54 protein-coding genes and 2 pseudogenes (2 of these 56 only partly in view) are annotated in these 57671 nt (G+C 73.9%); 18 read left to right on the top strand and 38 right to left on the bottom strand.

Translation table 11 applies throughout. From position 1 onward, the window contains the following. Window positions 1-766: the beginning of an L-glutamate gamma-semialdehyde dehydrogenase gene (pruA, locus tag CO540_RS14460; RefSeq protein ID WP_099162453.1), read on the bottom strand. It extends 863 nt beyond the left edge of the window; only the first 766 of its 1629 coding nucleotides appear in the window; the start codon lies at window positions 764-766; the stop codon falls past the left edge of the window. Window positions 767-1200: 434 nt separating this feature from the next. Here pruA and CO540_RS14465 point away from each other — a divergent pair, with 434 nt between their 5' ends. Then, a complete protein-coding gene (locus tag CO540_RS14465; protein ID WP_099162454.1) occupies window positions 1201-2178 on the top strand; it encodes a hypothetical protein in 978 nt (325 codons plus the stop codon). Between the two features lie 11 nt (window positions 2179-2189). Here the strand turns inward: CO540_RS14465 and CO540_RS14470 are convergent, their stop codons facing one another. After that, window positions 2190-2699 (bottom strand): hypothetical protein, encoded by a 510-nt coding sequence (locus CO540_RS14470; protein WP_099164767.1) that lies wholly within the window; start codon window positions 2697-2699, stop codon window positions 2190-2192. A gap of 197 nt (window positions 2700-2896) precedes the next feature. Between CO540_RS14470 and CO540_RS14475 the strand changes: the two genes are divergently transcribed. Together CO540_RS14475 and CO540_RS14480 are read left to right on the top strand one after the other, a co-directional pair. Continuing rightward, complete coding sequence (locus CO540_RS14475) at window positions 2897-3124, top strand: helix-turn-helix domain-containing protein (RefSeq protein ID WP_099162455.1); 228 nt, start codon at window positions 2897-2899, stop codon at window positions 3122-3124. 102 nt (window positions 3125-3226) lie between these two features. Then, entirely contained in the window at window positions 3227-3925 is a 699-nt protein-coding gene (locus CO540_RS14480; RefSeq protein ID WP_099162456.1) for an Rv3235 family protein, read from the top strand. An 81-nt stretch (window positions 3926-4006) separates the two neighbouring features. On the opposite strand, the gene secA is transcribed toward CO540_RS14480, so the two are convergent. Beyond that, window positions 4007-6916, bottom strand: coding sequence for a preprotein translocase subunit SecA (gene secA, locus CO540_RS14485; RefSeq protein WP_099162457.1), 2910 nt, complete (start codon window positions 6914-6916; stop codon window positions 4007-4009). 169 nt (window positions 6917-7085) lie between these two features. Here secA and CO540_RS14490 point away from each other — a divergent pair, with 169 nt between their 5' ends. Next, window positions 7086-8243: a GNAT family N-acetyltransferase gene (locus CO540_RS14490; RefSeq protein ID WP_099162458.1), complete on the top strand. Its 1158-nt coding sequence runs from the start codon at window positions 7086-7088 to the stop codon at window positions 8241-8243. After that, a complete protein-coding gene (locus tag CO540_RS14495; protein WP_099162459.1) occupies window positions 8240-9346 on the top strand; it encodes a GNAT family N-acetyltransferase in 1107 nt (368 codons plus the stop codon). Before CO540_RS14490 ends, CO540_RS14495 begins: the two co-directional genes overlap by 4 nt. Before the next feature lie 45 nt (window positions 9347-9391). Here CO540_RS14495 and hpf read toward each other — a convergent pair whose 3' ends face one another. From hpf to mtrA, 5 genes are all read right to left on the bottom strand, one after another. Beyond that, window positions 9392-10036: a ribosome hibernation-promoting factor, HPF/YfiA family gene (hpf, locus tag CO540_RS14500; RefSeq protein WP_091581574.1), complete on the bottom strand. Its 645-nt coding sequence runs from the start codon at window positions 10034-10036 to the stop codon at window positions 9392-9394. A 251-nt stretch (window positions 10037-10287) separates the two neighbouring features. Continuing rightward, window positions 10288-10983, bottom strand: coding sequence for a ComF family protein (locus tag CO540_RS14505; RefSeq protein WP_099162460.1), 696 nt, complete (start codon window positions 10981-10983; stop codon window positions 10288-10290). 9 nt (window positions 10984-10992) lie between these two features. Further along, complete coding sequence (locus tag CO540_RS14510; RefSeq protein ID WP_099162461.1) at window positions 10993-12807, bottom strand: LpqB family beta-propeller domain-containing protein; 1815 nt, start codon at window positions 12805-12807, stop codon at window positions 10993-10995. After that, a complete protein-coding gene (gene mtrB / locus CO540_RS14515; protein WP_099162462.1) occupies window positions 12804-14552 on the bottom strand; it encodes an MtrAB system histidine kinase MtrB in 1749 nt (582 codons plus the stop codon). The genes CO540_RS14510 and mtrB overlap by 4 nt, the downstream gene beginning before the upstream one ends. A gap of 13 nt (window positions 14553-14565) precedes the next feature. Then, complete coding sequence (gene mtrA, locus CO540_RS14520; protein ID WP_091581585.1) at window positions 14566-15255, bottom strand: MtrAB system response regulator MtrA; 690 nt, start codon at window positions 15253-15255, stop codon at window positions 14566-14568. 215 nt (window positions 15256-15470) lie between these two features. Here mtrA and CO540_RS14525 point away from each other — a divergent pair, with 215 nt between their 5' ends. The 5 genes from CO540_RS14525 to CO540_RS14545 are packed head-to-tail and all read left to right on the top strand — an operon-like array spanning window position 15471 to window position 20497. Further along, window positions 15471-16313, top strand: coding sequence for a hypothetical protein (locus CO540_RS14525; protein ID WP_099162463.1), 843 nt, complete (start codon window positions 15471-15473; stop codon window positions 16311-16313). Further along, window positions 16310-16924: a DUF4129 domain-containing protein gene (locus tag CO540_RS14530; protein WP_099162464.1), complete on the top strand. Its 615-nt coding sequence runs from the start codon at window positions 16310-16312 to the stop codon at window positions 16922-16924. The genes CO540_RS14525 and CO540_RS14530 overlap by 4 nt, the downstream gene beginning before the upstream one ends. After that, a complete protein-coding gene (locus tag CO540_RS14535) occupies window positions 16921-18204 on the top strand; it encodes a DUF4350 domain-containing protein (RefSeq protein WP_099162465.1) in 1284 nt (427 codons plus the stop codon). Before CO540_RS14530 ends, CO540_RS14535 begins: the two co-directional genes overlap by 4 nt. Beyond that, window positions 18201-19190, top strand: a complete 990-nt coding sequence (locus CO540_RS14540) for a MoxR family ATPase (RefSeq protein WP_091581603.1) — start codon at window positions 18201-18203, stop codon at window positions 19188-19190. The genes CO540_RS14535 and CO540_RS14540 overlap by 4 nt, the downstream gene beginning before the upstream one ends. After that, window positions 19187-20497 (top strand): DUF58 domain-containing protein, encoded by a 1311-nt coding sequence (locus tag CO540_RS14545; RefSeq protein WP_099162466.1) that lies wholly within the window; start codon window positions 19187-19189, stop codon window positions 20495-20497. Before CO540_RS14540 ends, CO540_RS14545 begins: the two co-directional genes overlap by 4 nt. On the opposite strand, the gene CO540_RS14550 is transcribed toward CO540_RS14545, so the two are convergent. Continuing rightward, window positions 20475-21428, bottom strand: a complete 954-nt coding sequence (locus CO540_RS14550) for a stage II sporulation protein M (RefSeq protein WP_099162467.1) — start codon at window positions 21426-21428, stop codon at window positions 20475-20477. The two genes, CO540_RS14545 and CO540_RS14550, sit on opposite strands and share 23 nt — an antisense overlap. Before the next feature lie 23 nt (window positions 21429-21451). Here CO540_RS14550 and CO540_RS14555 point away from each other — a divergent pair, with 23 nt between their 5' ends. Beyond that, entirely contained in the window at window positions 21452-22399 is a 948-nt protein-coding gene (locus CO540_RS14555; RefSeq protein ID WP_099162468.1) for an RDD family protein, read from the top strand. 6 nt (window positions 22400-22405) lie between these two features. Here CO540_RS14555 and efeB read toward each other — a convergent pair whose 3' ends face one another. From efeB to CO540_RS14630, 17 genes and pseudogenes are all read right to left on the bottom strand, one after another. Next, complete coding sequence (efeB, locus tag CO540_RS14560; protein ID WP_099162469.1) at window positions 22406-23728, bottom strand: iron uptake transporter deferrochelatase/peroxidase subunit; 1323 nt, start codon at window positions 23726-23728, stop codon at window positions 22406-22408. Beyond that, window positions 23725-24855, bottom strand: a complete 1131-nt coding sequence (efeO, locus tag CO540_RS14565; protein ID WP_099162470.1) for an iron uptake system protein EfeO — start codon at window positions 24853-24855, stop codon at window positions 23725-23727. Before efeO ends, efeB begins: the two co-directional genes overlap by 4 nt. Window positions 24856-24885: 30 nt before the next feature. Next, the gene (gene efeU / locus CO540_RS14570) at window positions 24886-25824 is read right to left on the bottom strand and encodes an iron uptake transporter permease EfeU (RefSeq protein WP_099162471.1); all 939 of its coding nucleotides are present in this window, start codon (window positions 25822-25824) and stop codon (window positions 24886-24888) included. A gap of 203 nt (window positions 25825-26027) precedes the next feature. After that, window positions 26028-27527 carry an adenosylhomocysteinase gene (gene ahcY, locus CO540_RS14575; protein WP_099162472.1) on the bottom strand — a complete coding sequence of 500 codons (1500 nt, stop codon included), beginning with the start codon at window positions 27525-27527 and terminating at the stop codon, window positions 26028-26030. A gap of 285 nt (window positions 27528-27812) precedes the next feature. Next, window positions 27813-28970, bottom strand: coding sequence for a mannose-6-phosphate isomerase, class I (gene manA, locus CO540_RS14580; RefSeq protein WP_099162473.1), 1158 nt, complete (start codon window positions 28968-28970; stop codon window positions 27813-27815). Between the two features lie 3 nt (window positions 28971-28973). Beyond that, on the bottom strand, window positions 28974-29993 hold the full coding sequence (locus CO540_RS14585) for a cation diffusion facilitator family transporter (protein WP_099162474.1): 1020 nt from the start codon (window positions 29991-29993) through the stop codon (window positions 28974-28976). A 28-nt stretch (window positions 29994-30021) separates the two neighbouring features. Further along, a complete protein-coding gene (locus CO540_RS14590; RefSeq protein WP_091581640.1) occupies window positions 30022-31218 on the bottom strand; it encodes an SIS domain-containing protein in 1197 nt (398 codons plus the stop codon). Continuing rightward, window positions 31215-31421, bottom strand: coding sequence for a Trm112 family protein (locus CO540_RS14595; RefSeq protein WP_099162475.1), 207 nt, complete (start codon window positions 31419-31421; stop codon window positions 31215-31217). Before CO540_RS14595 ends, CO540_RS14590 begins: the two co-directional genes overlap by 4 nt. A gap of 182 nt (window positions 31422-31603) precedes the next feature. Next, window positions 31604-32596: a hypothetical protein gene (locus CO540_RS14600; protein ID WP_099164768.1), complete on the bottom strand. Its 993-nt coding sequence runs from the start codon at window positions 32594-32596 to the stop codon at window positions 31604-31606. 113 nt (window positions 32597-32709) lie between these two features. Continuing rightward, window positions 32710-33332 (bottom strand): annotated as a pseudogene (gene nfi, locus CO540_RS14605) (deoxyribonuclease V). A 56-nt stretch (window positions 33333-33388) separates the two neighbouring features. Beyond that, a complete protein-coding gene (locus CO540_RS30575) occupies window positions 33389-33535 on the bottom strand; it encodes a DUF664 domain-containing protein (RefSeq protein ID WP_371682300.1) in 147 nt (48 codons plus the stop codon). 73 nt (window positions 33536-33608) lie between these two features. Next, window positions 33609-33938, bottom strand: a pseudogene (locus tag CO540_RS14610) (DinB family protein); the annotation flags it as partial. After that, window positions 33935-34384, bottom strand: a complete 450-nt coding sequence (locus tag CO540_RS14615) for a hypothetical protein (RefSeq protein ID WP_099162476.1) — start codon at window positions 34382-34384, stop codon at window positions 33935-33937. The gene CO540_RS14615 and the pseudogene CO540_RS14610, both read right to left, overlap by 4 nt. Continuing rightward, window positions 34381-36762, bottom strand: a complete 2382-nt coding sequence (locus tag CO540_RS30930; RefSeq protein WP_253866678.1) for a toxin glutamine deamidase domain-containing protein — start codon at window positions 36760-36762, stop codon at window positions 34381-34383. The genes CO540_RS14615 and CO540_RS30930 overlap by 4 nt, the downstream gene beginning before the upstream one ends. After that, window positions 36750-38678, bottom strand: a complete 1929-nt coding sequence (locus CO540_RS30935) for a hypothetical protein (RefSeq protein WP_253865948.1) — start codon at window positions 38676-38678, stop codon at window positions 36750-36752. Before CO540_RS30935 ends, CO540_RS30930 begins: the two co-directional genes overlap by 13 nt. An 18-nt stretch (window positions 38679-38696) precedes the next feature. Beyond that, entirely contained in the window at window positions 38697-39053 is a 357-nt protein-coding gene (locus CO540_RS14625; protein WP_099162477.1) for a hypothetical protein, read from the bottom strand. Window positions 39054-39056: 3 nt separating this feature from the next. After that, window positions 39057-39470 (bottom strand): YbaB/EbfC family nucleoid-associated protein, encoded by a 414-nt coding sequence (locus CO540_RS14630; RefSeq protein WP_099162478.1) that lies wholly within the window; start codon window positions 39468-39470, stop codon window positions 39057-39059. 78 nt (window positions 39471-39548) lie between these two features. Here CO540_RS14630 and CO540_RS14635 point away from each other — a divergent pair, with 78 nt between their 5' ends. Then, complete coding sequence (locus CO540_RS14635) at window positions 39549-40784, top strand: SUKH-3 domain-containing protein (protein ID WP_099162479.1); 1236 nt, start codon at window positions 39549-39551, stop codon at window positions 40782-40784. A gap of 6 nt (window positions 40785-40790) precedes the next feature. On the opposite strand, the gene CO540_RS14640 is transcribed toward CO540_RS14635, so the two are convergent. Then, window positions 40791-42230: an aldehyde dehydrogenase family protein gene (locus CO540_RS14640; RefSeq protein ID WP_099162480.1), complete on the bottom strand. Its 1440-nt coding sequence runs from the start codon at window positions 42228-42230 to the stop codon at window positions 40791-40793. A 143-nt stretch (window positions 42231-42373) separates the two neighbouring features. Here CO540_RS14640 and CO540_RS14645 point away from each other — a divergent pair, with 143 nt between their 5' ends. Continuing rightward, complete coding sequence (locus CO540_RS14645) at window positions 42374-43810, top strand: gamma-aminobutyraldehyde dehydrogenase (protein WP_099162481.1); 1437 nt, start codon at window positions 42374-42376, stop codon at window positions 43808-43810. Between the two features lie 5 nt (window positions 43811-43815). After that, complete coding sequence (gene gabT, locus CO540_RS14650; RefSeq protein WP_099162482.1) at window positions 43816-45087, top strand: 4-aminobutyrate--2-oxoglutarate transaminase; 1272 nt, start codon at window positions 43816-43818, stop codon at window positions 45085-45087. Window positions 45088-45153: 66 nt separating this feature from the next. Here the strand turns inward: gabT and CO540_RS31325 are convergent, their stop codons facing one another. From CO540_RS31325 to CO540_RS14680, 7 genes are all read right to left on the bottom strand, one after another. After that, window positions 45154-45303 carry a hypothetical protein gene (locus CO540_RS31325; protein WP_371682217.1) on the bottom strand — a complete coding sequence of 50 codons (150 nt, stop codon included), beginning with the start codon at window positions 45301-45303 and terminating at the stop codon, window positions 45154-45156. Further along, window positions 45300-45818, bottom strand: coding sequence for a hypothetical protein (locus tag CO540_RS14655; RefSeq protein ID WP_371682218.1), 519 nt, complete (start codon window positions 45816-45818; stop codon window positions 45300-45302). Before CO540_RS14655 ends, CO540_RS31325 begins: the two co-directional genes overlap by 4 nt. 75 nt (window positions 45819-45893) lie before the next feature. Next, a complete protein-coding gene (locus CO540_RS14660) occupies window positions 45894-46529 on the bottom strand; it encodes a M15 family metallopeptidase (protein ID WP_099162483.1) in 636 nt (211 codons plus the stop codon). After that, entirely contained in the window at window positions 46526-47659 is a 1134-nt protein-coding gene (locus tag CO540_RS14665; protein WP_099162484.1) for a D-alanine--D-alanine ligase family protein, read from the bottom strand. Before CO540_RS14665 ends, CO540_RS14660 begins: the two co-directional genes overlap by 4 nt. Continuing rightward, on the bottom strand, window positions 47656-49809 hold the full coding sequence (locus CO540_RS14670) for a pyridoxal-phosphate dependent enzyme (RefSeq protein WP_099162485.1): 2154 nt from the start codon (window positions 49807-49809) through the stop codon (window positions 47656-47658). Before CO540_RS14670 ends, CO540_RS14665 begins: the two co-directional genes overlap by 4 nt. Window positions 49810-49923: 114 nt before the next feature. Beyond that, window positions 49924-50976, bottom strand: a complete 1053-nt coding sequence (locus CO540_RS14675; protein WP_099162486.1) for a HAMP domain-containing sensor histidine kinase — start codon at window positions 50974-50976, stop codon at window positions 49924-49926. Next, on the bottom strand, window positions 50973-51638 hold the full coding sequence (locus tag CO540_RS14680) for a response regulator transcription factor (protein ID WP_098743626.1): 666 nt from the start codon (window positions 51636-51638) through the stop codon (window positions 50973-50975). The genes CO540_RS14675 and CO540_RS14680 overlap by 4 nt, the downstream gene beginning before the upstream one ends. Window positions 51639-51910: 272 nt before the next feature. On the opposite strand from CO540_RS14680, the gene CO540_RS14690 reads away from it, so the two are divergent. The 4 genes from CO540_RS14690 to CO540_RS14705 all read left to right on the top strand — a co-directional run bounded on the left by CO540_RS14690 (window position 51911) and on the right by CO540_RS14705 (window position 55636). After that, window positions 51911-53194, top strand: coding sequence for a helix-turn-helix domain-containing protein (locus CO540_RS14690; protein ID WP_099162487.1), 1284 nt, complete (start codon window positions 51911-51913; stop codon window positions 53192-53194). 39 nt (window positions 53195-53233) lie between these two features. After that, window positions 53234-54739, top strand: coding sequence for an aldehyde dehydrogenase (gene adh / locus CO540_RS14695; protein ID WP_099162488.1), 1506 nt, complete (start codon window positions 53234-53236; stop codon window positions 54737-54739). Beyond that, window positions 54739-55086 carry a DUF779 domain-containing protein gene (locus CO540_RS14700; RefSeq protein ID WP_099162489.1) on the top strand — a complete coding sequence of 116 codons (348 nt, stop codon included), beginning with the start codon at window positions 54739-54741 and terminating at the stop codon, window positions 55084-55086. Before adh ends, CO540_RS14700 begins: the two co-directional genes overlap by 1 nt. A 100-nt stretch (window positions 55087-55186) precedes the next feature. Next, window positions 55187-55636, top strand: a complete 450-nt coding sequence (locus tag CO540_RS14705; protein WP_099162490.1) for a hypothetical protein — start codon at window positions 55187-55189, stop codon at window positions 55634-55636. Between the two features lie 18 nt (window positions 55637-55654). Here CO540_RS14705 and CO540_RS14710 read toward each other — a convergent pair whose 3' ends face one another. The 4 genes in view from CO540_RS14710 to CO540_RS14725 are tightly spaced (at most 40 nt apart) and all read right to left on the bottom strand, a layout consistent with a single transcriptional unit that may run on beyond the window. Beyond that, window positions 55655-55966 carry a transcriptional regulator gene (locus CO540_RS14710; protein WP_099162491.1) on the bottom strand — a complete coding sequence of 104 codons (312 nt, stop codon included), beginning with the start codon at window positions 55964-55966 and terminating at the stop codon, window positions 55655-55657. Beyond that, window positions 55963-56355, bottom strand: coding sequence for a type II toxin-antitoxin system RelE/ParE family toxin (locus tag CO540_RS14715; RefSeq protein WP_216642277.1), 393 nt, complete (start codon window positions 56353-56355; stop codon window positions 55963-55965). Before CO540_RS14715 ends, CO540_RS14710 begins: the two co-directional genes overlap by 4 nt. A gap of 40 nt (window positions 56356-56395) precedes the next feature. Further along, the gene (speB, locus tag CO540_RS14720) at window positions 56396-57409 is read right to left on the bottom strand and encodes an agmatinase (protein WP_099162493.1); all 1014 of its coding nucleotides are present in this window, start codon (window positions 57407-57409) and stop codon (window positions 56396-56398) included. Beyond that, on the bottom strand, window positions 57406-57671 hold the end of the coding sequence (locus CO540_RS14725; RefSeq protein WP_099162494.1) for a saccharopine dehydrogenase family protein. Its footprint extends 937 nt past the window's final position; the window shows 266 of its 1203 coding nt (coding positions 938-1203); its start codon lies beyond the right edge, outside the window; it ends in the stop codon at window positions 57406-57408. Before CO540_RS14725 ends, speB begins: the two co-directional genes overlap by 4 nt.

The raw sequence follows: 57671 nt of genomic DNA on the forward strand, positions 1-57671 counted from the left end.
GGTCGGCGAGCACCACGTCGGAGACCTCCTCGCCCCGGCCGGTGACCATGTTGATCACACCGGGCGGCAGGCCGGCGGCCTCGAACAGGCGCATCGTGAAGTGCGCGGCGAACTGCTGGGTCGGGCCCGGCTTCCAGACCACCGTGTTGCCGAGCATGGCCGGGGCGGACGGCAGGTTGCCGGCGATCGCGGTGAAGTTGAACGGGGTGACCGCGTAGACGAAGCCCTCCAGGGGCCGGTGGTCGAAGCGGTTCCACACGCCGGACGAGGACATCGGCTGCTCGGCCAGGAGCCGGCGGGCGAAGTGGACGTTGAACCGGAGGAAGTCGATCAGCTCGCAGGCGGCGTCGATCTCGGCCTGGACCGCGGTCTTGGACTGGCCGAGCATGGTGGCCGCGTTGAGCGTGTCCCGCCAGGGGCCGGCGAGCAGGTCGGCGGCGCGCAGGAAGATCGCGGCCCGCTCCTCGAACGGCAGCGCCCGCCACATCGGCGCGGCGTCCTTGGCGGCCCGGACCGCGGCCCGCGCGTCGTCGTGGGTGGCGTGCCCGGTGATGCCGAGCACGTGCGCGTGCTTGTGCGGCTGCACCACGTCGATCGACGCGCCGCCGGCCATCCGCTGCTCACCGGCGATGGTCATCGGCAGCTCGATCCGGTCGGCGGCCAGCTCGGCCAGCCGCCGCTGGAGCCGCTCCCGGTCGGCGCTGCCGGGCTCGTAGGTGTGGACCGGCTCGTTGCGCGGCTCGGGTACGGAGAACACGGCGTCCATCACAGGCTCCTGTGCGATCTCGACGGCGGTGGCGAAACCGGCCCCGCGAGCGCGGCCGGGCGGCCGGCGCCGGACACCGCGTGGTGGACCGGTCGCGGCGGCGGGACCTGGGCCGATTGTTTCATGCGACGCCGTCGCCGACCCGGGCTCCCCGGGTGCGGCACCGAACACCGGACGGACTCCCCCTCTTCGGACCGTCGGTCCATTCCCGCCCGGAACCGACGAAACGTCGGCACAGATCGCGCGCGGTCGACGATTCATCGGCAGTCTCGGCCCACCCCCGCGCCCCGTCGGCACCCGCCAGTCGGCCGGGTGACATGCGCCGGGGCGCGCGGCCCGCCCGTCCGGGAGGGCGCGCCGCGCCGCGTACGCTGGATGACCGGTGACCCGCCCGGCCCGGCGCGGCCGATCCGGCGTCCGTCGAAAGGGAGACGATGAGCAACCAGCCCGGCAGCTCCACGGCCGCGGAGCCGGACCAGCCCGAGGTCGTCGACGTGGCCCCCGCGGTCGGGCGACCCGAGTACGCGTCGGGCGCGCTGCCGCTGGCCCTGCTCTCGATCGCCTGGCTGGCGGCCATGCTCTGGTCCACCCGGGAGGCGATCACCTCGACCGCCGCCGGGGTCACCGCGATCAGCCTCTCCGCGTACGCGCTCCCGGGCGTGATCACCGCGGCGCTGGTCACCGGCGCCACGGTCGCGCTGGCCGCCACCAACCGGCTGGGCCGCGCCACCCTGCGCTTCCTGGCCACCGTCGGCGCCGGCCTGCTGGTCGGGCTCGTCGCCGCGGTGGCGATCAACCTCACGTACGCGGACAACGCCACCACCAACACGATCGCCGGCACCACGGCCGCCGCCGCGATCATCGGCGGCGCGGCGGCCGGGGCGCGGCAGGCCCGGGTGGTGGCCGCGATCGCCGCCGCCACGCTCGCCGCGCAGGTCTTCGTGGTGCTGTTCAGCCGGGCCCGGGATCCGCTCTCCGACCTGTTCGGCGCCGGCGAGACCCAGCAGTCGGTGCTGGACGCCGCCAAGTGGGTGTCCCGCACCGAGTCGCTGCTCGCCGGGCTGGTCGCCGGGCTGGTGGCCTACCTCTACCTGGCCTGGTCCCGCCGCCGCGCGGAGCGTCGGCACGGCGCGGCCGCGCCGCTGCGCTGGCCGGCGTACCTGGTGGCCGGCGCCGGCGCCGGGCTGCTCCTGCTGCTCACCGAGGTGATCATCCGGATCGGGGGGCGGGGCCTGCTCGACCTGGCCGCCGCGCTCAGCGAGGCCGACCAGGTGGCGCAGACGGCGCTCGGCACGTCGCGGGTGGACAACGGCATCTGGGTGCTCTTCGTGGGCGCGCTGACCACGCTCATCGTCTTCGGACGCACGCTCGGCCCGCGCCCGGTCGAGGAGGAGGACGAGCCGGCCTCCTGAGCCGGCCGGCCTCAGCCGACCTCGCGCAGCAGCAGGTCCAGCTCGGTCACGTCGTACCACTCCAGCTCGTGGTCCTCGACGCCGTCGACGGTGAACTGGGCGTCGGGGTCGCCGGCCTGCGCCTCGGCCACCACCGCCACGGCCGCGGTCACGTCCTCGACCGCCTCCGCGCCGTCCACGTGGATCGCGGCCACCGACCTGACCGGCACCGGGCCGGCCAGCCCCACCACGCTGGAGCCCAGCTCGCCGCCGGCCCGACCGACCGCCCGGGCGGGCAGGTCCACCGAGACCACCACGCGCCGACGGGGTGCGCCGGCGTCGGCACGCAGCAGGAGCAGCGCGTCCTGGGCGGCCCGGGTGAAGGCGACGTACTCCAGCTCCTCCTCGTCGCCCTCGGCGTACCACTCGCGCAGCTCGGGGGTGACCGCGTGCGCCGCCTCGGCGGACAGACCCTCGTCCCGCAGCCGGCCGAGCATCGGCACGGTCGCCGGCAGGTACACCCGGACAAGCTCGTCGGTCACCGGTCTCTCCCCCGCACTCAGGCCGCCGGCCGGCACACGCCGGCTCCGGGCGCCGATCATGCCGTACGCCGTGACCGTCATACACCCGGCACCCGCCCGGGCGAAGCCTTCCGCCGGTGTGTCCGCCGAAGCGGGACTCGGGAACGTCCGCCGGTGATGGCAAACTGACGCAAACGAAAACAACCCCGGGAGTCACCGTGGAGTCGAGGTTCCTGCTGCTGTCCGACGTCGCCGCCGAGCTGAACGTCTCGGACTCGCAGGTCTACCACATGGTCCGCAGCGGAGAGCTGCCCGCCATCAAGATCGGCGGACGGGGTCAGTGGCGGGTGGAGCGGGCGCGGTTGGAGGAGTACATCGAGCGCAAGTACGCCGAGACCGCCGAGTGGGTGCGCGGGAACCCGCTGGGTGAGCGCGACGCGGAGTGATCCCACGCTGACCGTAGGCCATTGACGCGCCCGACTCCGGTGCCGGAAGATGAGGTTCTATCGCAGGCAAACGAAGGCAAACGCAAGGATTCGAGGGCTGACATGGTCGACACCCGCCGTCCCCGGTCACCACGTCCACCGGTTCGCCTCCGACCCGCCCCGCCACTCGACCCGCCCTGCACGGACGAGGATCCGGCCTGGGGCCACACCGGTCAGCTCGCCCTCGACCTGATCGACCGACGCCCCGGCGACCTCGGGCGACCCGCCGGGCGCGCCCCCGACCACGCTCCCGGCTGGCCCCGCTGGCTGACCTCCGGCGCGCTCCGCACCACCCCGGGCGAGGGCGGCACGCACCATTCCCCGACCTCCGGAGAGGGCGCCCCGCACCGCGACACCACCGCGAGCGGGGACGGCGTCGGACGCCCGCCCGTCGGGCCACCGCCCGCTCCCGCCACCGCCACGCCCGAGGCCGCCCGAGCGGCCCACCGGTTCGTCCGCACGTTCCTGGAGATCGTCAACGGCTTCCGGCCCCCCGGGCAACTCCGGCCACTCTGCCTGCCCGAGGCCGCCGCCCAGGTCTCCGCGGAGCTGACCCGGGCGGCCCGCCGGGTGACCCCGGTCCGCCGCCGCAGCGCCCGGCCCGCCCTGCACCTGCGCCGCCTGCGGATCTGTGAGCCACGGGCCGGCGCGGTGGAGGCCACCGCCGTGTTCACCGGCGCCGGCGGCACCAGCTGGGCGGTCGCCGTGCGCCTGGAACACCGGCGCGGCAACTGGCTCTGCATCGTGCTGGACGTCCTCTGACTCTCACCACGTCGTCGATCCGGACGGGGTGAGACGCCGACGGGCCCCGGCCGGTGGCCGGGGCCCGTCGGGCTATCTGGGTCAGTTGCCGCCGTTGGGCGAACCGTGGCAGCGCTTGTACTTACGGCCGGAACCGCACGGGCAGGGCGCGTTACGGGACGGGCCCTCACCACCGTCCACCTGGCCCGGGGTCGCCCGCCGGGCGGTGCTGGAGGCCATCGCCTGACCGCTCGCCCCGCCGGCCGCGGCCGGGGTCCGGCGCGGCGCCGAGGCGGCCGGGCGCTCGGACGTCCGCTCGCCGATGCCCAGCGCCGGGGCCTGCTGCTCGGCGCGCTCGATCACCGGCGCACCTCGACCGGCCTCGCCGTCCACGGCGGGCGCCGAGTATTGCAGGCCCTGCTGCTGCGGCGCGCGGTTGAGGCCCTTGGCCCGGATCTCCACCGGCTTCTCCAGCAGCTGGACCTCCTCGGCCTCCGGCTCCGCCTCCTCGACCTGCACGTCCAGGTTGTAGAGGAAGCCGACCGTCTCCTCCTTGATGCCGTCCATCATGGTGGCGAACATGTCGAAGCCCTCGCGCTGGTACTCGATGACCGGGTCGCGCTGGGCGTACGCCCGCAGGCTGATGCCCTCCTGGAGGTAGTCCATCTCGTAGAGGTGCTCGCGCCACTTGCGGTCGATCACCTGGAGCAGGACCATCCGCTCGAGCTGGCGCACCGCCTCCTCGCCGAGGCTCTCCTCCCGCCGGTCGTACGCGGAGTGCGCGTCCTCCTTGAGGCGGGCGAGCAGGAAGTCCTGGTCGAGACCGGCCCGGGAGCCGACCTCCTCCTCCAGCTCCTCGACCGTGACGCCCACCGGGTAGAGCTGCTTCAGGCTGGACCAGAGCTGGTCGAGGTCCCAGTCCTCGGCGTAGCCGTCGCTGGTCGCGCCGACCACGTACGCGCCGATCACGTCGTCGATCATGTTGCGGACCTGGTCGGACAGGTCCTCGCCGTTGAGCACCCGCAGGCGCTCGGCGTAGATCACCTGGCGCTGCTTGTTGAGCACCTCGTCGTACTTGAGGACGTTCTTCCGGATCTCGGCGTTCTGGCCCTCGATCTGGGCCTGCGCGCTCTTGATCTGGCGGGTGACCATCTTCGACTCGATGGGCACGTCCTCCGGGATGTTGAAGCGGTCCATGACCGCCTCGACGGCGCCGGCCCGGAACCGCTTCATCAGCTCGTCCTGGAGGGACAGGTAGAACCGGGACTCGCCCGGGTCGCCCTGCCGGCCGGCACGCCCCCGCAGCTGGTTGTCGATCCGGCGGGACTCGTGCCGCTCGGTGCCGAGCACGTAGAGCCCGCCGGCGGCGGCCACCTCCTCCGCCTCGACGTCGCAGGCCTGCTTCCAGGTCGGGAGGATCTCCTCCATCGCCTTGGCGTACTCCTCCGGCTGCTCGACCGGGTCGAGACCGCGCTGGCGGAGTTCGTTGGCGGCGAGGAACTCGGCGTTGCCGCCGAGCAGGATGTCGGTGCCCCGGCCGGCCATGTTGGTGGCGACCGTGACCGCGCCCTTGCGCCCGGCCTGGGCGACGATCTCCGCCTCCTTGGCGTGGAACTTCGCGTTCAACACCGAGTGCGGGATGCCGCGGCGGCGCAGCATGTGCGACAGGATCTCGGAGTTCTCCACCGAGACGGTGCCGACCAGCACCGGCTGGCCCTGCTCGTGCCGCTCCGCGATGTCCTCGACGACGGCGTTGAACTTGGCCTTCTCGGTCTTGTAGATGACGTCGGGCCGGTCGAGCCGGACCATCGGCCGGTGCGTCGGGATGGTCACGACGCCGACCTTGTAGACCTTGTTGAACTCGCCCGCCTCGGTCTGGGCGGTGCCGGTCATGCCGGAGAGCTTCTCGTAGAGGCGGAAGTAGTTCTGGAGGGTGATCGTGGCCAGGGTCTGGTTCTCCTGCTTGATCTCCACCCCCTCCTTGGCCTCGATCGCCTGGTGCATGCCCTCGTTGTAGCGCCGGCCGTGCAGGATCCGGCCGGTGAACTCGTCGACGATCAGGACCTCGCCGTCGCTGACGATGTAGTCCTTGTCGCGCTTGTAGAGCTCCTTGGCCTTGATCGCGTTGTTCAGGTAGCCGACCAGCGGCGTGTTGACCGACTCGTAGAGGTTGTCGATGCCGAGCCGGTCCTCGACCCTGGCCACGCCGCGCTCGGTGATCGCGATGGTGCGCTTGGCGTAGTCGACCTCGTAGTCGCCCTCGCCGTCGGTGCCGGGCTGGAGGCGGGCCACCACGGACGCGAACTCCTGGTACCACCGAGCGGAGTGCTCGGCCGGGCCGGAGATGATCAGCGGGGTGCGGGCCTCGTCGATGAGGATCGAGTCGACCTCGTCCACCACGGCGAAGAAGTGGCCGCGCTGGACCAGCTCCTCCTTCGACCAGGCCATGTTGTCGCGCAGGTAGTCGAAGCCGAACTCGTTGTTGGTGCCGTAGGTGATGTCGCACTCGTAGGCCGCGCGGTGCTCGGTGGCGGGCCGGTTCGGCAGCACCACGCCGACGGTGAGCCCGAGGAACTCGTGCACCCGGCCCATCCAGGCGGCGTCGCGCTCGGCGAGGTAGTCGTTCACCGTGATCACGTGCACGCCCTTGCCGGCGAGCGCGTTCAGGTAGACCGGCATGACCGAGGTGAGCGTCTTGCCCTCACCGGTCTTCATCTCGGCGATGTTGCCGAAGTGCAGGGCCGCGCCGCCCATCACCTGGACGTCGTAGGGCCGCTGGCCGAGCACCCGCGAGGCGGCCTCCCGGCACACCGCGAACGCCTCCGGCAGGAGGTCGTCGAGGGTCTCGCCATCCTCAAGCCGCTCCTTGAACTGGTCGGTCATGCCGCGCAGCTCGTCGTCGCTGAGGTTGACGTAGTCGTCCTCGATCGAGTTGACGGCAGCCGCGATGGCCTTCAGCCGACGCACCATGCGGCCCTCGCCGGCGCGAAGGACCTTTTCCAGAATCGACACGGATCAACGCTCCCCTAGACGGTCTCGAACCATCGTAGGCGCTCCGGCGCGGCGATGGTCACTGGTGGCGGCGGTCCGGGTCAGCGAACCCGACATAACGCCGCGACCGCACGCCGGGGGCCGCTAATCGGGTTACGCCGTCGGCGAACGATCCGGCACGATGGCTCGGATGGAGCCGGTGGAGATCATCGAGGACGGGCTGTTGCTACGCCCCTGGCGGGCCGGGGACGCCGACGCGGTGCACCGCGCCTGCCAGGATCCGGACATTCAGCGCTGGACCACCGTACCTCGCCCGTACCTGCCCGAACACGCCGTCGCGTTCGTGACCACGATCAGCGCCACCGCCTGGGCGGACGGCACCGGGGCGCCGTTCGCGGTCTGCGACGCCGCCACCGGCGAGCTGCTCGCCTCGTGCGGCCTGGTCTCCGTCGACCAGGCGCTCGACTCGGGTGAGGTGGGCTACTGGACCGCGCCGTGGGCCCGCGGGCGGGGCGTCGCGGTCCGCGCCGTCCGGGCGGTGGCCCGGTGGGCCTTCGACGCGCTCAAGCTGCGCCGGATCACCTGGCAGGCCGAGCTCGGCAACCACGCGTCCCGGCTGGTCGCGCTGCGCGCCGGCTTCCGGATCGAGGGCGAGCTGCGGCTGGCCCACCCGGCCCGGGGCGGCCGGCCGGAGGGGTGGATCGGCTCCCTGCTCCCGGCCGAGCTGGCCGCGCCCGGTGACCCCGTCCCGTACGGCCCGGACACGCTCCAGGCCCGCAGGGCGGCGGTCTTCGGCCGCCCACAGCCCGTCCTGTTCGCCACCGCCGGCGACACCGAGCTGCGGCTGCGCGCGCTGGAGGAGCGGGACCTGGCCGAGGTCACCCGCACCTGCCAGGACGAGCAGACCGTGCGCTGGACCACGGTGCCGCACCCCTACCGGCCCGAACACGCCGAAAGCTTCCTGCGCGACCTGGTGCGCCCGGCGTGGGCGCGCGGCACCGCCGCGACGTTCGCGGTGGCCGACCCGGAGGACCGCTACGTCGCCTCGCTCGACCTGCGGATCCTCCCTGGCGACCCGCTGGTGGCCGACGTCGGCTTCATGACCGCCCCACACGCGCGGGGTCGGGGCTACCTGCCGGCCGCGCTCACCGCGGTCTGCGCCTGGGGTTTCACCACGCTCGGCCTGGCCCGGGTCGAGTGGCGGGCCAACGTGGGCAACACCGCGTCCCGCCGGGCGGCCGAGAAGGCCGGCTTCACCGTCGAGGGCACGCTGCGCGGCGGCGTCCAGCACCGCGGCGAGCGGCACGACGTGTGGGTCGGCGGGCTGCTGGCGGGAGACCTGGCATGACCCCGGAGACGATCGAGGGGTACGGGGTACGGCTGCGGCCGTGCGCTCCGGCCGACGTACCCGGCACGGTGGCCGGCCTGACCGACCCGGAGTCCCGCCGGTTCATGCCCTTCCTGCCCGACCCGTACGACGCCGACGCCGCCCGGTGGTGGATCACCGAGGGCGCACCGGCGGCCCGGGCGGCCGGCGGAGCCGCCTACACGATCGCCGACCCGGCCACCGACCGGCTGCTCGGCAGCATCGGCCTGACCCGGCTCAGCGCGGAGCGGGCGACGTACGAGATCGGTTACTGGGTGGGCCCGTCGGCACGCGGCCGGGGCGTGGCGACCGCCGCCACCCGGCTGCTGAGTGAGCAGGCGTTCGCGGCCGGGGCGGGCCGGCTGGAGCTGCTCACCCGCGCGGAGAACGTGCCGAGCCAGCGCATCGCGCTGGCCTGCGGCTACCGGCACGAGGGGGTGCGCCGGGCGGCGGGCGCGGGCGTCGACGGCGTCCGTCAGGATCTGGTCGCCTGGGTGCGGCTGGCCGACGACCCGCCCGGGCCGACCGCCCGCCTGCTGCCGGACCTGCCCGACGGCCGGCTCACCGACGGCGTGGTGACGGTGCGCCGCGTGGAACCGGCGGACACGGACGCGCTGCACCGCCTGCACACGCTGCCGGAGGTGGTGGCCAACCGGGTGCCGCCGGAGCCGCCGGAGCGGGAGGTGATCGCCCGTCGCTGCCGGCTGGCGGCCAGCCACTGGCTGGCCGGCGCCTCCGCCGACCTGGCGATCCTCGACGCGGTGACCGGCGCGTTCGTCGGCGGCTGCGCCCTCGTCCACGACGAGCCGGCGACCGGTCAGGCCATGCTGGGCTACAGCCTGCTGCCCGAGGCGCGGGGGCGCGGGCTGGCCGCCCGGACGGTGCGGCTGGTCTCCGGATGGGCGTTCGACGTCGGCGTGGCCCGGCTCTGGGCCGGCACCCGGCCGGAGAACGTCGCCTCCCAGCGGGTGCTGGAACGCGCCGGCTTCCGGCGGGAGGGGCTGTTGCGCGGGCGACTGCCCGGCGCGGGCGGTACCCGTACCGATTCGGTGATCTTCGGTCGGCTGGCTACGGACGGAGAGTGAGTGGGGCCCCACGAGCGCGGAGCCCCACTCGTCCGGGTCAAGGGGTCAGGTGCCGAGCGAGATGATGCCGTAGTCGTACGCGCGCCGGCGGTAGACCACACTCGGGCGGCCGGACTCCTTGTCCTGGAACAGGTAGAAGTCGTGCCCGACGAGTTCCATCTGGAACAGCGCGTCGTCGACGGTCATCGGTTCTGCGGGGTGGACCTTCTCCCGGGCGATGTGCCACGGCTGGTCGTCGGGTTCCTCGAAGTCGCTCTCGTCCGGACGGTCGGCGACGGCGGTGGCCGCACCGTGGCCGTTCAGCACCGCCAGGCCGGGCCCGTCCAGGTCGGCCACCGGAAGACCGGCGGTCGCGGCGGCCACGGAGAGCGGCGCGTGCCGCCCGCGGTGCACCCGGCGGCGGTCGGCCGCCCGGCGGAACCGGGTGTCCAGCTTGGCGATGGCGGCGTCGAGCGCGCTGTAGAAGTCGTTCGTGCAGGCCTCGGCCCGGATCACCGGACCCCGCGTGACGCAGGTGATCTCCACCCGCTGGCAGTGGTCGGCCTGGCGCGGATTGCGCTCGTGGAACAACTCGACGTCCACGCGAATGAGTTTGTGGTCGTAGCGTTCGATCTTCGCGAGCTTCTCGGCTACGTGCACCCGGTAATGGTCCGGCACTTCGACGTTACGGCCCTTGACCACGATGTCCACGTGACCTCCCTTGTTCGGACGGTCGTTCGGTCCGGATCTTCCGGTCGACGCACCCGGGGAGGGCCCCGCTCGGCGTCCACCGGTGGTGTACGGCTACGCCTCCTTCCAGTGCCGGGGGAAGGTTGGCATCCTCACTACCCCCGACACCGAAACGCTAACTCCTGTTCGGCCACCCGTCACCCCCGGTTGCCGAAGGCGGTCGCAAAATTTAACAGCTCATACACCATGGGGTGAAACGGATACACGAAGCGTCACCGAAGCCGCCGCTTTTGCGTTGCGGCGAGCACCGCCGCGGCCTTTGGCGTCATTCCCGCGCGGTGCAATATCCGGCTCACCGCCGCGAGCGTTGCCCCGGTGGTGACGATGTCGTCGAGCAGCACCACGGCGCCGACCGCGGGGACCGTACGCCGCAGCCGGAACGCGGCGTCCGCCGCGGCCGCCCGACCGGCGCTGTCCAGCGCCACCGAGTCCGGGCGCGGCAGCGCCCGCAACGGCCGCAGCACGCGGACCGGCCAGCCGGCCGCGCGCAGTCGGGCGGCCGCCGGGCGGGCCAGCCGCTCCAGGTGGTCGCCGTAGCGGGCCCGGGCCGCGCGGGCGGTGTCCGGCACCGCCACCAGCGTCACCGGGCCGGGCGGCCCCACGGCCTCGGCGACCACCTCGGCAAGCAACGCCCCCAGCGGCCGGGCCAGCCCGTGCCGACCCCGTTCCTTGTACGCCAGCAGCCCCTCGCGCAACGCGCCGCCGTACGGCCCGAGGGCGACACAGGGCGGCAGGTCCGGTGGGGCCGGATCGGGGCGGGTCGGCGCGGGACGCAACGACTCCAACTCGTCCACACAGCGCGGGCAGAAGCCCTGTCGCAGCCCCGGGGAGCGCGCCGCGCAGCCGGCGCACCCGGCGGGCAGCACCAGGTCGGTCAGGTCCGCCCAGAGCCCGCCCACGTCCGGCACCGGTAGCCCTCAGTAGAGGAAGAAGGGCGCCGTGGGGTTGGTCGCCCGGCTGCCCGCCGGCACGTCCAGCACCTGTTCCGGCTTGATGATGTCGAACGGGTTGTTCCGGAAGGCCGCCCGGTTCGCCTCGTACATGTACGACTGCGACGGTGGTCCGCCCGTTGACGCGCCCGGGTACGCGGCCAACTGGGACACCTCGGCGCCGATGTCCCGCTTGAGTGCGATCTCCCGGCCGCCGTCGACACTGAGCTGGTGGATCGCCGGCCGGAGGTCCGGCTCGTTACCGGCCAGGACCAGGTCGTTCTCCAGCAGCCAGTCCACCGCCGTGACGCCGGTGAGCTCGGTCGCCAACGGACGCGGCTGGCCCACCACCACGCCGCCGTCGACGCTCACCGCGGCCACGTAGAGGGCGCCCCCGCTGACGAGGGCGATCCGGTGGCCGTCGAGGGACCCGGCGACCGCCACCACCGGACCGGGGACGGCCAGGGGGACCTCGCTCATCGCGGCCGCACCGTCGAAGCGGTAGAGCTTGCCGTCCGCGGCCACCAGGCCGGACGGGCGGTTCTGATCCGACGAGCGGAGCCAGGTGGGCCGGCTGATGGCACGGTAGGACCGGGCGCTGGTGGCCAGCCCGGTGACCGGGGCCGCGCCGAAGCCGACCCGCAGCCGCTGCCGCCGGTCCGCACCGGTGACCACCAGCGCGGCCCGCGTCCCGTCGCCGGCGTACGCGAGCGCCGCGGAGGCCACGTTCCGGTTGTCCGCGGGTGCCAGCGGGACGGCGGCCCGCGGCTCGTTGCCGATGGCCAGCGGGCGGATCGCGCCGTCGTACACACTGAAGCGCGCCGGGACGCCGCCGGCCGGGTACGCGGCGTGCGCCGTCCGCTCCTGCTGGAGGTCGACGGTGCGCCGCTTCTGGTTCTGGATCTTCAAGTCGAGCTGCCCACTCAGATCGGGCAGCGACCAGGCGAGCTGGGTGGCGAGCAGGCCGAGTTTCTTGTCGTCGGCCCCCGGCATCGTGAGGTTGACCTCCCAGCGCCCGTCGGCGCCGGTGGCGTTGTTGATCGGACGGGTGCCGTCGGGCAACCCGGTCACGCCGGTCTCCAGCCAGTCGGACGGGTCGCCGGTCAGCCATCTCACCACCTCGGTGACCAACCGCTCGGTCGGCACCGACGAGGGCAGGTAACGCAGATCGGGCACCAGCCGGGACTGGTCCGCGTTCCAGAAGTAGATGGTGTGCGGCAGGTAGTACTTCCCCAGCGCACTGTCGCTGACCAGCAGCACGTTCGGTACGGCGGTGAGCAGCAGCCCGGACCCGGTCGGATCGGCCCGGCGAAGCTGGAACACGTACTCGGTCTCGCTGGCCTCCGGCGGCGCCAGGACGCCGTTGGCCCGCAGCACGCCGACCTGCTGCACCTTGACGGTCACCACGCTGGTGCCCTGGTTGTTCGGCGGGGTGACCTCGAGCTTCTCGCGGAGCCGCACCACGGTCAGGCCGATCTCGCTGCTCTTCTGCTTCTCCGGGAGCAGGCTCTTCGCCTCCTGGGCGATGAACTCCTTGGCCCGGGCGTACGCCTGCTCACGCTCGCCGGCGGCGGCCGCTCGCAGGTAGTTCTCGATGAACGGACCGGGCTCGTCGCTGTCTTCGGGGCTGGGCGGCCGCGCAGGGCTGCCGTTGGAGGCGCCCGCCTCGGCGGCCGGACCCGAGCCGTCGACCTGGACCTCGGTCTCGTTCGGGATCCCGCAGCCGGTCAGCCCGGCCGGCAGCAGCACGCCACCCAGCAGCAGAGCCAGCACCCGCCGTCTGAGGGAAAACTTGCTTCTCACGGGGTCACCTCTGCTCGGTCGGCGTCGGCAGGGCCGATGGCCAACGCCCCGGCGCCACTGCCCGGGCCGATGGCGAGCAGGCCACCGTCGCGCGGGCCGCCGAACGGCAGGGTGACGTCGGCCGGCACCAGCCGCAGCGGTGAGGTGGTGAGCCGGTCCCCGGCCCGGGCCGGCAGGGTGAGGCGGAACTGCGCGCCCTGCCCCGGCGCGCCCCACGCCTCCAGCCAGCCGCCGTGCAGCCGGGCGTCCTCCAGGCTGATCGACAGGCCCAGGCCGGTGCCCCCGGTCTGCCGGGCCCGGGACGGGTCGGCGCGCCAGAACCGGTTGAAGACCAGCTTCTCCTCGCCCGGCTTGAGGCCGACACCGTGGTCCCGGACCGTGATCGCCACCGCGCTCTGGTCCATGCCCAGGGTGATCCGCACCGGCTTGGCCTCGCCGTGCTCGACCGCGTTGCCGACCAGGTTGCGCAGCACCCGCTCGACCCGGCGCGGGTCGACCTCGGCGATCACCGGCGTGTCCGGCAGCTCCAGCTCGATGGTCACCCCCACCCGCTCGGCCAGTCCGGCCAGCCGCTCGGTCACCCGGTGCACCACCGGCACCAGGTCGGTCGGCTCGCTGTCCAGCACCGCGAAGCCGGCGTCGAACCGGCTGATCTCCAGCAGGTCGGTGAGCAGCTCCTCGAACCGGTCCAGCTCGGCCTGGAGCAGCTCGGCGCTGCGCGCCACCGCCGGGTCGAACTCGTCCCGCTCCGCGAAGATCAAATCGGCCGCCATCCGGACCGTGGTCAACGGGGTGCGCAGCTCGTGCGAGACGTCCGAGGTGAACCGGCGTTGCAGCCGCGACATCTCCTCCAGCCGGAGGATCTGCCGTTGCAGGTTGGTCGCCATCTGGTTGAACGAGGCGGCGAGCAGGGCCAGGTCGTCCTCGCCGGAGACCACCATGCGCTGGTCGAGCAGGCCGGCGGAGAGGCGCTGGGCGGTGCGCGCGGCCACCCGGACCGGGGTCACCACCAGCCGGGTGACCAGGGCCGCCAGCAGGCCGAGCAGGAGCACCAGCGCGACCCCGGTGGCGACCACCGTGGCCCGGGCGTCGGCCGCCGTGCTGTCCTGCCGGGCCAGCGGTACGAGGTAGTAGAGCTCGACCTGCCCGAACCGGGTCGGCACCGGGGAGCCGTAGACCAGGTATTTCGTCCGCTCGCCGCCGAGCGTGCCGGTGCGGATCTGGTGGGCGACCTTGCCCGACGAGACGGCGGCCCGCAGCTCGTCGCCGATCACCGGGCGCACCGGCATGTCCGGTGAGGTGCGCGGCTCGATGAACTCGGCGAAGTTGTCGGCGGTGATCGCCACCACCACCCCGCTGGTCTGCGCCGGGTCACCGCCGGCCAGGTAGTTGACCGTGCCGTCGATGGTGTCCTGGAGCTGCGCCTCCTGCGGCTGGCTGTAGAGGTTGAACTGCTTCGCCGCGTATTCACTGCCGTTGCTCAGCCGGGCCCGCACGTCGGTCTCGGCGTTCTCCAGCAGGATGTTGGTGATCTTGTCGGCGATCAGGTAGGCGAAACCGCCCACCAGCAGACTCGACGCCACGAGTGTGATGGTGACCACGCGGACCTGGAGCGACCGCCGCCAGGCCTGGTGCACACCGGCGGCGAACCGCGTCGACCGGCCGGCCACGACGCGCCACAGCGCCCACGCGGCGGATGGCCGGCGGGGCGCGGTCGGCGGGTCGGGCAGCGGGGTGGTCACCACAGTGCTGACCAGGCTATCCGGTGCCCGCCTTGTAGCCCACGCCCCGGACGGTCAGGATGATTTCGGGTCGCTCCGGATCCGGCTCGATCTTGGCCCGGAGCCGCTGCACGTGCACGTTGACCAGGCGGGTGTCGGCCGCGTGCCGGTAGCCCCACACCTGCTCCAGCAGCACCTCGCGGGTGAAGACCTGGCGCGGCTTGCGGGCGAGCGCGACCAGCAGGTCGAACTCCAGCGGCGTCAGCTTCACCTCCTCGCCGTCCCGGCTGACCGTGTGCGCCGGCACGTCGATGGTGATCTGGTTGCCCGGCGGCCCGATGGTCAGCAGCTCCGGCGCGACGTCCTCGCCGCGGCGCAGCCGGGCCCGCATCCGGGCCACCAGCTCCTTGGGCTTGAACGGCTTGACCACGTAGTCGTCGGCGCCGGACTCCAGCCCCAGCACCACGTCGACGGTGTCGCTCTTGGCGGTCAGCATCACGATGGGCACGCCGGACTCGGACCGGATCGCGCGGGCCACGTCGATGCCGCTCATGCCGGGCAGCATCAGGTCGAGCAGGACGATGTCGGGCCGGCTGTCGCGGAACGCGGCCAGTGCCCGTTCTCCGTCCGCGACGAAGGACGGCACGAAGCCCTCGCTGCGCAGCACGATGCCGAGCATCTCGGCGAGGGCGGGGTCGTCGTCGACCACGAGTACCCGGGCTCTCATGGGGTTTATCGTTCCATCCCCGTTCGTTCGGAGGGTTCGGCGTCTTCACCGGCACGGTAGCGCCGAGCGGGCCCGCGCACCACAGCCGACGGCGTGGCCGCCCCGCGTGGCGTGCCGCGGCGGACGGGTCAACCGGATGCCGACCCGTCGTGCAACCATGATCCCCCGGGCGCCGCGTCGCCCGCCACCTCTACCCTGCCCGCCCAGGAGTACGCGTGCCCGACGCCGGCCCGATCGCGGTGCTCCCGCGCCGCCCGCTGACCGTCGGCGAGCTGCTCGACGCCGCCGTGCTGCTGCTGCGCGACCAGGCCCGGGTGCTGCTCCCGCTCGCCGTGGCGCTGGCCCTGGCCGAGCAGGCCCTGCTGTACCCGCTGCGGACGCTGGCCGACGTCCACCCGCCCGGCTGGTGGCCCACCGACCAGCAACGCCTCGGCTGGTACTGGCTGCTGCTCGCGGTCGGCGCCGGCACCGAGGCGGCGATCGTCGCGCTGCTGGGCAACCCGGCCGCGCGCGGCGGGGCGGCCGCGCTGCTGGGCCGTCGCCCCGGCCCGGCCGAGGTGCTCCGCGCGGCCCGTCCGGGCGCGACCCTGCTGGCGGCGGCCGCGGTCGGGCTCGCCGTCGGCGCCGCCGGGCTGGCCGGACCGGCCTGGTTCGTGGCCTACGGGCTGCTCGGTCTGGTGGTGCCGGCGCTGGTGCTGGACGGGGTGCCGGCGCACCGGGCGGCGGGGCGGGCGGTCCGGCTGGCCGGGCGGCTCGGCGGGCGCGCCGCCGGCATCCGGTTGCTCGGCTACCTCGGCTGGTGGCTGGTCCGCGTCGGCATCGGGCTGGGCGTCCCGTACGGGCTCGGTCTGCTGGGCCTGTTCGACGTGTCGGCGTGGGCGCTGCCACTGGCCGTGGCCGCCCAGGTCGCGGTGAACGCGCTCGCTTACCCGGCGCTGGCCTGCCTGGACGCGGTGCTGCACCTGGAGACCCGGATGCGCACCGAGGGGCTGGACATCCGGCTCTCCCGGGCGCCGGCCGGCGTACCCGAGCCCGTGCTGCTGGCGGCCCCGCGGTGAGCCGGTGGTGGACCGAGGCGGTCGCCGCGCTCGGTGACGTCGTCGCCCTGCCGCTGGTCGTGCTGATCCTGCTGGCCGCCGCGCTGGTGGCGGCGCTGGCCTGGTACTACTTCCCGACCTGGGTGCCCCGCCGGCTGCCCCGGCCGACAGTGCCCCGGTTCCGGCTGCCCCGGCTGCGGTGGCGGCTCCGGCTGCCCCGACTCCGCCGGGTCCGCCCGCGCCGCCGCGCCCGCCGCCGGCCGGACCTGCCGGCGGCGCGCGTGCCCACCCCCCGGGCCGCGCCACCCGCGCCGGCCGCCGACGCCGGGCTGGCCGACCGGCTGGCCGCCGAGGGCCGGTACGCCGAGGCGGTCCGGGAACGGCTGCGGGAGATGGTCCGGCTCCTGGTCACCCGACGGCTGGTGGAGCCACGGGCCGGGCTGACCGTCACCGAGCTGACCGAGGCCGCGGCCCGGGTCCGGCCGACGGTCCGGCCCACCCTGCACGCCGCCGGCACGATCTTCTCCGACCTCTGGTACGCCCAGCGCCCGGCCACCGCCAGCCACGACCACCGGATGCGCGACCTCGCCGCGGACCTGCGCCGCGAGCTGGCCGGCGAGGAGGAGCGGTGACCGACACCCGGGCCCCGGAACGCCCCACCGCCCCGCCACGCCGGCGGCACCGCCTCCTCGTCCCGCTCGGGCTGGCCGTCCTGCTGATCGTCGCCACCCTGGTGCTGCACGCGGTGGACCAACCCGACCCGGACGAGCGCGGCTTCCTCTCCCCCGTCGCCACCGGCGACGACGGCGGCAGCCGGCTCGCCGAGGCGCTGCGCGCGCAGGGGGTGCCGGTGCGCCGGGAGACCGACGTCGAGGCCGCGCTGCGCACCGCCCGCGCGGCGCCCGGCACGCTGTTCGTGCCCGCCCCGGACCTGGTCCACCCGGACACGCTCGCCGGCCTGACCGCGCTGCCCCCCGGCAGTCGGCTGGTGCTGGTCGATCCGTCCCGCCGGGTCCTGGTCGAGCTGCACGCCCCGGCCGAGCCGACCACCCGCCGCTGGGCCACCCGTGCGGTGCCGCCGGACGGCGACGACGAGACCTGCCGGCTGCCCGAGGCGCTCCGCGCCGGCACCGCCGCCGTCGACCATCAGCGGTACGCCGGGCCGGAGAGCGCCGACCGCTGCTACGGCGGCGCGCTCCTCCGGATCCCCAGCGGCACCGAGGTGGTGCTGGTGGGGGCCAGCGACCCGTTCCGCAACGACCGGATCGCCGAGTGGGGCAACGAGGACCTCGCCACCGGCCTGCTCGGCGGCGGTCGCCCGCTGGTCTGGCTGGACCTGCCCGGCCCGGCGCCGGCGCCGGCGCGGTCGCGCGTGCCCGGGGAGCGTGAGACCGGCGCGCCGCCGACCGGTGGCGGCCCCGAGCGGACCCAGCGTCCCGACCGGGCCGACCCGCCGCATCGCGACAACCCGCTCTGGGGCGCCTTCCCGCAGTGGTTCTGGGCGATCCTGGTGCAGCTCGCGGTGGCCGGACTGCTGGTGGTTCTCTGGCGGGCCCGCCGGCTCGGGCCGCCGGTGGCCGAGCCGCTGCCGGTGACCGTCCGGTCCGCCGAGACCGTGCGCGGCCGGGCCCGGCTCTACCGCCGGGCGGGCGCCCGGGACACCGTCGCCGCAACGCTGCGCCGGGCCGCCCTGGACCGCCTCATGCCCCGGCTCAACCTGCCGCCCGACACGCCGGACGACGAGGTGGCGACCCGGATCGCCACCGCCGTCGGCGGCGACCCGGAGAACGTGACCGACCTGCTGTACGGCCCCGAGCCGGGCGACGACCGGGAGCTGCTGGCGCTGAGCCGCGACCTGGACACGCTCACCCGTACCCTGGCCCCGCATCCGAGCGAAGGAGAACCCCGGTGACCGGACCCGTCATCGCCGCCGCGTCGCCCACCGCCCCGTCCGAGGCGCGGGCCGCCCTGCACCGGCTGCGCGCCGAGGTGGCCAAGGCCGTCGTCGGCCAGGACGCCGTGGTGACCGGCCTGGTGATCGCGCTGCTGTGCCGGGGGCACGTGCTGCTGGAGGGCGTGCCGGGCGTGGCCAAGACGCTGCTGGTGCGCACCCTGGCCACCGCGCTCGACCTGGACTCCAAGCGGGTGCAGTTCACCCCCGACCTGATGCCCGGCGACGTCACCGGCTCGCTGATCTTCGACCCGCGTACCGCCGCGTTCACGTTCCGGGAGGGGCCGGTCTTCACCAACCTGCTCCTCGCCGACGAGATCAACCGCACCCCGCCCAAGACGCAGTCGGCGCTGCTGGAGGTGATGGAGGAGCGGCAGGTCTCGGTCGAGGGCGGGCGCCGCCCGCTGCCCGAGCCGTTCATCGTGGCGGCGACCCAGAACCCGGTCGAGTACGAGGGCACCTACCCGCTGCCCGAGGCGCAACTCGACCGCTTCCTGCTCAAGCTGACCGTGCCGCTGCCGGAACGGGACGAGGAACTGGGCGTGCTGCGCGCGCACCACGCCGGCTTCGACCCGCGCGACCTGCGTGCGGCCGGCGTACGCCCGGTTGCCGGCGCGGCCGACCTGGCCGCCGCCCGGGCGGAGGCGCACGCCGTGCACGTGGCCGAGCCGGTCCTCGGCTACATCGTGGACCTCTGCCGCGCCACCCGGGTCGCCCCGGCCCTGGAGCTGGGCGCCTCGCCCCGGGGCGCCACCGCGCTGCTCGCCACCGCGAAGGCGTGGTCCTGGCTGGCCGGACGGGACCACGTCACGCCGGACGACGTGAAGGCGGTGGCCCGGCCCACGCTGCGGCACCGGCTGCGCCCGCGCCCGGAGGTGGAGCTGGAGGGCGTCACCGTGGATGCCGTGCTGGACTCGGTGCTGGCCACCGTGCCGACCCCGCGATGACCTGGCGGGCGGGTCTGCTGCTCGCCGCGGGCGCGGCGACGCTGCCGGTCTGGCCGGCCCCGTTCCTCGGCGTCGCCGTGCTGACCGCGGCGGTGCTGCTGCTGGTCGCCGTCGACCGGCTCCTCGCGGCCCCGCCGCACGCCCTCACCGTGACCCGCACCGGCGACCGGACCGTCCGGCTCGGCGGCACCGCCACGGTCACCCTGCACCTGACCAACCCCACCGACGCGGCGGTGCACGCCCAGGTACGCGACGCGTGGGTGCCCTCCGCCGGGGCGCGGCCCGAGCTGTCCCCGGGCCGGGTCCTCACCGTCGCGCCGGGCGCCACGGCCACGTTGCCGGTCCGCCTCACCCCGACCCGGCGCGGCGACCGGCCGGCGGTGGCGCTGACCGTACGCTCACTCGGGCCGATGCGCCTGGGCTTCCGGCAGCGCGCCGAACGTCCCGCCACGCCACCGTGGACGCTGCGGGTGCTGCCCCGGTTCGACTCCCGCAAGCACCTGCCGGAGAAGCTGGCCCGGCTCCGGATCATCGACGGCGTCCAGGTGACCCGGGGGCGCGGGCACGGCACCGAGTTCGACACCCTGCGCGAGTACGCCGTCGGCGACGACGTGCGGTCGATCGACTGGCGGGCCAGCGCCCGCCGCGCCGACGTGCTCGTCCGCACCTGGCGACCGGAGCGCGACCGGCGGCTGGTCTGCGTGCTGGACACCGGCCGCACCTCGGCGGTCCGGCTCGGCGACGAGCCCCGGCTGGACACCGCGATCGACGCGGCGCTGCTGCTGACCGCGCTGGCCGCCCGGGCCGGCGACCGGGTGGACCTGCTCGCCGTGGACACCGCGGTGCGCGCCCGGGTGACCGGCAGCGGCCGACCGGCGCTGCTCCCCCGGCTGGTCGAGGCGATGGCGCCGCTCCAGCCGGCGCTGGTCGAGACCGACTTCGAGCTGATCGCCGCGGAGGTGCTGCGCCGGGAACGGCAGCGCAGCCTGGTGGTGCTCTTCACCGCGCTGGACGCGGGGGCGCTGCGGGAGGGACTGCTCCCGGTGCTGCCCCGGCTGGCCGCCCGGCACCGGGTGGTGCTGGCGGCCACCCACGACCCGGTGCTGACCGGGCTCACCACGGCCACCCCGACCGGCCCGGACGACCCGTACACGGCCGCTGCGGCCTGGCGCGCGCTCGCCGAACGGGACCGGGTGCGCGCCGCCCTGTCCCGGCACGGGGTGACCGTTGTGGACGTGGCCGCCGACCGGCTCGCCCCCACCGTCGCCGACACCTACCTGCGGCTCAAGTCCCTCGGCCAGCTCTGACCGCCCGCCGCCCCAGCACCAGCGCGTACGCCAGGAACGCCGCCCACACCGCGGCGCCGACCGCCACCCGGACCGGCATCGGCAGCGGCGCCGGGGTGACGAACGCCTCCAGCAGCGCGGAGACGGCGAAGAGCCCGACCAGCCCGGCGGCGACCACGATGGCGGCCCGGCCCGCCTCGGCGACCGCCCGGCCGCGCCCGAGGTGCGCGGGCGGGGCGATCCAGGCCCAGGCGGTCCGCAGCCCGACCCCGGCGGCGACGTAGATGCCGGTCAGCTCCACCAACCCGTGCGGTGTGATCATCCCGAAGAAGACGTCCGCCCGGCCGTAGGCGACCATCACACCGCCCACCACGCCGATGTTCAGCGCGTTCTGCCACAGCAGCCAGAACACCGGCACCACCAGCACGCCGGCGGCCAGGCACTGGGCGGCCAGCCAGGCGTTGTGCGTCCACAGGTGGAACGCGAACGTCGGCGCGGCGAACTCGGTGTAGTAGCCGGCGAAGCCGGAGTCGACGAGCTGCCGGGCCGACTCGGCGCCGACGAACGCGGCGGCGGTGTCCGGGTGGCCGGCGACGAACCAGATGAGGAAGACGGTCAGCGCGCTGAACCCGGTGGCGACGCCGCACCACCAGGGCCAGGCCCGGTAGAGCGCGGCCGGCAGGTCGGCCAGCAGGAACCGGCGCAGCGCCGCCCAGGAGGGCCGGGGGCGGCCGGTGATCCGGGCGCGGGCCGCGAGGACCAGGTGGGACAGGCGCCCCACCAGCGCCGGCTCGGGGGCCCGGCTGCGGACCGCGGAGAGGTGGGTGGCGGTGCGCTGGTAGAGCCCGACCAGCTCGTCGACCTCGGCGGCGTCCAGGCGACGCCGGCCGGTCAACTGCTCCAGCCGCCGCCACTCGGCGCCGTGCTCCGCCACGTACGCGTCGAGATCCACTCGTCCTCCCCCGTGAGGCGTCCATGGTGTTCACTGTCGGGGTGCGCGCGCAACCTCCCCCACCGCCCCGGTGGGCCGACGCCGGTCTGGTCAGCGGCGAGGCGGTGGAGCTGGACGTCCGGGTGGCCCGGCTGGGCTCGCGGGTGCTCGCCCTGCTGATCGACCTGGTCGTCCAGGTCGGCCTCGCGCTGGTGCTCGGTGCGGCGCTGTCGCTGCTGGTGCTCACCCTCCCCCGGGACGTGGTGGACGCCGCCCTGGCCGGCGGGCTCCAGGTCGTGCTCGTGGTGCTGGTGCTGGTCGGCTATCCGGTGGTGATGGAGCGGTTCGTCGGCGGCCGGACGGTGGGCAAGCTGGCGGTGGGCCTGCGGGTGGTCCGCGCCGACGGCGGCCCGGTCGGGGTGGGACAGTCGCTGACCCGGGCCCTGGTCGGGGTCGCGGTGGAGTGGCCCGGCCTGGTGCTGCCGTTGCTGAGCTGGGCGGCGAGCGTGACGGTGATGCTCACCGACCCGCGCGGCCGGCGACTGGGTGACCTGGTGGCCGGCACGCTGGTGGTGCACACCCGGGCCACCGGGGTGTGGCGGCCGTTGCCGCCGGCCGCGCCGCCGCTGATCGGCTGGGCGGGCACGCTCGACCTGACCCGGGTGGACGACGCGCTGGCGCTGGCCGTCCGGCAGTACCTGGACCGGCTGCACCAGCTCGCCGCGCCGGACCGGGTCCGGCTGGGCCGGGAGCTGTGGGCGGAGGTCGCCGCGGTGACGTCGCCGCCGCCGCCGTGGGCCGCGCCGGAGTGGGCGTACCTGACCGCCGTGCTGGCCGAGCGGGCGCGCCGGTCGGCGTACCGGCTGGGTCGCGCCCGCGCGGTGACCGCGACGCTCTGGCCGGAGCTGGCCCCGGCACCGGCCACGCCGCCTCCGGCCGCACTGCGGCGCGCCGCCCCGGAACCCGCCGGGCCCTCTCCGGTACGCCGCTGAGCCGGCTCAGGAGAACAGCGCGCGCCCCCACCAGTCGGCCGCGTCGCGCACGCCCGGCGGGCAGGCGAACAGGCCGCTGGAGACGTGCCGCAGGTATTCGTTCATCGCGTCGTTGCGGGCCAGCCGGGTCTGGATCGGCACGAACTGCTTGCGCGGGTCCCGCTGGTAGGCGATGAAGAACAGCCCGGCGTCGAGCCGGCCCAGCCCGTCGGAGCCGTCCACGAAGTTGTAGCCGCGCCGCAGCAGCCGGGCGCCGTCGTTCTGGTCGGGGTGGGCGAGCCGCACGTGGGCGTTCTCCGCGATGACCGGTTGACCGTCGTCGCCCTTCGCGGCGAAGTCCGGCTCGTCGAACTCGTCGCGCTTGCCCAGCGGCGCGCCGCTGCCCTTGGTCCGGCCGGTGATCATCTCCTGCTCGGCCAGCGGGCTGCGGTCCCAGGTCTCGATCAGCATCCGGATCTTGCGGGTGACCAGGTAGGACCCGCCGGCCATCCAGTCCGGGCCGTCGCCGGGCTGCACCCAGAGCTGCTCGCGCAGCAGGCCGGCGTCCTCGGCCTTGAGGTTGGCGGTGCCGTCCTTGAACCCGAACAGGTTGCGCGGCGTCGCCTGGTCCCGTGAGGTCGACGAGGTTCGCCCGAAGCCGAGCTGCGACCAGCGGACGCTGACCACGCCCATGCCGATCCGGGCCAGGTTGCGGATGGCGTGCACCGCCACCTGCGGATCGTTGGCGCAGGCCTGGACGCAGATGTCGCCGCCGGACAGCTCCGGCTTGAGCGCGTCACCGGCGAAGTGCGGCAGCTCGGCCAGCGCGGCGGGCCGCCGGTCGGCGATGCCGAACCGGTCCCGGCCCTGGGCGTCCCGGAACAGTGACGCGCCGAAGCCGACGGTGACGGTCAGCTGGGACGGGGGCAACCCGAGCGCCTCGCCGGTGTCGTCGGGCGGGGCCTCCGGCATGCCACCGACGGCGCCGATCAGCCCGGCGTCCTTGCCGGCGGTCATCCGGGCCGCGGCGGCGGTCCACTCCTGGAGCATCGCGACCAACCGGTCCCGGTCCTTGGTGACCACGTCGAACGCGACGAAGTGCAGCCGGTCCTGCGCCGGGGTGGTGATCCCGGCCTGGTGCTCGCCCTGGAACGGGACCGCCCCGGCCGCCGTCTCGGTGGCCGACGCCCGGTCGCCACCGGCGAGCAGCGCGCCGGCGCCGGCGGCCGCACCGGCGACGCCGGCCACCCCGACACCGGCCAGGGTCATCGCCCGTCGACGGGAGACCCCCCGAGCGGCCTGCTGGCTGTTCGGCTCGCGCGTCGCGTCGCCACCGGTCGGCGTGGTCATCGGGCGACGGCCGCCGCGACCTTGCTGACCGGCTCGGCCAGCGCGTTGATGCTGTCCGACAGCTCCTTCAGCTCCGCCTTGCTGAGCTGGGTGTGCAGCTTCCACCCGTCGCCGGCGCGGTGCTTGCCGAGCGCCGCCTCGACGTTGGCGAACTCGCTGTCGAGCTGCTTGACCAGGTCGGGCGCGCGCTGCTCCAGGGCGGGGCGGAGCGCGGCGACGGCCGCCTTCGAGCCCTCCAGGTTGGCGTTGAAGTCCCACAGGTCGGTGTGCGAGTAGCGCTCCTCCTCGCCGGTGATCTTGCCGCTGGCGACCTCGTCGAGGAGGGCCTTGGCGCCGTTGGCGAGCTGGAGCGGGGTGAGCTTCTCGGCGTTGGCCCTGGCCACGATCGCCTTGACGTCGACCAGGAGCTGGTCGGCGATCGGGCCGTCCTTGCTCACGTCACCGCTGGTCCAGAGGTCCTTCTCGATCCGGTGGAAGCCGGTGAACTCCATACCCTCCTCGACGACCTCCTCGCGGCCGTCGATCTTCGGGTCGAGGTCGCCGAAGCTCTCCGCCACCGGTTCGATCCGCTCCCAGTAGGTGCGGGCCACCGGGTAGAGCGCCTTCGCCTTCGCCACGTCGTTGGCCTTGACCGCGGCCACGAACTCCTCGGTCTTCGTCAGCAGCGCGGCGGTCTGGCTCTGCACGTAGCGCTGGTAGCTGGCGGTGGCCTGGGTCAGCGCGGCGTCGGGGGCGACGCTCGCGGCGGTGCCGCTGACCTTCAGCGCGCCCCGGATGCCCCGGCCGCTCATGCCCGGTTTGCAGGCGGTCTCGTACGTGCCGGCGGGCAGTTCGACCCGCAGCTCGCGGCTGAGCCCCGGCGCGATGTTCTCCACCTCGCCCATGACCCGGTCACCCGCGGCGTAGACGTAGAACTCGTTGACCTTGGAGCCGGTGTTGGTCACCTTGAACGTCACCTGGCCGGCGTCGATCTCCGTGCTGGCGACCTCGCAGGCGGTGTCGGTGGCCTTGACCGCGATCGGCCCACCGGCCGTGGCGTCGGTGTCGTCACCGCCGCCGCAGCCGGCCAGTCCGGCGACGGCGAGCAGCCCGGCGGCGGCGGGCGCGACGAATCGAGTGGTACGCATCGGTGCGGGGTCTCCTCGGAAACGGGCCGGTCAGGCGCGCGGGGACGGAACGGCGGCGTCGGCCGGCGCGGGCTCGGCCGGGGTCGCGGCGGGCTCGGCCGGCTCGACGGGCTGAGCCGGCTGGGTGGGCCGCACGGGCTGGGCGGCCGGCTTCGGCGGCTGGGTGGGCTTGCGCAGGAAGAGCACGAGAACCGGCACGGCGTACGCCACCCAGGCGACCAGTTCCAGCACGGTCGGCGCGGCGGTGATGTTGAACATGCCGGCGAGCAGCGCGCCGTACCAGGCGTTCGGGTCCAGCGTGGCGGAGATGTCGAAGGCCTGGTCGTTCAGGCCGGGCAGCACGCCGGCCTCCTGGAAGTCGTGCACGCCGTACTTGAGGATGCCGGCGGCGACCAGGATCAGCAGCGCGCCGGTCCAGGTGAAGAACCGGCTCAGGTTGATCTTCAGGGCGCTGCGGTAGAGCCCGAAGCCGATCACCACGGCGGTGACGATGCCGCCGATCAGGGCGAGCAGCGAGCCGGCGCCGGTGCCGCCGGCCACGCTCTCGGCGGCGGCGTAGAAGATCAGCGCGGTCTCCAGGCCTTCCCGGACCACCGCGAGGAACGCCATGCCGGCCACCGCCAGCGATCCGACGGCCAGCGCCTCGGTCAGCTTGCCGCGCAGCTCACCGGCGATCGAGCGGGCGGCCTTGCGCATCCAGAAGATCATCCAGGTCACGAAGACCACGGCCGCGACCGAGGTGACCGCCTCGAAGAACTCCCGCGACTCGGAGGTGCGCAGCAGCGAGGTGGAGGTGTACTGGATCAGCGAGCCGAAGACGACGGAGAGCGCCACGGCCGCGCCGACACCGGCCCAGACCTGGGGCAGACGGTCACGCCGCTGCGACTTCACCAGGAAGGCGACCAGGATGCTGACCACCAGGGTCGCTTCCAGGCCCTCCCGCAGGCCGATCAGGTACGTGGCGAACATCGGTTACTCCGTAGTCGGTCAGGCATGCCTCAGTTAACTTAGGGCAGCCATACCTTCCTCCTGATCCAGGGGTGACGTCAAGTTGTTCAGGACAACGTCACCCCGGTCGACCGATGCCCGACACCCGCCGGACCACCTGCGTACGCGAAAGGGACCGGGACGGCCGCGCGACGGCCGACCCCGGTCCCCTCCGGGAGTGGGACTCAGTAGCGGTAGTGGTCCGACTTGAACGGGCCCTCCGGCGAGACGCCCAGGTAGGAGGCCTGCTCCTTGGTGAGCGTGGTCAGCTTGGCGCCGAGCGCGTCCAGGTGCAGCCGGGCGACCTTCTCGTCCAGGTGCTTGGGGAGCACGTAGACACCGATCGGGTATTCGTCGGTCTTGGTGAACAGCTCGATCTGGGCGATCGTCTGGTTGGCGAACGAGTTCGACATCACGAAGCTCGGGTGGCCGGTGGCGTTGCCCAGGTTCAGCAGGCGGCCCTCGGAGAGCACGATGATCGCGTGGCCGTCGTCGAAGCGCCACACGTCGACCTGCGGCTTGATGTTCTCCCGGGTGACGTCGCTGCGCTTCGCCAGGCCGGCCATGTCGATCTCGTTGTCGAAGTGGCCGATGTTGCCGACGATGGCCTGGTGCTTCATCCGGGCCATGTGCTCGTTGGTGATGACGTCGAAGCAACCGGTCGCGGTGATGAAGATGTCCGCCTGCTCGACCACGTCGTCCAGCGTGGCGACCTGGTAGCCGTCCATCGCCGCCTGGAGCGCGCAGATCGGGTCGACCTCGGTCACCACGACGCGGGCGCCCTGGCCACGCAGCGACTCGGCACAGCCCTTGCCCACGTCGCCGTAGCCCATGACCACGGCCATCTTGCCGCCGATCAGCACGTCGGTGGCGCGGTTGATGCCGTCGATGAGCGAGTGGCGGCAGCCGTACTTGTTGTCGAACTTGCTCTTGGTCACCGAGTCGTTGACGTTGATCGCCGGGAAGAGCAGCGTGCCGGCGCGGTGCATCTCGTAGAGCCGGTGCACACCGGTGGTGGTCTCCTCGGTGACGCCCTTGATGCCGGCGGCGATCCGGGTCCAGCGCTGGTTGTCCTCGCCGAGCGAGCGGTGCAGCAGCTCGAGGATGACGGCGTACTCCTCGGAGTCGGCGGACTCGACCGGCGGCACGACACCGGCCTTCTCGAACTCGGCGCCCTTGTGCACGAGCAGGGTGGCGTCGCCACCGTCGTCGAGGATCATGTTCGGGCCCTGCCCGTCCGGCCAGGCGAGCACCTGCTCGGTGCACCACCAGTATTCCGGCAGGGTCTCGCCCTTCCAGGCGTAGACCGGCACGCCGGCCGGCGCCTCGGGGGTGCCCTCGGGGCCGACCACGATCGCCGCGGCGGCGTGGTCCTGGGTGGAGAAGATGTTGCAGGACGCCCACCGGACCTGCGCGCCGAGCGCGACCAGGGTCTCGATCAGGACGGCGGTCTGGACGGTCATGTGCAGCGAGCCGGTGATGCGGGCGCCGGCGAGCGGCTGGGCGTCGGCGAACTCGCGCCGGATCGCCATCAGGCCGGGCATCTCGTGCTCCGCGAGCCGGATCTCCTTACGCCCGAACGCGGCGAGCGACAGATCCGCCACCTTGTAGTCGCCCTCGGCGAGGGTGCTCGGCCGGGCGCCGGACGACGAGCCGCTGGTGGCCGCCGGAAGGGTGCTGGTCATGGAAGCTCCTGTCGAAGGAAGTGCTGCGCAGCCTTCCACCTTACGCGCGTGGGCCCGCTCACCCGGTGCCGGTTGGCGCACGGGGACGGCGGGCGGGCGGCGGACAGCGCACGGGGCGGTCGGTCGTGAGCGGACTTTCCGCCCACGGCCCGGCCGCCCCGTGCATCCCCCCGGTTTGGTTCCCCGCGCGTCCCCGGACCTTCGTCGCGACAACGCTGCGTACCCATAGAGTCACACTGAGCAACAGCCCCGTCAAGCGTTTCGGGAAAGTCGGACTTGCTCCAGTCAGCGCAGGCCGCAGGTGGCCACGAACGCCTCGCCGTCCCCGCCGAGCGCCAACGGGCCGCCCGCGGCCGTACCGACCGCCGCCTGGCCCGCGCCGAGCGTCACCACACCGACCCCGTCATCCACGGTCAGCTTGCCGGACCGGCAGAGCACCACCCGGGGGCCGGGCAGCGTCAGCCGCACCCCCGGCGACCCGGCGGCCACCTCCACCCGGTGCAGGGCGAAATCCTCCACCGGCACCGGCCAGGTCAGCACGCCGGGCGCGACCGGCTCCGGCCGCACCACCGGGTCGGCCAGCACCTCGAACCGCAGCACCCGCACCAGCTCGTCCACGTCGACCCGCTTGGGGGTCAGCCCGCCGCGCAGCACGTTGTCGCTGGCCGCCATGATCTCCACACCGGTGCCGCGCAGGTAGGCGTGCAGGTTGCCGGCCGGCATCCAGATCGCCTGGCCCGGCGCCAGCCGGACGTGGTGCAGCAGCAACGCCACCACCACGCCCGGGTCGGCCGGATAGCCGACGGCCAGCGCCCGCACCAGCGCCGCGTCCGGCGAGGTCGAGCCGGCGGCCGCCGCCGACACGGCCGCCACCAGCCCGGCGCGCTCCGCGTCCGGCCAGCTCAGCAGCGCGCGTACGGCCTCCCGCAGGCCCGCCGGCCCGGTGCGCAGCGCGGCCGCCACCGGCTCCAGCGCGGGTACGCCGAACGCGGCGATCGCCGCCGCCGACTCGGCCGGGTCACGGAAGCCACAGAGCGCCTCGAACTCCGAGAGCGCGACCAGCAGCTCCGGCTTGTGGTAGGGGTCGACGTAGTTGACCCCTACCACGTCGGCCGCGTGCCCGGCCCGCGCCTGCTCGGCATCCGGATGGGCCTGCAGGCTCAGCGGCGCGTCCGCGGCCAGCACCTTCAACAGGAACGGCAGCCGGGTGCCGAACCGGCCGACCAGCCGCTCACCGAGCCAGTGCCCCGGCTCGGCGACCAGTAGCTCGGTCAGGCTGACCGGACGGCCGTCCCGGTCCACCGTGGCCGGGGCGCCCGGGTGGGCGCCCAGCCACAGCTCGGCCTCCGGCCCGTCGCTCGGCACCGGTCGCCCCTGCAACGCGGCGATCGCGGTCCGCGAGCCCCAGGCGTAGTCCCGGATCCGCCCCTGCAACAACTCCATCGGTCAGCCCCCGGAACGCCCGGCCACCTCGTCGGCCGCCGGCGCGTCGGTGGTCGCGGCCTCCGGCACGGCCGTGTCGGCCGCCTGCCCGGTGCCCGCCCGCTCCGCCGCGGCGCTGTAGATGTCGGGCTCCAGGTAGATCACCCGGGCGATCGGCACCTCGCGGCGGATCCGCGCCTCGACCGCGTTGATGCCCCGGGCCAGCTCCTCGGCGCTCTCGCAGGCCGGCACGGCGATCTTCGCGGCCACCATCAGCTCCTCCGGGCCGAGGTAGAGCGTTTTCATGTGGATGATCCGCTCGACCTCCGGGCCACCGGTGACGGCCTGCTCGATCTTGGCCAGCTCGCTGCGCTCGGCACCCTCACCGAGCAACAGGCTCTTGGTCTCGATCGCGAGCGTGATCGCGATGATCACCAGCAGCACGCCGATCATCGCGGTGCCGGCGGCGTCCCACATGCCGTTGCCGGTGATCAACGTCATGCCGACGCCGAACAGCGCGAAGACCAGACCGACCAGGGCGCCGAAGTCCTCCAGGAGGACCACCGGCAGCTCCGGGGCCTTGGCCCGGCGGATGAACCGGACCCAGGTCTGCTTGCCCCGGACCAGGTTGGACTCCTTGATCGCGGTGCGGAAGGAGAAGCCCTCCATGACGATCGCGGCCAGCAGCACCACCACCGGCACCCACTGCCACTCCGTGATCGCGTGCGGGTCGGAGGCCTTGTGGTAGGCCTCGTAGAGCGCGAACAGGCCACCGAGGCTGAACAGCACGATCGCCACGATGAACGCGTAGATGTAGCGCTCCCGGCCGTAACCGAACGGGTGCTGCGGCGTGGCCTCCCGCTTGGCCCGCCGACCGCCGATCAGCAGCAGACCCTGGTTGCCGGAGTCGGCCACCGAGTGGATCGACTCGGCCAGCATCGACGACGAGCCGGTCAGCAGGAACGCGATGAACTTGGTGACGGCGATGCCGAGGTTCGCCGCCAGGGCGGCGACGATCGCCTTCGTGCCCCCGTTTGCGCTCATTCCCCGCCTCGCTCGATGCCGCACGTGCTCACTGGTTTGCCAGCTCCTTCATTTCCGTGACGGCCGGTACGGCCATCGGGTCCAGCCCGTGTGCCAGGGCGAGGTAGATCGAGGCGAAGTCGGGAACCGCGACCAGCGAGGCGAGCCGCTCCAGGGCGGAGCCGCCCTCGGCGGTGACCACGTCGCAGCGCACCCCGCGCCGCTCGGCGAGCGTCTGCACCGCGTCCGCCCGGCGCTCCTCCACCGCCAGCGGCTCGTCGGTGTCGTCGTCGGCGTTGAGCCCGCCGTCGCGCAGCAGCACCAACCGCAGCCGGGTGCCGTCGGGGTCGTCGTCGCCCGGGTCGGCGAAGATGTCCCGCTCGCCCTCGGCCAGCCCACCGAAGACACCGTCGAGCAGGCCCACCCGACCCCGGCCGGCCTCGCCCAGCGCGCCGGTGACCACCGGATAGCGGGCGTTGGCGGACAGCGTGTCACCGAACCGGCGGGCGGCCACGGTGGCCAGCGGGGACGAGCCCCAGACGATCGGGATCGACCCGGACAGGCCCAGCGCCAGCGACTTCGCCGGGTTGACGAAGGACTCGGCGGTCGGCCGGCACCGGTCGGCGTCGGCGTCCAGCCGGGCCGCCGTCTCGGCCAGGTCCGCCTCGTTGACCTTCACGAGCCCGAGCGTACGGGCGGCGAGCAGGACCGGCACGGTGAGCGCCCAGAGGCTGGCCCGGGCCGGGGCGCGCCGGGGCACCGGGATGAACGGCGCCCGGGCCCGCTCGGCCACCGACTGGAGTTGCGAGTCCGGCGCGCCGACGGCGACCAGCCGGGCCCCGCGCCGGTGCGCCGCCTCGGCCGCGCCCAACGCCTCGGGGCTGCGGCCGGACGCGCTCACCGCGATGACCACGTCCGCCGCGCCCACCCAGCCGGGCACGCCGGCACTGCGGTGCGGAATGACCGGCACCGGGCAGCGCGGACCGGCCACGGTCGCCAGCACGTCCCCGGTGCGCCCGGCGGTGCCGATGCCGGCGATGACCACCGCGCGGGGGCGGCCGTCGTCGGCGAGCACGGACAGGTTCGCCTCGGCCGCCAGCGCCGCCGACTCCCGCACCTGGGCGCCCGCCGAGGCGGTGAACCGCAGCATCCCGCCCGGATCGCGCTCGGACAGCAGCGCCGGATCGTCCAGCAGGGCCTCGTCCGCGTGCCGGTGCCCGCTGACCCCGGCCGTACCCTCCATCACCGCGACGACCCGCCACGCGCGTCGTCGGCGGCGGGACCGCCGCGCGCCTCGTCCAGGAGCAGCACCGGGACGTCGTCGCGCACCGCGAAGACGCGGCCGCACTCGGTGCAGGTGAGCGTCTGCGCCTGCGCGTCGTAGTCGAGCGGGGCGTGGTGCGTGTCCGGGCAGGCGAGGATCTCGAGCAACTGCGGGTCCAGGGCCACGGCGCGGCTCCTTCCACGTATGTGGTCTCACCGGTCGGCGGTGCCGTCCGGCGCACGCGATCTTATCGGCGAACCGGCCCCGGCACCGGGCCCCGTTCGGCACCCGACGACCGGCCCCGCGACCGGGTCACGCCACCATCACTCTTCGTCACGGTAACCCCGGGGACCCGTCGGGTTCCGGCTCAGTCCGGCATGCGGGGCAACACGCTGGTGGCGTCCGCGCCCCCGGGGGCCGGCGGGGCGGGAGCGGGGGACACGTCCCCGGCCGCCGGAGAGGTGGGGGCGGCAGCCGTCGGCGCCCCGTACACGTTGCCGGCCGGCCGGGGCGGCGTCGCGCCGCCGTACACCGTCGGGGCGGGCCCCGGCGTCCCGGAGCGGTAGGTGGTGCTGCTGCGCGGCAGTGGAACCGGCGGATGGTCGGCCGCCGGCACGGCGTCCGACCGGTCCGCGCGGCTGCGCCGCACCAGCAGGACGATCAGCGCGGCGCCGACGAGCACCAGCCCGATGCCGAACCACATGATCATGGAACCTCCGAAGGACGAGTCGTCGGCCGCCGCGGCGGGGTCGACGGCGGCGACGACCGGCGACGTGCTCGCCGTCTCGGCCGGCGTGGTCACTGCCGCGCTGGGCTTGGGGGTCGGCGAGGGCTTGCGGGAAGGGCTCGCGCTCGGCGTGGGCTGCGCGCCCACCAGCCGGGCCGACCGGCCGGCCCGGCCGAGCACCTGGCCGTTCGCCGCGCTCGCCTCGCCGGCCAGCTCCAGCCGCCCACCGACGGCGCCGTCCGCGAAGGCCACCCGGTAACGCACCGTGGCGCCCTTGCCCTTGCACAGCGGCCGGTCGACCGCCGCCACCTGGGCGGTGGCCACCGCGCCCCCGCCGCCGGAGACCGGCACCGGCGTCCACCGGCGACCGACCGCCACCTCCACCCGGACCTGGTCCGCGCGCAGGCCCTCGACCCGCAACCCGAGCGCGGTACGGAGCATGACGCAGCCCTCGGTCCGCTTCCGCACCTCGATCGCCACCACGCCCGGCGACCCACCGGCGGTGAAGCTGGCCGCCGAGCGCAGCCCCACCCGGTCACCCTCCGCCAGGGCCGGGGAAGCCGCGGCGGCCACCAGGCCACCCAGCAACGCGCCGACCGTGGCCCAGCGCGCCGCGTGCCGCCTCACCGACATCTCCACCTCACCGTTTCCGTCCCGGACGGGATCCGCCGGTGAGGTTACTACCCGGCCACCCGGGCACCCGCCCATCGAGCGCTCCACATGTGTGCCGCGACACGCCGCCACGGTCAGCCCCGGTCGCCACCCGCCGCGAGCGCCCGGCGGCAGAGCTGGTCCGCCGTCCGGGTCGTCTCCGGAAGCCGGTACCGGGGCGTCAGGGCCAGTACCCGCTCCACCGCGTTCTCCAACCCCATCCGGTGCCCGACGCTGACGAAGACCGGCCTGGTCCCGTCCCGCGTCCGCAGCACCCGCCCGACCACCTCGTCGCGGTCGCGCAGCGGCGACCACTCCCCCGCCGCGGCCCCGGCCCGGTCCAGGTGCCGACCAGCGAGGTCTTCCCGACCCCGATCGCCGGCAACCCGGTCACCAGACCCAGATGGCAGGCCAACCCGAACCGGCGCGGGTGCGCCACCCCGTGTCCGTCGCAGACCAGCAGTTCGGGGCGGACGGTGAGCCGGTCCAGCGCCGCCAGCAACGCCGGCATCTCGCGGAAGGCGAACAACCCCGGCACGTACGGGAACGCCGGCCGTCCCACGGCCACCGCCTCGTCCACCACGACGAGGCTGGTCGCGTCCAGGACCGTGACGGCCGCCGCGAGCCGGTCGCCGCTGGTCGCGTACGCGACGTCCAGGCCGGCGACCGTCGCGGGCGCGGCCGGGCCGGGCCCGACCAGGTCCACCCGGGACCGCAACTCCTCCTGTACGCGGCGCGCCTCCGCCTCGTCGGCCGGAGGCCGGTAGGGCACCGTCACGACCGCTGCGCACCGGGCTCGGTCCGCCGCGACGTCCGAGCCCGGCCCGGACGTCCGTCGATCCGCTCGCGGAGCAGGTCGGCGTGCCCGTTGTGCCGGGCGTACTCCCCGATCGCGTGCACCAACACCTCCCGCAACGTCACGATCCGGTCCCCCCCGGTGACCCCTCACCTCCAGGTTCGGCGCGGCGGCCACGTACCGCTCGGCGAACGCGACCTCGGCCCGCCACGCCGCCCAGGCCTCCTCGACCACGGCCGACTCGGCGACGGCGCCGGTGAAGGGCTCGTCCGGGTCGCCCGTGGGCCAGATCCGCGCCACGTCCTTGCCGGCCAGCGTGCGGCGGAACCAGTGCCGCTCCAGCTCGGCGAGGTGCCGGACCAGACCGGGCAGCGACATCGTCGACGGTGGCACCGAGCGGCGGGCGAGCTGTTCCGGGGCGAGCCCGGCGCAGGCGAGTTCCAGGGTGCGGCGCTGGTGCTCCAGGTGGGTGACGAGCAGGCTCCGCTCCCCTTCGCGGGAACCGTCGGAGCGGAGGTGATCCGTCACGTCTCAGGAGCTGTCGAGGCGATGGTCGGGTCGGCGGCGGGGTCGCCGGCCTGTTGAAGCTGCTCCTCGAACATCACGAAGGTCCGACGCCGGATTCCCTTGATCAGCGCCTGCTCCTGCGTCGTCGGATAGCGGCGTTCCTCCTGGATCGTGTCCTCCAGCGCGAGGGCCGTCCGGTAGAGCGCGAAGATCGGAGTTTCGCCATGGAGATAGCGACCGCGCTCCTGCTCGGTGAGCTGTACGAACTCGTCACGCGAGATCTCATAGACCTCGTCGCCACCCAAGAAGAGCAACTTGTCGATGAGGTCGTTCGCTTCGCGCCACCCTCCCGTGTCCTTGCTCAGCCGCCAACTGGCGACACCACCCTCGGCGGTGGGCACGAGCTTCACTGGTGACTCGTAGTAATTGAAGAACTTCGGCAACTGCAAGCCGCTCAACGGCCTCATCGCGGTGGCACCTTCCCCGCACTCTCCTGCACCCTGAGCCAATAGGCGTCTTGTACCCGTCGAAGCAGGCCGTCCCGAATCGCTAGCTCCGTGCGCGTCATGGACCTGCCTTGACTTTCGGAGACGGCCTCCAGATCGCGCCTCACCTCGTACAGCGCATGCTCCCACTCCGCCACCTCGTCCAGCGCGGTGAGGTGCAGGCGGATCTCCGCTGTGTGGCCGTTCGACATCCGCAGGTTCAACAGTATGTCTCGATAACCGCTGACCTGCGGCTCAAGAAACCGATCCTTGATGTGCAGAATCACCACTCGTGGGTCCCCAGTCAGACGCCCGAGGGCCCGGTAGACACCATCGAGCGTGTCGAACTGAACCTTTGCCCCGGCAAGATCCTTGAGCTGTGCTGCGTCGTATTCGTACTCGACCAACTTGTCAAACACACGCTCTCTGCTCTTGGGTTGGTTCCTCCAAGCTGGCCGCCCTTGGTCATCCGCCAGCCCCACCGCGAGCGCATTGAGTTCCCGCTGGGCGACCGCTGCATCCTGATAGAGCTGGTCAACATAGGCGCTCCGATACGCCTCGTCATGACGTCGCGCTTGATCAAAGCCGAGCTGCAACCTCGACTGCCCACGAGCTGCGATCGACTTGGAGAGCTGCCGTTGCGCTGCGGTCACCGGCGTCGGCAGAGGCGTCAGCGGTTCATGCGCGATGACCGCTTCGGCGCCCCGCACGTCGATCTCCTGCAAGACCTCGCCGAGCACGTCGATGGCCTGCTGGTGGCTTGCCAGGTGATGCAGGGTCACCGGGCGGGCGGTCAGGGAGTTCGCGAGTTCTGGTGTCGCCAGGATCATCCGGACCAGGTCGGGCCGCTCCGCGAGCTGCCGCACCAGCGTCTCGGCCAGCAACTCCTCCCGCCGCGGCGGCGCCTCCCAACTCTGGTCGAGCATCCGCTGCACGCGCGGGTCCGCGAACAGCCGCTTCAGGTCGGCGGCCGCGCTCTCCTCCAACCCCGGCACCAGCCGTCGTAGCGTCGGCCCGTCGGCGTGCTGGGCCAACTCCAACGGCGTCACCCCGACCGCGAACGCGTCGTCCAGGCTGCCGCTCGTCGCCAGCGCGTCCCGGACGTAGATCCCGGCGGCGAAGCGGGCCGCGTGTGCCTCCCGGTGTGCCCGACGGATGTCAGCCGGATCCGGCTCGATCGGTGGCGCGCTGCCGGGCGGCGAGGTGTCGGTCGGTCGGTGGAAGGTGGTGGACTCGCCGAGCAGGTGGACCCGGTTGAAGTCCGGCGGGTTTCCGCCGTCGGACGGCGGTGGGTCCGGCGGGCGTGGCGGCGCCGGCCGGGGCGAGGGCTCGGGCAGGACGTTGAAGGTGCCGGGCGGCCGGCCGGCGAGCGGCATCGGACGGCCGTCCGGGCCGAGCACCAGCGCGTCGACGCCGACCACGTTGCCGGCGAACGGCGTACCGCCGTGCCGGTAGAGCGGTTGGTCGGCCACCGCGCCCGTCTGCGGGTCCAGGTAGAGGACCGTGCCGTTCTGGTTCAGCGCCACCCAGGCGTGCGAGCCGCCACCCTCGAAGCTGGTGATGAGGACCGCGTAGCTGCCGTGGCCCCCCGCCGCCAACTGCGCGTGCAGGTCCCGGTAGCCGCCTTCGACCAGCGTCCGCCGGGCCGCCCCGGTGACGCCTGGCCGACCGGGTGGGGTCAGGTTCTGGAAGCGTCCCCCGGTCGTCTCCTCGACCCGTAACGGGCCGTCCACCTCGCCGCCCACCGGGCGGCGGACGTCTCCCGCCAGGTAGCCGTCGAACGTACGCGGAGCGGCGACCCGCGGCCGGCCGTGCACCCAGGTGTCGTAGAACGAGAGCGTGCAGTCGAGGCAGTTGATCCCGCGCGTGGCGTCCGCGCTCGGCCCGCCGTCGTTCGCCAACCGGAACCATCCCCCACGTCGGGGGTCGGCGGTGCGCACCACGCTGCCGTCCGGGTTGCGCGGCATCTGCCGTTCGAGATCGGTCTGGTGCAGGGCGAGCGGGGGCCGGAGGCCACCACGAATGCCGTAGGGACGGGACTGGTCGACCGAAGGAGGATGGCGGTTGCCGGTGAGCGCGGAGTGGTCGGGCGTCTCCACCGCACCGAGGGCCAGGTCGGCCACGTCGTCGTTGATCCGGTAGAAGTCGAGGTCGTCCTCGACCATCACCCGCTCCGGCAGGCGTTGGCCGGCGCGCACCGCCTCGGCCTCGTCGACCGCCCGGTAGTGCAGGCGTTCCCGCAGGCGGCCCTCCCGCACATGCTGATCGGCAAGGTGATGCTGACCAGCCAGGCGAAGCTCGTGTCCACGGGCCAGGAGCCAGCGCGCCGCCTCATAGTGCTGCTCGGCTAGGTCCCGCAACTCCTTGATTTGCGCGTGGCGCCTGTTCTCCTCGTGCAGGGTCCGCTGCGATTGCAGGTAGCCCTGGTAACGCCGCCGGTCCAGGCCCTCGCGGTCGGCCGCCAGGCGCGCGGCCCGCTGCTGGGAAGTCTCCCGATGCGGGGGTGTGCGTCGAACGGACCCGGGCCCGGCATCGGGGAATCGGCGGTGGGACGCGGTGGCGCCAACGACTCGAGCAACGGGAAGCGGGGATTCGGCACCGGCCGGGGGTCCGGCCCGGCACCGGGCGTGGCCGGGTGCGGCCCGACCTGCGGGTGAACCGGTGGGGCCGGCAACGAACCGGGGTGTCCGCCGCCAACTCCCGGGGCCGGACGGTCCAGCGCCGACGGTGCGGCCGGGTGCGCGGGGTCCGCCGCCGCCGGCGGCAGTGAGGACAGCGTCGTCGGCGCCGCCGCCGCGTGCACCGGCGCAGCGGTGGACGGACCACTCACGTCGACCGCCGCTGGAGGCGGGCCGGTTCGCAGCTCGGTCGGAGCGGTGACCGGCGTGCCGGCGGCGGGTACCTCCACCGCGACCGAGGAGAGCATCGGACTCGTCGCGACGGCCGGGTGCGCCGAGTCGCTGGTCAGGACGCCTGGTGACGGGTGGTCGGCCGGATGAGACGGCGGCCGGGCGGTCACGTCCGGTGCCGGGCCCGCCGGTTCGGCCGACACGACCGCCTCGGCGTCCGCGACGGTCAGAGCCCGGGACGGCGGGGCGTCGGCCATGGGCGGCGTCACCGCCTGCGGGTTCGTCCGTTGGTGGCTGACCGCCTGATCGGCACCCCAACCCGACGGGGACGGTTCGGGTGTCCGCTGGCTCGGCACCAGCCCCACCGGGTCGGGTGGCGGTGGCACGTCGAAGCCCACGGGTGGCGCCGTGAGTCCGCCCAGCTTCGCGTCGAGCCGGTGGTGCAGCGCAGTGTCGGCCTGCCCGGTGGCCGAGCCGGTCGCCCCGGAGGCGGCGGCGCGTGCCAGGTCCTCCAAGGACGGCCCGTGGCCGGTGGCAAGGCCTGCGGCGGTCTCCGCGAGGCTCTCCCCGGCCATCTCCCGCCCGAAGCGCTCCCCGATCTCGGCGAACCGACCGCCGGCGTGCCGCCCCAGACCGGCCAGGGGCGCGGCGGCGCCGCCGGCGAAGCCGCCGAGCCCCGACGTGCCCACGTCGGCGAGGTCCAGGCCGTCGCGGCGGCCGGTGGAGTTCTGGTACGCCTGGGTCGCGAGGCTGGTGCTCGCCTCCTGCCCCGCCTCCACGAGACCGCCGAGCACCGCCCGCCGCGCGAGGCCCTTGGCGCCGCTCTTCGCGACCTCCTTGGCGGCCCGTTCACCCGCCTCCTTCAGGCCCTCCCGGACCGCCTTGCGGGCCAGATCGGCCACCAGTCGCCTGAAGATCTGCTGCACGGCCATCCGGGTGGCCGTGATCGCGGCACCGGCCGCCGGTGACGCGGCGCCCGCGGTGAGGACGGTGACGACCGCCAGGGACAGCAGCTCCACGACCAGGATGCCCAGCTCGATCCAGGCTTCCAGCTTCGCGCCCTCGATGTCGCAGCCGCAGGAGTCGACCAGCCGACCCAGCTCGTCGGTGGCCGACACCAGGACGTGCAGCGGGGCGTCCTCGCCCCCGGCCACCTTGTGCCAGGCCGTGTCGAACGCCTGCGCCACCAGGCCGACGCCGCCGTAACCGCTTCTCACCTCGCCGGCGGCGGTGGTGGCGTCGTCACGCGGCCCGGCGAGGACGCCGGCCACGCCGTACCACTGGTCGGCCAGGTCCCAGACGGCGCGCTCGTCGCCTTCCGGCCATTCGACGCCGACCACCCAGTCGAGCGCCTCGTAGATCCAGCCGGGCACGTCCCAGGGGCAGTAGTCGAGCGGGTGCGGGATCGGGCTGGGCAGCATGCTCACGCGCGGATCCTCCGGTGGTCAGCGCCAGGGCAGGTGCGGGTCGTGCCTCTGGTGCGGAATCTTGCCGAGGTCACGGGCATTGCTCAGGTCTGTCTCCACGGTGGCGGCGACCGAGCGCACCACGTCCGACCCGATCCCTTCGAGTGACCGGCCGAGAAGCTCCCAGGCACGCAGCAGCGTCTCGGCGTAGCGCTGGTAGTGCTTGTCGAAGGCGGCGCCGATGTCGTCCCGCCCCCACGGCCGTTGCCCACTCGCCGCGGCGATCGGGTCGCCGGTCTCCCGGCGGGCCCCGGCCACGGCCTTGCCGGCGAGGCTCAGGTCGGCGCCACCGCGACGGGCCCGGTCCGGGTCCAGCCAGATCTCTCCCCCGGCCACCGGTCAGTCCCCACGCGACAGCACGGTGTCGGCCCGGCCGAGCAGCGCACCGAAGTCGTGGGTGTGGAGGAACTCGACCGACGGCGAACCGGGCGGCAGGTAGCCGGCGACCAGCTCGCGGGTGGCGCTGGTCGCGGACGTGGACGCCCGCAGCACCGTTTCAGTGATCTTGCGGCTCAGGGCCCGGGCGTCCCGGTCGTGGAACACCGCGGGGCTCACCTCGACGCTGATCAGTTCGCCTCGCGCCCCCACCACCGCGGTGACCTGACCGTCGTCGGAGCGTTCGGTCACCCGCAACTCGGCCAGTTTGGACTGAAGTTCCTCCAGACCGGACCGGAGTCGCTGGTATTGGCCGTACACCTCGTCGAAGCGCGTGCGCAGCGCACGGTTCGCATCCCGGTCCGCACTCTCAGTCACCGCCGAATCCCTTCCGTCACCGTGGGTAGGGCCGACCATACCGGGTGCCACGAAATCCGTGGGGTCCGGTAATTTCAGGTGGTGATCGAGCGACAGCAGGCCGAGCAGATCGCCTCCGTGTGGGCCCGGCGTGACTCCGACCGCCTGGGTTTCCCCTGCACTCCGGTGGTCGAGGAGTTCGACCTGGGTTACGTCGTGCTCTCCACCGTGTCCACCGACGCCCGGGCCCTGCCCGGCGACCTGCCGACCACGGTCATCGACAAGGAGACCGGCGAGGTGTCCACCTGGCCCCGGATCCCGGCGGTCGCGGTCGAGCAGATGTACCGGCAACGCCGGCCGGCCGAGCCCCGCGCTCCCCGCACCGTCGACCCGGCCGCGCAACTGCTCCGCGAACTGGTCCGGCTGCCCACACCGGGGGCGGCGGCGCACCTCACGCTGGACGGCCGGCTGCACGTCGCGCAGGGCGCGAAGGGCGACGTCGAGCTGCGGCACCATCCGCTCGTGCGGGCCTACCTGGACGAGCTGCCCCCGGGCCACCTGGTGCGCGGCGGGGAGCGGCACGCCGAGATGATCGTCGTCTCCGACGCGCTGCACGACCACGACCACCGCCGCGCCGCCGACGGGCTTCCGCCTCTGACCATCGAGGAGGCCCGCGAGCTTCTCGGCACCGGCCGGATCGAGTTCTACCGCAGCCGCGAGCCGGGTGACCCCACTGGTGGTCGCGCCGATCTGCCCTGCGACTCCTGCGTCCGGTTTCTGGTGCGATTCGCGGTCCTACCCTGGTCCGACCTCGCGTTCGTCGAGGAGTGGCGCCCGGAGCCGCAGGAGCACATCGCCCCGGGGCGGTTCCCGGACGAGGTGGCGGATGCCCTCCTCGACGGCGGGTGGCAGATCAGCATGTTCAACGAGGCCCTCGCCATGGGTGCGATCGCGGAGACCGCGGAAGTCGCGGGTCAGCGCCACCGCCACGAGGCCTTCCGGGCCGCCCAGGAGGCGCTCACCGCGTTCCCGGCCGTCCTCAGCCGACGGCGGGGGCCCGGCGAAGAGGCGTGGATCGGCCGGTTCACGACAAATCCGCTGCGTGCCGCCCACACCGCCGACACCCTCGCCGACTTCGGCGCGGTCCTCGGCGCCCGCCTCTTCCCCCTCGGCAGCGAACGCCAGGAGAGCATCCTCGCCGTCGACGAGCACGGCCGGGTCTTCGCCCTGGACCAGGCCGGCGAGTGGTTCCTCGGCGCGGACGTCGACGCCGCTCTCACCACCCTGCTGCTCGGCCGCGCCGCCCCCCGGGTGCGCGACGACGGCACCTGGTGACCGGTCCTACAACTCGACCCCGGTGAGCACCGTGACGCGCTGCTCGGTGTAGTCCTCCATGGCGCTGCGCAGCCCCTCCCGCCCGACCCCGGAGCCCTTCACGCCCCCGTACGGCATCTGGTCGGCCCGGTAGGACGGCACGTCTCCGACGATCACGCCGCCGACCTCCAGCGTCCGGGCGGCGGTGAACGCCACGTCCATCCGGTGGGTGAACACGCCGGCCTGCAGCCCGTACACGGAGTCGTTGACCGCGGCGAACGCGGCCCGGTCGTCAGCGACCGGGGTGACCACCAGCACCGGCCCGAACACCTCCTCGGCGCAGACCTTCGCGTCGGCGGGCACGCCGCTGAGCACGGTCGGCGGATAGGTGGCACCGTCGCGCCGGCCGCCCACCTCGATGGTGGCCCCGGCTGTGACCGCCTCGTCCACCCACGCCTCGACGCGCTGCGCCGCCTCGACGGACACCAGCGGGCCGACGTCGGTCGCCTCGGCGCGGGGGTCGCCGGTGCGCAACTCCTCGACGGCGGCGACGAGCCGGGGCAGGAACCCGTCGTAGAGCCATTCGTGCACGTAGACGCGCTGCACCGCGATGCACGACTGCCCGGCCTGGTAGTTGGAGAACGTGGCGATCCGGTGGGCGGCGAAGGTCAGGTCCTCGTCCGCCGACCAGTCCTCGCAGATGACCGCGGCGGCGTTGCCACCCAGTTCCAGGGTGACGTGCTTGTCCGGGGCGGCGCGGCGGATCGCGGCGCCGACCGGCCCGGAGCCGGTGAACGAGACCACTGGCAGCCGGGGGTCGGCGACCAGGTCGGCGGCGCGCTCGTTGGGCAGCGGCAGCACCGAGAACATGCCCTCGGGCAGGTCGGTCTCGGCCAGGATCTCGCCGAGCAGCAACGCGGTGAGCGGGGTGGCCGGGGCCGGTTTGACGACGATCGGGGCGCCGACGGCGAGCGCCGGGGCGACCTTGTGGGCGACCAAATTGAGCGGGAAGTTGAACGGGGTGATGCCGAGCACCGGTCCGCGCGGCGCGCGCCGGATCAGGGCGATCCGCCCGGTGGCGGCGGGGTCGGTGTCGAGGCGTTGCAGCTCGCCGGAGAAGCGTCGGGCCTCCTCGGCGGCCCAGCGGAACGTGGAGATCGCGCGCCCCACCTCCGCCTTCGCCCACTTGACCGGCTTGCCGTTCTCGGCGGTGATCAGCGCGGCGATCTCGTCGGCCCGTTCGGCGAGCCGGCGGGACACGTGGTCCAGGGCGGCGGCGCGGGCGTGCGCGGGCAGGGCCGCGGCCTGCGCGGCGACCCGGGCGGCGCCCGCGACGGCGGCCTCGACCTGGTTGGCCGTGGCGAGCGTGGTACGGCCCACCGGCTGCCCGTCGTACGGGTGGGTGACGGTCAACTCCTGCTCGCCGTGGGCGGGGCGGCCGGCGACATAGAAGGCTCTCGGCTCCACGCTCGGCAGCGTAGACCACGGACGCCCGCGCGGAAACAGTTGCTCAAACCCTTGTCTGCCTCGGATTCAGTAGCCAAGATGGCAGTCAGATTGCGATAACCTCCGCTGACCCTCCTCCCGGCCACCCCTCTCGGAGACTTCTGATGAGCGACCAGCAGCAGCTGCGCAACTTCGTCAACGGCGAGTACGTCGACCCGGTGGACGGCGGCTACGCCGACCTGATCGACCCGTGCACCGGCGAGGTCTTCGCCCAGGCGCCGGTGTCCGGGGCGGCGGACGTGGACGCGGCGATGAAGGCCGCCTCCGCCGCGTTCGAGGGCTGGCGGGACGCGACCCCCGCCGAGCGGCAGCGGGCGTTGCTGAGGTTCGCCGACGCGGTGGAGTCCCGGGCCGCCGAGCTGGTCGACGCCGAGGTCCGCAACACCGGCAAGCCCCGGCAGCTCACCGCCGACGAGGAGCTGCCGCCGGCCGTGGACGAGCTGCGCTTCTTCGCCGGGGCGGCCCGCCTGCTGGAGGGGCGTTCGGCCGGCGAGTACCTGGCCGGGCACACCTCGTACGTGCGGCGCGAGCCGATCGGCGTCTGCGCCCAGGTCACACCCTGGAACTACCCGCTGATGATGGCGGTCTGGAAGATCGCCCCGGCGCTGGCGGCGGGCAACGCGGTGGTGCTGAAGCCGTCGGACACCACGCCGGTGTCGACGTTGCTGCTGGCCGAGATCGCCGCCGAGCACCTGCCCCCGGGCGTGTTCAACGTGGTCTGCGGTGACCGCGACACCGGCCGTACGCTGGTCTCCCACCCGACCCCGCAGCTGGTGTCGATCACCGGCTCGACCCGCGCGGGCATGGAGGTCGCCGCCGCGGCGGCGCCGGACCTGAAGCGGACCCACCTGGAGCTGGGTGGCAAGGCCCCGGTGGTGATCTTCGACGACGCGGACGTGGCGGCGGCGGCCGAGGCGATCGCGGTGGGCGGCTACTTCAACGCCGGCCAGGACTGCACCGCGGCGACCCGGGTGCTCACCGGGCCGGGCATCCACGAGGACTTCGTGGCGGCGCTGACCGAGCAGGCCCGCAACACCCGCACCGGCGCGCCGGACGACGCCGACGTGCTCTACGGCCCGTTGAACAACGCCAACCAGCTCGCCCGGGTGAGCGGCTTCGTGGACCGCCTGCCGGACCACGCGAACGTCACCACCGGCGGGTCCCGGGTCGGTGAGCGCGGCTTCTTCTACGCTCCGACGGTGGTCTCCGGCGTCCGGCAGGCCGACGAGATCATCCAGGACGAGGTGTTCGGGCCGGTGATCACCGTGCAGCGGTTCTCCGACGAGGACGAGGCGGTGCGCTGGGCCAACGGCGTGGAGTACGGCCTGTCCGCCTCGGTGTGGACGCGCGACCACGGCCGGGCCATGCGGATGACCCGGCGGCTGGACTTCGGCTGCGTCTGGGTCAACACGCACATCCCGTTCGTCTCGGAGATGCCGCACGGCGGCTTCAAGCACTCCGGCCACGGCAAGGACCTGTCGGTCTACAGCCTGGAGGACTACACCCGGGTCAAGCACGTCATGCACCACATCGAGGGCTGACCCCGATGGCCACCAGCGAGGAGTTGCACAAGCGCCGGGTCGAGGCCGTGGCGCGGGGCGTGGGCAGCACGATCCCCGCGTACGTGGACCGGGCGGGCGGCGGCACGATCACCGACGTGGACGGCCGGGAGTGGATCGACTTCGCCGCCGGCATCGCGGTCACCAACGTGGGCAACTCCGCCCCGAGGGTGGTCGAGGCGGTCCGGGACCAGGTGGAGCGGTTCACCCACACCTGCTTCATGGTCGCGCCCTACGAGTCGTACGTGGCGGTGTGCGAGCAGCTGAACGCGCTGACCCCGGGCGGCTTCGAGAAGCGCTCGGCGTTGTTCAACTCCGGCGCCGAGGCGGTGGAGAACGCGGTGAAGATCGCCCGGCACGCGACCGGGCGGCCGGCGGTGGTGGTGTTCGACCACGCGTACCATGGCCGGACCAACCTGACCATGGCGTTGACCGCGAAGAACATGCCGTACAAGCACCGGTTCGGGCCGTTCGCCGGTGAGGTCTACCGGGTGCCGATGTCGTATCCGCTGCGCGACGGCGGGCTGGACGGGGCGACCGCGGCGGCCCGGTCGATCGAGATGATCGAGAAGCAGGTGGGCGCGGAGAACGTGGCCGCGCTGCTGATCGAGCCGATCCAGGGCGAGGGCGGTTTCGTCGTACCCGCCGAGGGTTTCCTGCCGGCGCTGCGCGAGTGGGCGACGGCGGCCGGGGTGGTGTTCGTCGCCGACGAGATCCAGACCGGCTTCTGCCGCACCGGCGACTGGTTCGCCTGCGCGCACGAGGGCGTCGAGCCGGACCTGGTCACGCTGGCCAAGGGCATCGCCGGCGGCCTGCCGCTGGCGGCGGTGACCGGGCGGGCCGAGCTGATGGACGCGGTGCACGTCGGCGGCCTCGGCGGCACCTACGGCGGCAACCCGATCGCCTGCGCCGCCGCGCTGGCGGCGATGGAGACGATGCGGGAACTGGACCTGGCCGCCGCCGCCCGCCGGATCGGCGCGGTGATGGGCGCGCGGCTGCGCGCGATCGCCGACCGGGATCCGCGCGTCGCCGAGGTACGCGGCCGGGGCGCGATGCTGGCCGTGGAGATCGTCGTGCCGGGCACGCTGACGCCGGACCCGGCCGCCACGGCGGCGGTGTCGGCGGCCTGCCACGCGGCCGGGCTGCTCACGTTGACCTGCGGCACCTACGGCAACGTGCTGCGCTTCCTGCCGCCGCTGGTCATCTCCGACGACGAGTTGGCCCGGGGTCTCGACATCCTCGACGCCGCGTTCGGCTGACCGGTCGGCGCTGATCGTGGCGCACCACGGGACCCCCGGGTCCGAATGTGGTGCGCCACGGCGTCGTCAGCGCAGCAGTTGGACCGTGTTGCGGCGGACCAGGTTCTTGCCCGGCTCGCGGATCGCGTCCATGGCGGCGGCGTTGAGCAGCACGCAACTGCCCGACGGCCCGGTCACCGCCACGGTCACCACCTTGCCGTTGTCCAGGTTGGTCACCCGAAGCCGGGTGCCGACCGGGAACTGACCGCTGGTCGCCGCCGGCGCCCCGCCCTCGGCGGAGAACGTGATCGACCCGGTGCAGACGCTGCCGCCGATCGGCTGGGCGTTGCCCGGCCGGGTCTCGCCCGGCTGCGCGCCGCCGCCCGGCGCCGGCGCGGCCCGCCGTCGAGACGCTCCACCACGTTGCGCCGGACGACGTTCTTGCCCGGTTCCCGGACCAGGTCCATGGCGGCGGCGTTGAGCAGCACGCAACTGCCCGACGGCCCGGTCACGGTCACCGTCGCCACCTTGTTGTTGTCCAGGTTGGTGACCCGCAGCCGGGTGCCCACCGGGAACCGGTCGCTGGTCGCCGCCGGCGCCCCACCCTCGGCCGAGAAGGTCACCGACCCGGCGCAGACCGACCGTGCGGCCGGCGCGGTCTCCGCGAAACCCATTCCGGTGCCCACCGAGACGACCACGCTCGCGGCCACCGCCACGGTCGCCGCCAACACGTGCTTGCGCTGCACCCTCACGTTCTCTCCCGTCGTCGGTGTCGTTCGACAGCTGGTACGGACGGGAGCGGCCAACCGTTCAGCGACGACCGGGAATCACAGCGGACCGTAACGGGTGTGCGACTCTCCGGTGAGGAGTGCCCAGTACCGGTCGCCGTAGGACCAGTGCCACCACTCGGTCGGATAGTTAACCAGCCCCGCGCCACTCAACGCGGACACCAGGATCCGCCGGTTGCGCCACGCGGTGACCGGGATGTGCCGGGCCGCGGTGAAGCAGGCGTCCGCGCTCTCCTCCGGCGTCGCGTCCAGGGCCGTGCCCATCGCCACCTCGACCCCGTCGGGGTCGCAGAGCGTCAGGTCCACCGCGCCGCCGGTGCTGTGCGGGGCCACCTCGACCGGCGAGACGAACTTGGTGGTCTCCCGGTGCAGCCGCTCGGCCGACCAGTCCGGGTGCCGTCGACGCAACTCGTCCCGGTAGCCGGTGAAAATGTCGAGCTGCGCCCGGTACGGCCGGTAGCCCTCGACCACGAGCAGGCGCAGGCCGGGCGGCAGCGCCCGCTGCGCGGCCAGCAGCCGGTCCGCGACCCCGCGCCGCACCCGCGCGTACGCCCCGGCGGGGTCGGCGGCCCGCCCGTCCACCCGCAGCTCCGGCACCTCCCGAAGGTCGACCAGGGGTTCGCCGTCGTCCCGGCTGGACACCGCGGCGACCCGGGGGTCGGAGAGCAGGATCACGGCGTACCCCCCGGGTGCGCGCCGGACGGCCGGGCCGCGTGGCGGGTGAAGGCGAGCGCGACCAGCCGGTCCACCACCTCCGGGTACGCCAAGCCGGACGCGGCCCACACCTTCGGGTACATCGAGTGCGCGGTGAAACCGGGCAGCGTGTTCAGCTCGTTGACGAACAGGTCGCCGGTGGCCTCGTCGTGGAGGAAGTCGACCCGGGCCAGACCCCAGCCGCCGATCGCGGTGAACGCCCGCACGGACAGCTCCCGGATCCGCTCGGTGACCTCGTCGGGCAGCGACGCCGGGACGATCATCGGGTCGGCGTCGCCGAAGTACTTCTGCCGGTAGTCGAACCAGCCGCCCGCGACCCGCACCTCGCCGACCGCCGACGCCTCCGGCCGCCAGCCGCCGAGCACGCCGCACTCCAACTCCCGGCCGGTCACCCCCTGCTCGACCAGCACCACGTGGTCGTGCCGGAACGCCTCCTCGACGGCTGCCGCCAGGTCGTCGCCCTCGGCGACCCGGGAGATCCCGATCGAGGAGCCCATCCGGGCCGGCTTGACGAACAGCGGCCGGCGCAGCCCGACCACCAGCTTCTCCGGGTCCTCCGCCGCCCGCCAGGCGGGCTCGTCGAACCAGACGTGCGGGGTGGTCGGCACGCCCTCGGCCCGCAGCGCCCGCTTCATCGCCACCTTGTCCATGCCGACGGCGGAGGCGAGGATGCCGCAGCCGACGTAGGGCACGCCGAGCGATTCCAGCAGGCCCTGCACCACGCCGTCCTCGCCGTACGGGCCGTGCAGCACCGGGAACACCACGTCCAGCTCGGCGTGCACCGTCGCGGGCGTGTCGGCCGCGCTGACCGCGACGATGCCGGCGGCCGTCCCGCGGCGCAGCTCCACCGCCGGGCCGGTGACCGGCAGCCGGTCGTCGATCGCCCGTCCGGCCGCCACCGCGCCGAGGTGCTGCGCGAGCACCGGCTCCGGCACCAGCCGGATCCCGCCGGTGCGGGTGATCCCGAGCGCGACCACGTGGTGGCCCCGTTCGGCCAGGGCCCGGGCCACGCCGAGCGCCGAGGCGCAGGAGACCTCGTGCTCCGCCGACGGGCCTCCGAACAGGACACCGATCCGCACTGTCGCCCTCATGCCGCCACTCCCGCCGTCATCCGGTCGCCCGCCAGCCGGGCCACCAGGTTCGCTTCCACGTTTCCGCCGGTCAGCACCACGCCGACCGTCCTTCGTCGCCCGCCACCAGAAGGCCACGGCGTCCCACCGACGTCGCCGGGACCGGCCGCCGTGCCCACGCCGCCGCCGGGGCCGGCCGGCTCGCCCAGCCGCAGAGCGCCGGCCAGGGCGGCGGCGCCGGACGGCTCGACGAGCACCTTCAGGTCCAGCAGGAGCAGCCGGAACGCCTCGACGATCGCGTCGTCGTCGACCGGGACCACCCCGCGCACGCGGTTGCGGGCCACCGCGAACGGCAGGTCACCGACGCAGCCGGGGCGGAGTCCGTCGGCCAGGCTCGGCGCCGGCGCCACCGGCGTGGGCCGTCCGGCGGCCAGGCTGCGGGCCAGCGAGTCGCACCCGACCGGCTCCACGCCGTACACCTCGATCGAGGTTCCGGCCGCCGCCAGGCAGGCGCCGGCGATGCCGCCGCCCCCGCCCACCGGCACCACGAGCGCGTCCAGCGGCGTGCCGCGCCGCGCCGCCTCCTCGATCAGTTCCAGGCTCGCGCTGCCCTGCCCGGCCACCACGTCCGGGTGGTCGTACGCGTCGACCAGCGGATGGCCCTCCACGTGGGCGATCCGCCGGGCGACGGCCAGGCGCTCCTCGACCGTGGTGCCGGCGCGGACCACCCGGGCGCCGGCCGCCCGCGCCCGGTCCACCTTGACCGGCGCGGCGTCCTCCGGCAGCACGACCGTCGCGGCCAGCCCGTGCCGGCGGGCGGCCAGCGCCACCGCGACCGCGTGGTTGCCGGTGCTCTGCGCGACCACGCCGGTGTGTCCGGCATCGGCGAGCCGGCCCACCGCCAGCATCGCGCCGCGCATCTTGTAGGAGCCGCCGTCCTGGAGGTTCTCCGCCTTGAGCAGGATCCGGGCGCCGGCCAGGCGGTCGATCGCCGGGCTGTGCAGCACCGGGGTACGCACCACCCGGCCGGACAGCACGCGGGCGGCCTCCTCGACATGTGTCCGGTCCGGCAGCGCCGGCGCATCGGTTCGGGGCATGGTCCCTCCTTCGGGATCGGAGTGGGTGCGGCGGCGCGGCAGGTCGAACAGGCGGTGCGCGCCGAGCGCGGTGAGGCCGCGGTACGCGGCGAGGCTGAGTGCCAGCACGAGCGTGGTGACCAGGACCGGATAGGCGGTCACCAGCAGCGCCCGGGTCGGTCCGGGCAGCCCGGCCATCGGTGCGGCGAGCAGCCGGTCCAGCAGCGCCAGCACCGGCATGTGGATCACGTAGACGGGAAGCGTGCGGCGGCCGAGCCGGGCCAGCGCCGGACCGGCCAGGCGGTGCCGGGCCAGCCCGGCGGCGGCGGTCAGCCCGAACGCCACGGCGATCACGGAGACGAGCAGGTACACGCCGGGCCACCTCTGTGCGCCGGCCAGCGCCATCGCGGCCAGCCCGATCGCGTTGGCGAAGCCGGTGCCGGCGAGCCGGCGGGTGTTCGCGCCGTCCGCCCACCGGGTGAGGTACGGCCGCAGGTGCACACCGGCCAGGAAGAACACCAGGTTCTGGTAGACCTGCCCCCGGTTCCCGGGACTGTCCAGCAGCCCGGTCGCGGCCACCGCGGACAGCGCGCCCGCAGCGGTCAGCAGCACCGCCGGATGGACCCGGCGCAGCGCCTTCGCGATCGCGAAGTAGAGCGCCAGCGCGTACAGGTACCACAGGTTCGAGGGGGTCACGGTGAGCTGGGCCAGCAGCGCACCGCTGTCGGTGGCCCGGTCGGTCGGGAAACCGGGCGCGAGCGCCAGCAGGGCGGTGTGGATCAGCAGCCAGACCGCGTAGAGGTAGAGGTTCCGCGCGATCCGGGGCCGCCCGGACACCCGCCACGACCGCGCCACCGCGTTCGCCGCGAAAAGGCCGGAGAGCGTGAAGAACAACGGCATCCGCAGCGGCAGCAACTGCTCGCCGAGCAGCCCCCACGCGCCCGGCACCGGCAGGCCGACCCGCCAGTCGATGCGCAGGTAGTCCTTGACCACGACGTGCCAGAGCACCACGAGCACGATGCAGGCGCCCTTGGCCACGTCGGCCCAGACCACCCGGTCGTCGGGCGGCGCGTTCGCCTCGGTACGGGTCGGCACTGCGGTCTCCTTTCCGGCCGTCCGCGGAAGCGAGGCGGCGGCGCCGTCCCGTTCTCGGGCAGGTGTCATCGCGGGACGCCGCGACGGCGGCTCCCGGAGTCGTGTGTGGGGTGGTCAGCGCACGGTGGGCAGGTGGACGTCGACCCGCAGGCCGCCGTCCTCGCCCGGGCGGGCGGCGATGAGGCCGCCGTGCGCCTGGGTGATGGAGCGGGCGATGGCCAGGCCGAGCCCGGCGCCGCCGCCCTGGTTGGTGCGGTCCCGGGCGAGGCGCCGGAAGGGTTCGAAGAGGCCGGCGACCGCCTCGCCGGGGACGGCCTGACCGCTGTTGGTGACCGTCAGCGCCGGGTCGCCGCCGACGGCGACGACGAGCCGGCCGCCCGGCCGGTTGTACTTGATCGCGTTTTCCACCAGGTTGCTGACCAGGCGTTCCAGCAGCACCCGCTCGCCCGGCACGATCCGGGGGGCGAGCCGGCTCTCCACCGTCAGGCCGGCCCCGGCCGCCCGGTCGGCGTACGCGGCCAGCACGGCGGCGACGACCTCGTCGAGGCGCTGCGGGGTGGAGGATCGCAGCCCCTGGTCGCTCTCGCTGAGCGCGAGCAGCCCCTCGATCAGCCGCTCGTTGCGCTCGTTGGTGGCGAGCAGTTGCGCGGTCAGCAGGTCCAGCTGCTCACCGCTGAGCGACTGGGCCATGCCGACCTCGATCAGGGTGCGCTGCACCGCCAGCGGCGTCCGCAGCTCGTGCGAGGCGTTGGCGGCGAACCGTCGCTGCCCCTCGTAGCCGGCGGTGACCCGGTCCATCATGTCGTCGATGGCACGGGTGAGCCGGGCCAGCTCGTCCCGCCCGCCCCGGCGGATCCGGTAGCCGAGGTTCTGCGGTCCCAGGTTCGCGACCGGGTCGGCCAGGTCGCGCACCGGGCGCAGGCACCAGCGGGCCCCGACCCACACCCCGACACCGGCGGTGACCAGCACCAGCAGTTCGGTGAGCGTCGGGAGCAGCGGGACGAACGGCCGTCCCGGTTCGCACACCGCGCCGATCGTGGCCAGCCCGCAGAACTGCTGGGCCCGCCACCACACCAGTTCGAGCAGCCACTTGACCAGGTTGGGCAGCAGGAACCCGGCGAGCAGGGCAAGCACCCCGACCAGCAGGATGCGGCGGCGGGGGCTCACGCCGGCTCGCCGATCCGGTAGCCGGCCTTCGGCACGGTGTGCAGGACGGACGGCTGGCCGAGCTTCTTGCGCAGCGTCATGACGGTGACCCGGACCGCGTTGGTGAACGGGTCGGCGAACTCGTCCCAGGCCTGTTCCAGCAGGTCCTCGGTGCTGACCACCCGTCCGCCGGCACGCAGCAGCACGTGCAGGACGGCGAACTCCTTGGGGCTCAGGCCGAGCGGGCGGCCGTCCCGCGTGGCCGTGTGCGCGGCCACGTCGAGCACCACGCCGTGCCGTTCCAGCACCGGCGGCACCGCCGGGGTGGACCGCCGGCCCAGGGCCTGCACCCGGGCCACCAGCTCGGCGAACGCGAACGGCTTGGTCAGGTAGTCGTCCGCGCCCAGCCCGAGGCCGGCCACCCGGTCCCGGATGCCGGCGGCGGCGGTGAGCAGCAGGACCCGGGTGCCGGCGTCCGACCCGGCCAGGCTCCGGCACACCTCGTCGCCGGTGGCGCCGGGCATGTCCCGGTCCAGCACCGCCACGTCGTAGCGGTTGACGCCGATCCGCTCCAGCGCGCCGTCGCCGTCGTAACAGACGTCGACCGCCATGGAGAACCGCCGCAGCCCCTCGGCGACCGTGTCCGCCAACAGCCGCTCGTCGTCCGCCACCAGCACCCGCACCGTTGTCCGCTCCCCGTGTCTTCCCTGGTCGTCCCGCACACGGTCGCAGGTCGGAGATAAGGGTTCCGTAAGCGGCCGTCGCAGCCATCCTCCACAGCAGCGGGATGCCGACAACCGGGCCCGGGACGTCCGCGTGCCGTCTGGGGCGTTCGTCCGGACGGCAGGACCCCCGGCGGGCCGAGGAGTGACCCGGATCACGTTCGGCGCTCCATCCGCTCCACCCTTGGCGGTCGGGGGTGACGTGGGTCACGATGGGTGGGAGGAGGTCGGTGGTGACTGACCCGTGGCTCGCCCTGGAGTTCGGCGCGGATCCGGCGGAGCGGATCGCGCAGGTCGGCGCCGCCCACGAGGCGTTCCTCACCGCCGGCACCGCCTCCGGCCGGGTCCGCGAGGTCATCCGCCGGTCCTGGGAACGGTCCGCCCGGCTCGACCCGGAGGCCACCGCGCCGGTCGACCTCACCGACGACGCGCTGGAGAGTTACCGGTCGGCGCACCCGCTGGCCCGGGTGCTGCCCCTCTTCCGCGACCTGCTCGGCGGCATCGCGCAGGACGGCGCCCACCTGATGGCGGTCTGCGACGCCGGCGGCCGGCTGCTCTGGGTGGAGGGCCACCCGGGTGTGCTCCGGCACGCCGAGCGGATGAACTTCGTCCCCGGCGCGCGCTGGGACGAGGCCCACGCCGGCACCAACGCGCCCGGCACCGCGCTCGCCGTCGACCACAGCGTGCAGATCTTCGCCACCGAGCACTTCGTCCGGCCGGTGCAGCGCTGGACCTGCGCCGCCGCCCCGATCCACGATCCGGCCACCGGCCTGCTGCTCGGCGCCGTCGACATCACCGGCGGCGACCACCTGGCCAACCCGCAGAGCCTCGCACTGGTGCGGGCCACCGCCCGCGCCGCCGAGGCGTTCCTGGCCGCCGCCGCCCCCGCCGCGCCGGATGTGCCGCACGTGGCAGCGCTCGGCCGGGACGAGGCGGAGCTGCGCGTCGGCGGCCGGCGCGTCCGGCTCGGCCGGCGGCACAGTGAGCTGCTGGTGCTGCTCGTCCAGCACCCCGAGGGGCGCACCGGGGAGCAGCTCGGCCTCGACCTCTACGGCGACGACCGGCTGCACCCGGTCACCCTGCGCGCCGAGCTGTCCCGGCTGCGCCGCGCGCTCGGCGACGAGCTGCTCGACTCCCGCCCCTACCGGCTGCGGGCACCCGTGCGCGCCGACTTCCGTACCGTCACCGAGCTGCTGGAGGGCGGCGATCCGGCGGCCGCGCTGCGCGCGTACCCCGGGCCCCTGCTGCCCGGGTCGGACGCGCCGGGAGTGGCGCGACTGCGCCGGCTGGTCGACGGCCAGCTGCGCGCGGCGGTGCTGGCCGCCGACGACCCGGGGCTGCTCGCGGCCTGGACCGCGACCGCCGCCGGGGCCGACGACCTGGCCGCCTGGCAGGCCCTGGCCCGGGCGTTGCCGCCGGGCGCGCCCCGCCGGCCGCTCGCCGTCGCCCGGGCCCGCCAGCTCGCCGAGGAGTACGCGCTGCCGCGCGCAACGTTCCTGCAACGTCGCGGAAACTAGCCTCCCGCCATCCACCCCTGACGGACGGCGGAGGTACCCATGACGCGCTACGACGCCCCCACCCACTGGCAGTCTCGCTACGACCACTACATCGGCGGCGAGTACGTGAAGCCGCACGGTGGGAAGTACTTCGAGAACCCGACCCCGGTGACCGGGCAGACCTTCTGCGAGGTGGCCCGGGGCACCGCCGAGGACGTGGAGAAGGCGCTCGACGCGGCGCACGGCGCGGCCGACGCGTGGGGCCGCACGTCGGTCGCCGAGCGGTCGCTGATCCTCAACCGGATCGCCGACCGGATGCAGGACAACCTGGAGTCCCTCGCCGTCGCCGAGACGTGGGAGAACGGCAAGCCGGTACGCGAGACGCTGGCCGCCGACATCCCGCTGGCGATCGACCACTTCCGCTACTTCGCCGGTGCGATCCGGGCCCAGGAGGGCTCGCTCGGCGAGATCGACGACGACACCGTGGCCTACCACTTCCACGAGCCGCTGGGCGTGGTCGGGCAGATCATCCCGTGGAACTTCCCGATCCTCATGGCGGTCTGGAAGCTCGCCCCGGCGCTGGCCGCCGGCAACGCGGTGGTGCTCAAGCCGGCCGAGCAGACGCCCGCCTCGATCCACCACCTGCTGTCGCTGGTCGGCGACCTGCTGCCGCCGGGCGTGCTCAACGTGGTCAACGGCTTCGGCGTCGAGGCCGGCAAGCCGCTGGCGTCCTCACCCCGGGTGGCCAAGGTGGCGTTCACCGGCGAGACCACCACCGGGCGGCTGATCATGCAGTACGCCAGCGAGAACATCAAACCGGTCACGCTGGAGCTGGGCGGCAAGAGCCCGAACATCTTCTTCGACGACGTCAGCGCCGCCTCCGACGACTTCCGGGACAAGGCCCTGGAAGGCTTCACCATGTTCGCCCTCAACCAGGGCGAGGTGTGTACCTGCCCGTCCCGGGCGCTGATCCAGCAGGGCCACTACGCCGACTTCCTGGCCGCCGCCGTGGACCGGACCCGTCAGGTGCGCCAGGGGCACCCGCTGGACACCGACACGATGATCGGCGCGCAGGCGTCCAACGACCAGCTGGAGAAGATCCTGTCCTACCTGGACATCGGGCGGCAGGAGGGCGCGAAGGTGCTCACCGGCGGCGAGCGGGCCGACCTGGGCGGCGAACTGTCCGGCGGCTACTACGTGCAGCCGACCATCTTCGAGGGCGACAACTCGATGCGGATCTTCCAGGAGGAGATCTTCGGCCCGGTGGTGTCGGTGACCTCCTTCGCCGACCTGGACGACGCCGTGAAGATCGCCAACGACACGCTCTACGGGCTCGGCGCCGGCGTCTGGACCCGGGACATGACCACCGCGTACCGGGCCGGGCGGGCGATCCAGGCCGGCCGGGTGTGGACCAACTGCTACCACGCCTACCCGGCGCACGCGGCGTTCGGCGGCTACAAGCAGTCCGGCATCGGCCGGGAGAACCACAAGATGATGCTGGAGCACTACCAGCAGACCAAGAACCTGCTGGTCAGCTACTCGCCCCAGAAGCTGGGCTTCTTCTGATGGGTGACCCGGTGACAGTGACCCCCGCGGCGGCCGACCTGATCCGGTCGCTGCGGGGGCGGCACGGTCCGCTGATGTTCCACCAGTCCGGCGGCTGCTGCGACGGCAGCGCCCCGATGTGCTACCCGGCCGGTGAGTTCCGCACCGGCGGCTCGGACGTGCTGCTCGCCGCGCTGGCCGTCGACGGCGTGCCCGAGCCGGTGGAGTTCTGGATGTCGCGGGCCCAGTGGGACCTGTGGCAGCACACCCGGCTCACGGTCGACGTGGTGCCCGGCCGGGGCAGCGGATTCTCGCTGGAGGCGCCGGAGGGGGTCCGCTTCCTCATCCGCTCCCACCTGGCCGGCTGATCTGTCCGAGATCTTGCAGCTCGCGGGCATCGCGGCGGTGGGATGCTGACGCCGTCCACATCGGAGCAGCATCCCGCCACCGCCCGACAGGAGCCCGCCCATGCCCCCGGCCCGACACGCCCTGCTCGCCGCCGGCCTCACCACGGCCGCCACCATCGCCACGCTCGGGCTCGCGCCGGGCGCCGCGGTCGCCGCCCCGGCGGCCTCGCCCCGCATCTCCGTCAACTGGTTCGGCGCGGCCGACGTGCGGTCGCACACCGCCACCGTCGGCGGCCGGTTCGACTGCGGCGCCGAGCGCGGCCTGGCCTACATCGAGGTGCACCTCGACCAGCGGGTACGTCGCGGGTCGGTCACCGGCTTCGGGTTCGGCGTGATCGGCGCGTGCACCGACGACCGCACCGCCGGTACGTGGACCGCCACGATCCCCGCCGACCAGAGCAGATTCCGCCCGGGCCCGGCCACTGCCATCGCGCGTCTGGTGGTGGAACCCAACTCCCTGACCGAGACCACCGAACCCCTGCGCCTGCGCCCCCACTGCACCCGCCACTGACCGGCCGACGGCCTCCGGTCAGGCGATCTGCCGGAGGTCGTCGCCGTAGTCGAAGATGATCCGCAGCCGGGCGCCGAGGGCGTTGGCGTAGCGGCTCAGCGTGGCCACCTCGTTGACGTCGAGGTCGCCGTTCTCGATCTGGCTCACCCGGCCGGGGGTGACCCCCATAATCTCGGCTACCTGCCGCTGGGTGAGCCCCAGTCGCTTGCGCTCCTCGGCCAGATGGAACGCGCTCACCCACGCGTCGGTCCGGGCACGCTCCGCCTCGTACGCCTTGTCGTCACCGCCGAGTTCGGCGCGGACCTCGTCCCAGTGATAGAACTCAGTCACGATTCCCCCCTTCGCTCGCGCTCGCTGTCGAGCCAAGCCTTGTAGGCAACCTCCGCCGCCGGGATGTGCTGCCGGTACCAGCGGGTCCAGTCGCCCGCCTTGTTGCCGGCGACCAGCAGGACGGCCTGAGACCACGGATCGAAGACGAACAGCACCCGGATCGCCACGTCCCGCCCGGAGCGGGGCCGCAACTCCTTCAGATTACGGAGACTGCTTCCGCGCAGCGTGTCCACGAGCGGGCGACCGAGCCCTGGCCCGACCTCGGCCAGCTTGTCCACCGCCACCCGGACGCTCTCGTACGACGCCGGGTCGTGGTCCCGCAGGTCGCACAGCCAGTGCCGGACCTCTCCGGTGACCCGGACCGACCAGCGCTTCCCGTCCGCACCCATGCTTCGACTATAGCCCGAGCTAAACATGCCGGGCTAGCAGTCAGCGGTCGTCCAACAGTGGCTGGGTGGGGTTCCACGGGGTTCCGGTTTCGGCGTCTCGGCGGCGGCGGGCTATCGCGGACAGCGCCTCCAGGACCACGCGGTTGCCCAGGTAGGCGGTGATGTCGGCGTGGTCGTAGGGCGGGGCGACCTCGACCACGTCCAGGCCGACCACCGGCAGCTCGTAACAGACCCGGCGGACCGCGTCGAGCAGTTGCCGCGAGGTGAACCCGCCGGGTTCGGGCGTGCCGGTGCCGGGGGCCATGCCGGGGTCGACCACGTCCACGTCGACGGAGAGGAACACGCCCTCGCACTCGTCGGTCGCGATGCCGAACGCCTCGGTGAGGCAGGTGTCCAGGCCCCGGGCCACGATCTCGGTCATCTCGTACGAGCGCATCCGCTGCTCGGCCATCCACGCCAGCGTCTCCGGGCCCGGCCAGTAGCCGCGCAGGCCGATCTGGAGGAAGCGGTCGCCGCGTACCGCGCCGGACTCGATGAGCCGGCGCATCGGCTGGCCGTGGCCGTGCAGGGACCCGAACTCGACGTCGCCGGTGTCGGCGTGCGCGTCGAAGTGCACGAGCGACACCCGGCCCAGCCCGTGGTGTCGGGCCACCCCGGTGGCGTCCGGCAACGCGATCGAGTGGTCGCCGCCGAGCACCACCGGGATCGCCCCGGCGGCGGCGACCGCGTGCACGGCGGTCTCCAGCGCGGCCAGCGAACGTTCGATGTCGCCGCCGAACATCTCCACGTCACCGGCGTCGTAGACGCACAGGTCCTTCAGCGCGTCGACGCGCAGCGCCAGGGACGGGCGGGAGCCGTCGTGCGGCAGGTAGCAGGCCTGCCGGATGGCGGACGGGCCGAAGCGGGTGCCCGGCCGGTGCGAGGTGCCGCCGTCGAAGGGCGCGCCGATGACCACCACGTCCGCGTCGGCGTAGGTGACCGGCTCCTCGACGGTGCACGGCGGCACGCCGAGGAACGTCACGTCGGGGCCGTACATCGGGCCGTAGCGGGTCATCGCTCCTCCATCCCCCACGGTGAACCGTAGTCGCTGAGCAGGTCCAGGAAGGGCCGCGGTGGCAACGCCTCGGGCCCGAGCACGCCCGCGCCGGCCCAGGCGCCGGTGGCCAGCAGCTCCAGCGCGACGACCGGGTTGACCGCGGTCTGCCAGACCACCGCCTGGTGCCCGTACTCGGCCATCGACCACGCGTTGTCGACCACGTGGTAGAGGTAGACCCGCCGGGGCCGGCCGTCCGGCCCGGTGCCGGTGACGTACGTCC

This window comes from Micromonospora sp. WMMA2032, assembly GCF_002688545.1.
Classification (GTDB): Bacteria; Actinomycetota; Actinomycetes; order Mycobacteriales; family Micromonosporaceae; genus Micromonospora; species Micromonospora sediminicola.

What these genes read in the sequence shown, in the direction of transcription:
- efeO (WP_099162470.1), bottom strand. Translation starts at nt 24,855, where the DNA reads ATGCGTACCACTCGATTCGTCGCGCCCGCCGCCGCCGGGCTGCTCGCC.
- efeU (WP_099162471.1), bottom strand. Translation starts at nt 25,824, where the DNA reads ATGTTCGCCACGTACCTGATCGGCCTGCGGGAGGGCCTGGAAGCGACC.
- efeB (WP_099162469.1), bottom strand. Translation starts at nt 23,728, where the DNA reads ATGACCACGCCGACCGGTGGCGACGCGACGCGCGAGCCGAACAGCCAG.
- gabT (WP_099162482.1), top strand. Translation starts at nt 43,816, where the DNA reads ATGGCCACCAGCGAGGAGTTGCACAAGCGCCGGGTCGAGGCCGTGGCG.
- ahcY (WP_099162472.1), bottom strand. Translation starts at nt 27,527, where the DNA reads ATGACCAGCACCCTTCCGGCGGCCACCAGCGGCTCGTCGTCCGGCGCC.
- CO540_RS14700 (WP_099162489.1), top strand. Translation starts at nt 54,739, where the DNA reads ATGGGTGACCCGGTGACAGTGACCCCCGCGGCGGCCGACCTGATCCGG.
- CO540_RS14480 (WP_099162456.1), top strand. Translation starts at nt 3,227, where the DNA reads ATGGTCGACACCCGCCGTCCCCGGTCACCACGTCCACCGGTTCGCCTC.
- CO540_RS14495 (WP_099162459.1), top strand. Translation starts at nt 8,240, where the DNA reads ATGACCCCGGAGACGATCGAGGGGTACGGGGTACGGCTGCGGCCGTGC.
- CO540_RS14555 (WP_099162468.1), top strand. Translation starts at nt 21,452, where the DNA reads ATGGTGTTCACTGTCGGGGTGCGCGCGCAACCTCCCCCACCGCCCCGG.
- adh (WP_099162488.1), top strand. Translation starts at nt 53,234, where the DNA reads ATGACGCGCTACGACGCCCCCACCCACTGGCAGTCTCGCTACGACCAC.
- CO540_RS14600 (WP_099164768.1), bottom strand. Translation starts at nt 32,596, where the DNA reads ATGTCGGTGAGGCGGCACGCGGCGCGCTGGGCCACGGTCGGCGCGTTG.
- CO540_RS14545 (WP_099162466.1), top strand. Translation starts at nt 19,187, where the DNA reads ATGACCTGGCGGGCGGGTCTGCTGCTCGCCGCGGGCGCGGCGACGCTG.
- CO540_RS14665 (WP_099162484.1), bottom strand. Translation starts at nt 47,659, where the DNA reads ATGAGGGCGACAGTGCGGATCGGTGTCCTGTTCGGAGGCCCGTCGGCG.
- CO540_RS14705 (WP_099162490.1), top strand. Translation starts at nt 55,187, where the DNA reads ATGCCCCCGGCCCGACACGCCCTGCTCGCCGCCGGCCTCACCACGGCC.
- CO540_RS14585 (WP_099162474.1), bottom strand. Translation starts at nt 29,993, where the DNA reads ATGAGCGCAAACGGGGGCACGAAGGCGATCGTCGCCGCCCTGGCGGCG.
- CO540_RS14615 (WP_099162476.1), bottom strand. Translation starts at nt 34,384, where the DNA reads ATGAGGCCGTTGAGCGGCTTGCAGTTGCCGAAGTTCTTCAATTACTAC.
- CO540_RS14490 (WP_099162458.1), top strand. Translation starts at nt 7,086, where the DNA reads ATGGAGCCGGTGGAGATCATCGAGGACGGGCTGTTGCTACGCCCCTGG.
- CO540_RS14645 (WP_099162481.1), top strand. Translation starts at nt 42,374, where the DNA reads ATGAGCGACCAGCAGCAGCTGCGCAACTTCGTCAACGGCGAGTACGTC.
- CO540_RS14715 (WP_216642277.1), bottom strand. Translation starts at nt 56,355, where the DNA reads ATGGGTGCGGACGGGAAGCGCTGGTCGGTCCGGGTCACCGGAGAGGTC.
- CO540_RS14465 (WP_099162454.1), top strand. Translation starts at nt 1,201, where the DNA reads ATGAGCAACCAGCCCGGCAGCTCCACGGCCGCGGAGCCGGACCAGCCC.
- speB (WP_099162493.1), bottom strand. Translation starts at nt 57,409, where the DNA reads ATGACCCGCTACGGCCCGATGTACGGCCCCGACGTGACGTTCCTCGGC.
- manA (WP_099162473.1), bottom strand. Translation starts at nt 28,970, where the DNA reads ATGGAGTTGTTGCAGGGGCGGATCCGGGACTACGCCTGGGGCTCGCGG.
- mtrA (WP_091581585.1), bottom strand. Translation starts at nt 15,255, where the DNA reads ATGAGAGCCCGGGTACTCGTGGTCGACGACGACCCCGCCCTCGCCGAG.